We start from the raw sequence: 56,439 nt of genomic DNA, 5'->3' as shown, positions 1-56,439 counted from the left end.
CTGCTAGGGTCTTAAGCATAAACATCTCCTCTCCGGCGCGCTGGTCGCGGCCGGTCATTTCGTGGTTTAGGGGGTGCAGGGTTTGCGAACGGTGGCGCTTAGAACGCGTCGTACACGAGGAACTCCATCTCGCCCGCGGCCTCCCGCAAATCAGACAGTGCCCGGCATCCGGGTAACCCAAATCCGGCGCGGGCCGCCGCGAGATCGCCAAGCCGGATCACGCCGGTAGCGTGGGGCACGCCCGTCCTAAGCACAGCCTCGGCAAATTTCCGCAGGCAAGTACCTCGCCGCCATGTGCCGCGACGGTGGGCGCGGCCGCGGCACTGTCGGACTCCATCTGAATCGGGATCGCGAATTCTGATTCGTAAGGCGAAAAATGCACTCATTCGGGGCTTCCTTCTTGACGCACGGTGTTTTAAGCATCTATGTACAAAACACGCCCAAGGGATTTTGTCCATAGGTGTCTAGAAATATTCTGGAAGGATGTCACTCTTGGCTCGACCCCTACAATTCGACCGGGATGCCGCAGTTGAAAAAGTGATGCAGGAGATTTGGCGCTCAGGCTATGAGGCCAGCTCCGTCAAGGCGATCTCCGAAAAGCTCGGCATCACCCGGTCGAGCTATTACAATACGTTCGGGACGCGCGACGATTTGTTCCGGGCGGCGCTCGCTGCCTATTTCGCGCAGTCCCCCGACCGGGTGCTCTATGAAGGCACGCCGGCTCGCTCGGTCAGATTTCTGATCTCGGACACGTTCCGGAAGGTCTGCGCGGCCCGCGGACGCGATCCGGAAGCAAGGGGATGCCTGGCGATCAACAGCCTCTGCGAGCTTGCTGGCGGTCCGCACGCGCAGCTCGGCTCTATCTTGGTTGCGGCCGTGCTCGCCAGCGCCGCGCGGTTCGAGACCTTGCTTGAATTTGCCGTGGCCCGCGGCGAACTCGCCGCCGACACTGACGTGCACGGCAAGGCCCTGGCCCTGCAATCGCTGCTGATCGGCATCAACACGCTGTCGAAGGCAGTGCGTAGCGAGGAGGAGCTCTGGCTCGCCGCGCGCACCAGCCTTGAGGGGCTTGGCATTTACGAGGGGAAAAATGCGTAGCTTTGACGAAATTTATGCGATTGCGGCCGAACGAAAAGGGGGAGCCAACGCGCTCGAAGTCCTGCTCGAGAGGCCACAGGCACCCGACAAGATCGCGGCCATTGCAGACGATCGGTGGCTATCGTCAATGGCGCGCAGCCTGTTCGAGGCGGGGTTTAACTGGAAAGTCATCGACGCCAAATGGCAGGGCTTCGAAGCGGCTTTCGAGGACTTCAACCCGCATTATATCGCCTCTTGCCACGACGAAGATGTCGACCGGCTCCTCACGGACAGCAGGATCGTGCGCAATGGCGCCAAGATCATGGCCGTCATCGACAACGCCCGTTTCATTTGTGACCTGGCCTCGGAGCACGGCTCGGCGGGCAGGTTCTTCGCCGACTGGCCGGAAACGGATTTTGCCGGCCTCCTGGAACTCCTGTCAAAGCGTGGCGCGCGATTAGGCGGCGTGACGGGCCAGAGAATGCTGCGGCGGTTGGGGTACTCCAGCTTCATCCTGTCGTCCGATGTTATTGCCCGTCTTACCGCCGAGGGAGTGATAGAAGGTGTGCCGGGTGGGCGGCGCGCCATGCAGGCTGTGCAGGACGCCTTCAACGAATGGCTCCGGCAGTCGGGGCGAAGCCTGACCGAAATCAGCCGCATCCTGGCGATGAGCATATAGCGGACCACCCGGGTCGGCACGGACACTCGGGGACTGTTTGCATCGCACCTAATCAAGGAACTTCTCCTCCAACGTGATTGCAAACCCCTCAACGGTTGAGCGGACTCGTTGGGCGAGCGTCGCCGGCCTTGTCCTGCCCGTCACCCGCTTCCACAATACTCAGGGCAACCTTCCGGCCGGCTGACAGGATGAGTTGGCAACTCTGATGCGAGCCGGCCATTCGGGCCATGACAACAGTGCCGAGCAGCGCCGCCATCAATGCCGAGGCTGTCGCGCGTCTGCCGTTCATTGCAGCGGTGAGAACCCGGATGGCCTCGGCACTACCTTCGTCGAGCGCATTCGAAATCCGGGGTGACGAACGTGGTGCTTCTGGACCGAGCGCGGCAAGCGGCAGCCGTCGCGGGGTTTCCGACGTGCTCGTCGGACAGATAGCGGTCGATATAGCTCAGTACGGCGTTCGTCTTGGCTTCATGGCCTTTGGCCTTTTTGAGATCAATCAACAATGTCGAGACAGCATGCGAGATCGCGGCGGCTACCAAATTGTCCTTGGAAGCGAAATGACGGTAGAACCCACCGTGGGTCAATCCCGCAGCCTTCATCACATCGGCGACCGCCGTCGCTGCTATTCCGTTTTCCCGAAACATCCCGGCGGCGACCTCGATGATGCGCGCGCGGGTCTGGGCGGTTTCCTCTCGCGACATTCTCCCCATCTCGAACATCCCTTCAACTGCATCATCCTTGGAAGCGCGCCATGGCCGAATCCGGAAATTCCAACGCCAGAATCCTCGTCACCAGCGCAGCAGGCAAAACGGGTGTTTCAACTACTCGAAAAAGGGTATCCGGTGCGCGCCTTCGTGCGCCGACGTGACCAGAGAGCCGATGCTCTGGCGAAAGCCGGTGCGGAGATTTTCGAGGGGGACCAGTATGCTTTGAACGACATGCGCCGTGCGATGACAGGCGTGCAGCGCGCATACGAAAGGGCCCCCATCACGCCAAGCGGGCTGCATTTCAATGCGGTTTTCGCGGCGGCGGCCTATGAAGCGGAATTGGAACATGTCGTAACACTTGGCCAATGGCTGTCCGCTGCGAACCATCCATCGCTCTTCACACGCGAGGTCTATTTGAGCGATATCCTGATCCGGATGTCTCCCAGGACGAGTGTCACTTCGGTCAATCCTGGCTGGTTTGCTGACAATTATTTGATGGTTCTCGACATGGCTGCTCATCTTGGCCTTTTCACCATGCCACTCGGCGACGGCGACACGAAGAAGAACGCACCTCCGTCGAACGAAGACATAGCAAGCGTTGCGGCGGCGGCGCTGATCGATCCGCAAACACACGCCGGGAAGACCTATCGCCCGACCGGTCCCGAGTTGCTTTCACCCAATGAGATTGCATCTGCGATGGGTCGCGCTATGGGACGCAAGGTCAAATATATGGACATCCCGGAGCGAAGGATGGTCAAGGCGCTGAAAGCGTTGCCACCATCGAACTATTCCGAGGCGGCGTTACCCAACTCGCGATCTACGCCGACGAGTATCACCGCGGCACCTTCGCGGCGAACACCCCGACGGGGATGTCCTCCGCGTAGGCGGGCGCGAACCGGAGGATTTCGAGAGCATCGTTCGACGCAGGGTCGCAGTACGTCCTGAACTCACGCGAAGCCTCGGCGCGATCGGCGGGTTTCTCAAGATCCTCGCCACGCGGCCTTTCGATCTCAAGCGCGCCGAGGATCCGCGCGACCATGTTCGGCTGGCAGTGCCGAGTTTCGCCCAAGATGATCCCTTGTGGCGCGACAGCCACCGTCCGCGGCCGTTGAAGCCGACGCCTGTTCGCGCCGCCTGACCCGTCTCCCCTTCCAATAAACTCAGCCCAGGAGTAGCCCAATGAGCTCTCTTCCGACCCTCATCGACCGCAACAAGCGCTTCGCCGTAGGTTTCGCGTCCGCCGATCTACCCGTACTTCCTAAGCTGCGCACCATCATCCTTGCCTGCATCGACGGCCGCGTCGACCCGGCTCAAGTGCTGGGGCTCGAACAGGGAGACGCCGTGGTCGCGCGCAACAACGGCGGCCGCGTGACCCGCGCCTTCATCGACGAAATGGCAACCATCGCCGTGATGGTTGCCCGCATGACCGGGATGGAGCAGGTCAGCTTCGACATCGTGTTGATGCAGCACACCCAGTGCGGCGCCGAGCGCCTCGCCGATACCGCCTTCCAGGCAACGCTGAAGGACGAGCTCGGCGTCAATGCGTCCGAGTCGGCTATCACATACCAGAGGACTGACCTGCTGACCGACCTCGATCGGCTGCGCGACGCACCGCGACTTCCCGTCATGCTCACCGTCTCAGCGCTGCTCTATGCCGTCCAGTCCGGCAGGCTGGAGGAGATTGCTGCGCCGCAAACCCTGGCCGCGCTGCGAACGCAACGGGACTAAACGGCGGCGTCACCGCCATCATTTGCCGAAAAATCTAGAACTTGAGGGGGTCGCCTGTAAGATGCGTCGGACTCGCCAACGCGCGGCATTGTTCTGACTCGGCGGCGGCTTTACGACCAGCGAAGCTGCCAACTATTCTTCCTTCCCGCGTGGGCAGGTGAGACGGTTGCCTACCCGGAGGAACGCTCATGCCAACCGACTTTTCAATCGACATGAGGCTCTATTGGGCGGCGTGACGAGCCAGATAACGCTGCGGCGGCTGAAATATTCCAGCTTAATCCTGTCGCCCGATGTTGTTGCCGTCTTACGGCCGAGGCGTGATTGAGGGCGCACCCGTCGGTTGCCTTTCTTCTGCGGCAGACCCGCTTGGAGCTCCATGGTGCACGTCTTGTTGGCCGCCAGATCGGGCCGAGCCCAGAGATAATCCTGCTCCCTAGTCAGCAAATGCCAGCAAAGCACGGTAAACTTGCATGCAAGTGCGACGGCGGCGATTTGACGGCCCCGTTTCGCTCGGATCCGAACGAAGAACGCGTGTAGGGGTCCGGGAGCTCTGGCGGCTGCCCATGCCGCCTCGACCAGCGTTGCGCGCGCGTGGCTGCGGCGGACCTTGCTGATCCGGCCGCGGTGTGCCGCGCCTAGACCCGGTTGACGCACCCTTGGGTTCAGGCCAAAGTAGGTGCGGGTCCATCCGGCATCACCAAACAGCGCCACGTGCGTACCGGCGCCGAGAGCCGTGAGATCCTACGCAAGATGGCGTGACCGGCGGCAGTGTCGAACGCCGCATCGCCAAGGCGCGCTTCGATCCCACTTACCTCATGGCCGATGTCGAGGTTGTCGCGAGTTATGAGCTCTACGACGTCAACCGTGCCAAGCTCGAAAGCTTGATCCACAAGGTCTTTGGTGCGGCACGACTGGACGTTGAGATCCAGGATCGTTTCGACCAACCCATCGTGCCGAAGGAATGGATCCTGGTTCCCGTATTCGCCATTGATGAGGTCGTCGTGCACATCAAGGACGGTACGATCACGGGTAACAAACTGCGTCCCCTCCCGCGTGATCGTCACGAACTTCCTCGTCTCGACCGCCTTGAGCCAGTGCAGCAGCCGTCTCTCCAATCCCCTTTCCTCGACGAACGACATGAGAAGCCTCCGATAGCGCGGCAACAAGAGTGCTAGCGCACGCTCTCCCCATATCCACCCCGCCCCCGCCATGCTACGAGGCCCCAACTGACACAACCCATCACCTGCGCGCCCCGAGACCCCACCATGCCCCCTGCCCTTTACGCCGACCTGATCGCCGACCTTCACCCGCTGATTGCCGAACTCGCAGAACATCCGGAGCGCTTCCAGACCTGGGACGCCCATCTCGAGCTCGTCGCCGCCGGTGGGCTTGTGGTGGTGAAGTCGAAGCGGGCGAAGGGCGTCGTCGACAGCCTCTTCCGGGGCCGAGCGCCGAAGGCGGAGGAAAACAAGCAGCTGCCGGAGGCGACGGCCTTTGCCGCGATTGACCGCTTCTTGCGGCTAGGCGCCCATCTGGCACTCGCGGATACCCTGCCCGAGGGCACCGTGCTGGACGAGGCCTTGCCCCACTGCGCCGTGCGCTTTTCCTATCGCAAGATAGGGTGCCCCGAAGGCTCGCTCGCTGTCGATGATCTTCATCGGCTTCAACGACGAAGCCGATGCGCTGGCCTACGCGGACCGCGCAGCCGGTACCCTGCCGTTGGCAGCCGTCCGGCCGCTGATCGGCGAAAAACTGCACGAGTGGCGCTGAGGACGTCTACTCGCTCGCCGCTCACGCCGTTCCGTCGACCACGATCATCGGGCGACCCTCGCTGCAGCATTCGACGCGGGCGGCGACCTTGTAGACGTCCCGCAGCATGGCGGGCGTGATGACTTCGTCCGTCGGGCCGCTCGCGACCAGCCGGCCCTCGGCAATCACCATGGTGCGCGTGCAGTAGCGGAGCGCATGGTTGAGGTCGTGGAGGGCGATCAGCACCGCCATGCCTTCGCTCGCCGCAGTTCTGCGCATGAAATCGAGCACCTCGATCTGCCGGAAGAGGTCGAGCGCCGAGGTCGGCTCATCCATCAGCAGCACTTCCGGCCGGCGTACCAGTGCCTGGGCGATTGCCACCAGTTGCCGCTGGCCGCCGGAGAGAGCGCCGAGATCGCGGAAGGCGAGGTCGGAAATCCGCAAGTCCTCGAGCAGCCGGTCGATGGCACGAAGCTCGTGCTCGGCGACGCGCCAGCCGCCCCCCTGCTTGGCCGCGAGCAGGACCGATTCATAGACCGTCAGCACCGCATTGGCGCCGGTATCCTGCGGCATGTAGCAGACCGCCCGCCGCTCGGGGCGGACATCCTCGACATGCACGGTTCCGGGCCCTGAAAGCAGGCTCGCGATGCGCTTGAAGAGCGTCGACTTGCCGGCGGCGTTCGGCCCGACGACGGCGGTGAGCTCGCCGCCCGGCAGGCGATCGGTGGTGATGCCTTCGAAGACCTGCGCGCGGCCGTAGCGGGCGCCGAGGCCTTCCAGTCTGATGGCTACCATGCGCGCCTCCGGTTGGTGAAGATGAGCGAGAAAAAGAACGGAACCCCGACCAGCGCCGTGATCACCCCGATCGGCAGGATGGCGCCGGGGATCAGCACCTTCGAGACGACCGAGGTGACCGAGAGCAGCAGCGCCCCGCAGATCGCCGAGCCCGGTAGAAAGAAGCGCTGGTCCTCGCCGACGACCATGCGGGCGATGTGCGGCCCGACGAGACCGATGAACCCGATCGTGCCGACGAAGGAGACCGGGATCGCCGCAAGCAGGCTGACCAGCATCATGGTCTCAAGCCGCAGCCGCCGGACATTGACACCGAAGGAGGCCGCCTTGTCGTCGCCGAGGCGCAGTGCGGTCAGCGCCCAGGCATTACGGGCAAAGAGCGGGATGACGACGACGAGGACGCCCGCTGTGACCGCGACCTTGGGCCATGTCGCCTTGGTGAGCGAGCCCATCGTCCAGAAGACGACGGCGGCGAGCGCCTGTTCGGAGGCGAGATATTCGAGCAGCGACAGAAGCGCGTTGAAGGTGAAGACGAGCGCGATGCCGAGCAGCACGATGGTCTCGACCGTCACGCCGCGGAGCGTCGAGACGCCGTAGATGAAGAGCGAGGCGAGCATCGCCATCAGAAAGGCGTTGATCGGGATCATGTATTCGACGGCCGCCGGAAAGATCGCCACGCCTGCGACGAGCGCCATCGCGGCGCCGAAGCCCGCCGCGGCCGAGATGCCGAGGGTGAAGGGGCTGGCGAGCGGATTGGCAAGAATGGTCTGCATCTGCGCACCGGCGACCGAGAGGCAGGCGCCGACGGTAACCGCCATCAGCGCGATCGGCATGCGGATGTCCCAGATGACGACGCGGAGCTGGTTTCCGACCTCGGAAGGCGACAGAACAGCGGAAACGACCTGGCCGAGGTTATAGCGGGCAGGACCGAGCGCCATGTCGGCGGCGACCGACAGCAGCAGGGCGACGGAAAGCAAGACCAGGATCGCGAACCGCCGGCCGGCGAGTGCGCGGTAGCTGTGGCGCGTTTCAACCCGCATCTCGCCACTCGTGTCGATGATGGCGCTCATCAGTTGTTTTCCTTGTTCAGCGAGACGAAGTAGCCCGGCTTGAAGGGGATCGGCAGGAAACGTTCGTGCAGGTCGCGGAACGTGGCGTCCGGGTCGAGATCGGCAAAGACCTCCGGATGGAACCATTTCGCGAACTGCTGCACCGCCACGAAATCATAGGGCGTGCCGTAGAACTGGTGCCAGACGGCATGGACATCGCCCCTGGCAACAGCCGGCAAGCTGGAGAAGGGTAGGCTTTCCATCATCGCCGAGAGTTTCTTGCGCGCCTGCGCGAGATCGGCGCCGGGGCCGATGCTGACGAACCGGTTGACGTCGGACTGCCCGCTCCAGTTGGCGCCGGTGACGACGACGATATCGGGATCGGAGACGACGAGCTGTTCCGGATTCAGGTCACCGGAGAAGGTGTCGAAGAAATCGGAACCGATATTGTGGCCGCCGCCGAGGGCGATCATCTTGCCGAAGTTGACCGGACCGAAGGTACGGCAGCAGACGGCGTCGCCGGTGATGCCGGGCGCCCGCTCGATATAGACCTTGGGCCTCCTCAGCTCGGGATGGGCGGCGAGCCGCTCGGCGACACGGGCGAATTGCGCGCGGCGATAGTCAATCAGCTCCTCAGCGCGCTTTTCGCCGCCGAACAGCTTGCCGAGCACTGCAATGGAATTCTCGGTATTGGCATCGGGATCGACCCGGAAATCGATGTAGACGAGCTTGATTCCGGCAGCCGCGAGCGTCTCCTCGAGCCTGCTCTCCTTGGCCGCCGTCAGGGATTCGAGGTTGAGGGTGAAGACGTCGGGCTTGAGCGCGATCGCCGATTCAAGGTCGAAGGTGCCGTTGCCGACATAGCCGAAGCGCGGCAGGTCGGCGATCGCCGGAAAGACCTCCAGATAGCTGTTATAGGTATCGTGGTCCTTGGTGATGAGGTCGTCACGCCAGCCGACGATCCGGTCAAAGGCCCGCTTTCCGACGAGCGCCGAAATAACGCTGACCTGACGGGCTTCGCCGACCAGCACGCGCTTGGCGGGCAGATCAAGATCGACCTGCCGTCCGGCGGCGTCGGTGATCTGCTCGGCAAGAGCGGGGACGCCCAGAAGCGGAACCAGGGCAAGAAGCGCCCCGAGTGACTTTGCAATCGACATGTCTCAACCTGCTGGAAAGGGGCCGGCGACGAGCGCCGGCCCGGTGTCGTGTCAGAGACCGGCCTTCAGGGAGGCGAAGTATCCGGAGTGGTAGGCGACCGGCAGGAAGCGGTCGTGCAGTTCCTTGAAGGTCGCATCCGGGTCGAGATCCTCGAAGAGCTCGGGGTGGAGCCATTTGGCGATCTGCTGGACGGCCACGAACTGGTACGGGCTGTTGTAGAACTGGTGCCAGATCGCGTGGACATTGCCTTCCTCGACAGCCTTGATGCCGGTGAAGGCGGGGCGCTGCATCAGGGCGGCGAGCTTCTGTATGGCGACCTTTGAATCCGCGCCGGGGCCGACACCCACCCATTTGCCGCCGGGGACATAGAGCTCCCAGTTGGAGCCGGTGACGATGACCTGGTCGGGATTGGAAGCGATGATCTGCTCGGGATTGACGGTGCCGAAAGTGCCGGGAATGATGTCCTTCGCCATGTTCACGCCGCCGGCGAGCTCGACCATTTTGCCGAAGTTCTCGTCCCCGAAGGACATGCAGCAATCATCGCTGTAGCCGCCGGCACGTTCCATGAAGACGACGGGCTTGTCGACCTCTCCCGCCTTGGCGAGTACATCGGTCACACGGGCAAGCTGCTCGTCGTGGAACGTCACGAATTCTTCGGCGCGGGCTTCCTTGCCGAAGAGCTTGCCGATGATGCGCATCGATTCGTCGGTGTTCTGAATCGGCTTTTCGCGGAAGTCGATATAGACAAGCGGGATGCCGACCTTCGCGAGCTTTTCGATATAGTCCGACTCTTCGGTCGCCGATTTCGCCTCGGTGTTCATGATGATGACGTCGGGCTTCAGGGCAACCGCCTGCTCGATGTCGAAGGTTCCGTCCTTCATGCCACCGAAGGCCGGGATCTTCGCCATCTCGGGAAACTTCTCGAGATAGATGTTGTAGCCGTCGAGATCCGCCTTCTTGAAGTCGTCACGCCAGCCGACGACGCGCCGGAAGGGAGCGTCGGTATCGAGGGCAGCGGTGAAATAGATCTGCCGGCCCTCGCCCAGGATGACGCGCTCGACCGGCACGTTCACCTGGACTTCGCGGCCGGTGATGTCCCTGACGGTCACCGTCTCGCCGAAGGCGAGACCCGAAAAAAGGACGAGCGAAAACGCGGCGACGGAGGCCACCCTCTTGAATCCAAACAAGTTATCTCTCCTGCGATAAGTGTTGTGGTGATTTATGATTTTATGACTTTTCGAGTCAAGAATTATCTTTTAGAAAGCTTCCAGCTTCACTCCACTTTTTCAGGAAAGCCCCCGGAATGCAGACGGTCACGACATTTTCAAATCACGATCTTCGCGACGAGATCAAAGCCTATTGGTCATTGCGGGCCGAGACGTTCGACACCCAGCCCGGCCACGAGATCTTCTCCGAGGCCGAAAGAACGGCATGGCAGACATTGTTGCGACGGCATCTCGGCGACGGCAACGACCGCGAGGCGCTCGACCTCGCCTGCGGCACCGCCGTCGTCTCACATCTCCTCGATGATCTCGGCTTCCGCGTGACAGGCATGGACTGGGCCGAGCCCATGCTTGAGCGGGCACGCGCGAAAGCCAGGGCCCGCGGCCGTGCGATCCGCTTCCTGATGGGCGACGCCGAGAACACCATGGAGCTCGACGGCTCCTATGACGTCATCACCAATCGCCATCTCGTGTGGACGCTCGTCGATCCGCTCTCGGCGTTTCGCGAGTGGCACCGCCTGTTGCGGCCCGGCGGCCGGCTGCTTATCGTCGACGGAGACTTCGTCAATCCGGGCCTCGTCGCCCGTCTCGCAAGAAAGGTCTCGGACTGGCTGGGCACCGGGAACACGCACAACGGGCCGTCAACCGGCGCCCTCACCGCGACACATCAGAGTATCCTCTCCCGCGTCTATTTCTCAGGCGGTGCGCGGGCCGAGGCCGTCGTCGACCTCCTCCGCCAGGCAGGCTTCGACAAGATGACCGTCGATACCGACATGCGGGCGATCCATCGCACCCAGAAGAAGAACTTCGGTTTCCTCAAGGGGCTCGAACGGGCGACCCAGCATCGCTACGCGATCTGCGCGGAGAAGAGCGCGGCGGGCTGAAGCGAAACAGCAAGGGCAAAAGCCGCGTCGGCCGCGTGGGAAATTGCGCCCAGTGAGGACCCGCGCGGCAATTCGTACCAATTTGGAAAGGAATTCCTGCTAATCGGAAGGATGCAGCGCTCGGCGAACATGATGTTTCCTGCGGTCCGCCCGGACATGATGATGCAATCAGCAAGATTCCCGACATGTTCCCGCTGACGAAGAAGCGCGCAATACGACAAACCCGCGGTGTGATGATGGCGACAGCCTTCGTGCTGGCGATCGCCCTCGCCGTCGCCTTCCTGTCTGCCAGCGTCGTGACGACGATGCGCGATGCCGCGGACCGCATCGATGCCAACAGGTCCGTGGCCGCGGTTCAGGCCGCGGTTTCCTCGATTAAGAAGCGACTGGGAGCGACCGTCAGAGACAATGCCGTCTGGGACGATGCCTATGCCGCCGTCTCCTCGCAAGAGGCAGATGCCTGGATCTACGACAACTGGGGATCAACAAGCGAGGACTACCCGCTCTATGACGGCGCCATCGTTCTCGACGCGACGGGCGCACAGGTCAAGGCCTACCTGAAAGGCGAGGAATTCGACGCGGCCTCGACATTCGGCTCAAGGTTCGTCCGGCGGGCGATCGCCGCCTCCAGGAATCGCAGTCCCGACCCTCTCGTGGACGTCTACCCCTTTTCCGGACGCGTGATGACGCTCGCCACAATGGCGATCCAGCCGTTTGCGGAACACCCCGACAACGGAGAATACAAGTCTCTCACCTTCTTCAAGGAGCTGACACCGGATTACGTCGCCACCATTTCCGAAGACTTCCAGATCGAAGGGCTCGCGCTCAACCCGGCACCGCATCCGGACCAACTTAACCTGGCGCTCGACGGAACGAGCGGGCATGCCATCGGATACCTGAATTGGCCGGAACAGCGCCCCGGCTCCGCCGTGTACGAACAGGTAAAGCCGCGACTGGCCATGCTGATCGCACTGTTTGTCCTTTTCCTCGTGGTGGTGGTCGCCTTTTCGGCTTTGGAGCTTCGCAAGGAGCGCGCCATCGCCGCCAGGGCCGCTCATGATGCGAGCCACGACTACCTGACCGGCCTTTTGAACAGGGTCGGCCTCATCGGGGCGATCGGCGCGGCTCGCGAAGGTTCCTCCGTCGTCCACCTGGTCGACCTCGACGGTTTCAAGGCGGTCAACGACACCTGGGGACATGCCGTCGGCGACGAGCTTATCCGTCTTGTCGCCGGAAAACTCGCAACAATTCATCCCGATGTCGTTGCCGCGGCGCGCCTTGGCGGCGACGAGTTCGCCCTCATCCAGCAGGGCCCGTCCTCCCCCGCCGAGCTCGGCGAGCGCATCGTCCGCTCGCTCGCCGAACCTTTCGACATCGATGGCCGGACAGTCGAGGTCGGGGCGAGCGTCGGTTTCGCGGCGGAGACTACAGGTCTTGCCGAACTCGAGATCATTCGCCGCGCCGACATGGCACTCTATCGCGCCAAGGAAGACGGCCGCGGGCAGGTCGTCGCATTCGACGAGCAGCTGGACCGGGAGCGGGAAGACCGGGCCTTTGCCGAGAAGCGCCTGAAGACCGCGATCGACGAGGACGAGATACAGATCGTCTTCCAGCCGCTCATCGCGGCAGCGGACGGAGAAATTACCGGCGTCGAGGCTCTGGCGCGATGGGCGCCGCCGACCGGTACCGTCAGCCCCGAAGTGTTCATTCCGCTCGCGGAAAAGTCCGGCCTCATAGAGACCCTGACGCGCAAGATGCTTCTCGGGTCGATCCGGGCCGTATCCTGCTGGCAGTCGCTCGAGCTCTCGGTCAACGTCTCTCCGATCCAGCTGTGCAACCCGAACTTCGCCGGCGAGGTGAAGAAGATGCTGTCGGAGGAAGGTTTCGACGCCAACCGCCTCATTCTCGAAGTCACCGAAGGCGTCCTGATCTCCAAGCCGGACCGAGCGCGCCGGTCGATCGATGCGCTCCGCGCGGTCGGCGTCCGCTTCGCGATGGACGATTTCGGCACCGGCCATGCGAGCATCGGCACGCTCCGGCAATTCGGGTTCTGCAAGGTCAAGATCGACCGGTCGCTGATGAGTTCGAACAACGACGAGGTGCTGAAGGCGACCATCCATCTCGCCTCCGCCCTCGACATTCCGGTGACGGCAGAAGGGATCGAGACCGAAGAGCAGGCAAGGACCGCCCGGGAAGCGGGCTGCCAGCTGCTGCAGGGACATCTGTGCGGAAAGCCGATGACGGTCGAGCAGCTGCGCGGCAGACTCATGCCGGATGCACATCCGGGGCAGATTGGCTGACTGGCAGTCGTTCACTCCTCCCATCCAGGTTAGCCCTTAGGTCCGGCCAGCGTTGATCCCGATGATTTCGATGTCGAGGAAAGGCCCGGCCGATGAACTTGTGGATGAAGGCCTGTTCGGCGAAATCCCCGATCACCTCGCGCACTACATCGACTATGACGCGATCATCGGCGATCTGGACATGGACCACACCGAAACCGAAATCCACGGAGAGCGGCTGAGTTATCGGTGCCAGTGAGGCATTGGGGGCGATGAATCAATATCCGAATATAAGACGAAAGGGCATCGATAGTCGCCCTTTCGTCTTCCCAAGACTAACGCTTTTCCGGGAAAAGTCCCGGCATCCAGCGAGAAGCCAGCTTTGAAGCGGCCCGGTGTGCTTGCTGCCCTCGGCGGTCGTCATCGGCTCCATCAATCCGATAGATTCACCGCGATCCTCCGCCGCTTTTTTGTCCGCTTGGATGTCCGGTTTATTATTACGCATAACCGCACAAGACCAATATGTTAGATAAATTGACAGATAAGAACTTCAGGTGCTGATGTCCGGTTTATGTCCGCATAAGATCTCGCTTGCCAGGAGGCGGGTGTCCTCGGAAATCACGCAGCCGGCATGCGCAGGTAATCTGCGAAGACTGGCTGGCGAGCGTGGCGAGTGCCTGGCGTGTGACTCTGAGTAGCTTCTCTTGCGGGACACGACTAGAACCTTGTTCACTTGAACGGACATGAGGTTTTCGCTTGTCCAGAATTTCGTACATCGAGTCACGGCACCTCGGTGCAGTCAGGCTCCGTCCATTTGAATGGCGTGAAAGCTATTTGTGGCCAGAGCTTTGTACGCCCCAAAGCAGGTAGCCGCCTGACGCCTCACATCATCCACGACCTCACGTGCGGTCCGGCTGGTTTGACGCCGGCGTGAAGCGGGCGACGAGGGTGTGGCTGTCGCCGGGATAGGTGAAGCGCACCCATGTCACCGGACCCTGCCCGCTCCAGGTTCGCCGCTCGACGACGAGGCAGGCCGTGCCCTTGGCTATCCGCAGCATGCGGGCCGTCTCGGCCTCGGCCGAAACGGCGCTGATCTTGTGTTCGGCAGTCGTCCAGGGCACCTGGCGCAGCAGCCACCGTCCGGGCGGCATTCCGGCAAAATCCGAGGCTGTCGCTTCGGGCACGACCGCGAGATTGATGAGGCGTTCCTCGATGCAGAAAGGACGTTCTCCGGCGAAGTGAATGCACAGAGCCTCCGCCAACGCCGCGCCCTCCCCGATGTCGAGCAGCCGGCAATCATCGGCACTGGCGACACGTTCGGCCTTGCGAACGAGTTCGAAGGCATAGGCGAGGCCGAGCGACTTCACCTCCGCCTCGATGTCGTGGATCTCCAGCACCGCCGACTGTGCCTGCGGCTGGCGGACGAAGCTGCCCGCCTTCCTGTGCCGCTCGATGAGACCCGCCTTGGCAAGCTCGGTCATTACCTTGTTGACGGTCATGCGGGAGCAATCATACTCGGTCGCGAGATCGACCTCGAAGGGAACCCGATACCCCGGCGGCCATTCTCCGCTCAGGATCCGGCTCTCGATGTCGCGCAGGATGCGCTGGTGCAAGGTCGCTTCTTTGCCTGAACCGGTCTTCGTCGTCACTGGTCGCCCGTCCCCGCTTGCATGATCGCCCTGCTTTAGCGCAGCCACCGACCGGACTGAAACGGAATCTTGGCCGCGCCGCGTCGGTTCAATGGGTGACGAGCTCCGCCATGACACGTCGGAACCGCGCTGCGATCTCCTCGCGGCGGAGATGCCGCCCGCCGTCGACGAGTTTTCGTCCGCCCGCCCACACCGAACCGACCCGAATGCCGTTTGCGAAGATGAAGTGATCGAGGATCTGGTCGGCGCCGACGTAAGGGACGGCGGAACGGTCGAGCGTCATCATGTCCGCCGGCGCACCGGCCACAAGCCCCGACCGCCCACCGAGCGCCTGCGCACCGCCTGCAATCGCCCCGTCGAAGAGGCGCCGCCCGGTCGACCCGCCGGGAACGGCGACGATGTTGCGGGCTCGTCTTGCCAGACGCTGCGCATATTCGAGCTGCCGCAACTCGTCGCGGATGCCGATCAGGACGTTGGAGTCCGATCCGACGCCGAACGCGCCGTCGTTCGCAAGATAAGTCTCCGCCTCGAAGAAACCGTCACCGAGATTGGCCTCGGTGACCGGGCAGAGCCCTGCGACGGCACCGGAACGCGCAAGGCCCCGCGCCTCCTCCTGCGTCATGTGAGTCGCGTGGATCAGGCACCAACGCCCGTCCACGCCGGCATTTTCGAGCAGCCATTCCACAGGACGACGATGAAGGGCGCTGATGCAGTCCTCCACCTCCTTCACCTGTTCCGCCGCGTGGATATGGATCGGCCCCTCCCCGGAAAGCTTCGTGAGGGCGGCGAGCTCCTCGGGCGCGACGGCGCGCAGGCTGTGCGGGGCGATCCCGGTGGCGGCACCCGGCAGTCGGCTCGCCGCATGTCTTGCTCCGTCGAGGAGGCGGCCGAACGAATCGAGGTTGCAGACGAAGCGCCGCTGACCGTCGGTCGGAGATAGCCCGCCGAAATTCGAATGCGCATAGAAGACGGGCAACAGGGTGAGCCCGATCCCTGTCTCCTCCGCCGCCGCGACGATGCGGACGGCCATCTCGGCGATGTCGGCGTAGGGCCGGCCGTCACGATCGTGGTGGAGATAGTGAAACTCGCCGACGCGCGAGAACCCCGCTTCCAGCATCTCGACATAGAGCTGTGCCGCAATCGCCTGCATCTGGTCGGGGTTCATCGAGAGGGCGAACTTGTACATCACCGTCCGCCAGCTCCAGAAATTGTCCTCTGTCGGACCACGTGTCTCGGCAAGCCCCGCCATGCCGCGCTGGAAGGCGTGGCTGTGAAGATTGGACATCGCCGGAAGAAGGACGTCATGGCGTTCATCGTCGGGGCCGGCTTCGATGCCGGCGTCCACCGTCTCGATGTCACGCCCTTTGAAGCCGATCCGGACGTCGCTCGCCCAGCCGTCCGGCAGGAGCGCCAGCTTCGCATGTATCGAGGCCATCGGCCCATCCTCCCTCTTCGATCGCTTTTCGTCTTGCATCGCTTCCGATTAAGTATATACATATTCCAGAAGCAGGCGTCACGCAACACCCTTGAGGAGGAGGAACGACATGGCGACGGCGGTTCGCATCTGGACCAATGCACGGCTTGCGACCCTCGATCCAAAGCTCTCGGGGCTGGGCATCGTCGAAGAGGCCGCACTCGTCGTCCGAGACGGACGTATCTCCTACGCGGGGCCGGCTGCCGACCTGCCCTCCACGCTGATCACCTCCTCCGACCTTGTCGATTGCGGGGGGCGATGGATCACGCCCGGCCTCATCGATTGCCACACCCATCTCGTCCATGCCGGCAACCGCGCGAACGAGTTCGAGATGCAGCTTGCCGGGGCGAGCTACGACGAAATCGCGCGGGCGGGCGGCGGCATCGTGTCGTCGGTCGGCAAGGTCCGTGCGGCAAGCGAGGACGATCTCGTCCGCGAGACCCTGCCACGCCTCGATGCGCTGCTCGCAGAGGGTGTCACCACGATCGAGATAAAATCGGGCTACGGCCTGACCGTCGACGACGAGTTGAAGATGTTGCGGGCGGCACGCAGGCTCGCCACGATGCGGCCGGTATCGATCACGACCACCTATCTCGGGGCGCACGCGACACCGGCGGACTACAGGGGCCGCAACCGCGACTTCATCCGCGACGTGGTAATCCCCGGACTGCGGGCGGCGCACGCCGAAGGACTGATCGATGCCGTCGACGGCTTCTGCGAAGGGATCGCCTTCTCTCAGGACGAGATCCGGCTCGTCTTCGACGCAGCAAGGGCACTCGGCCTGCCGGTCAAGCTTCACGCCGACCAGCTCTCGAATCTTTCCGGTGCGGCGCTCGCAGCGTCTTACCATGCCCTATCGGCCGATCACCTCGAGTATACCGACGAAGCGGGCGTGATGGCGATGGAGAAAGCCGGAACCGTCGCCGTCCTTCTTCCCGGCGCCTTCTACTTCCTGCGCGAGACGCGAAAGCCGCCGGTCGATCTCTTCCGCAAGCACGGCGTGCGGATGGCACTTGCAACCGACAACAATCCGGGCACCTCGCCGCTCACCTCTCTGCTCCTCACCATGAACATGGGCGCGACCCTCTTCGGACTGACGGTCACGGAATGCCTTGCGGGCGTGACGCGCGAGGCGGCGCGTGCGCTCGGCAGGATCGAGGAGACCGGAACGCTCGAGGTCGGGAAATCGGCCGACTTCTGCCTCTGGGACATCGGGGAACCGGCCGAACTCGTCTACCGCATCGGCTTCAACCCGCTCCACCGGCGCGTCTGGGGCGATGAATGATGCTCGACCGCGTTCTGCGGCGTTGTCGCCGCCTCTTCTCACCTGTCCCATGGATCAGCACGGAGGCCACGGGACAAAGCCTGTCACGAGACGCCAGCACTGGAAACCGCCCATGACCATCACCCTTCATCCCGGCAGCGTCGCCCTTTCGGATCTCGCCGCCATCTACTGGCACGACAAATCCGCTGTTCTCGACCGCAGCTTCGATCCGGCCATTGAGAGAGCGGCGGCCCGGATTGCCGCGATCGCGGCCGCCAACGAGCCCGTCTACGGCGTCAACACCGGCTTCGGCAAACTCGCCTCGATCAAGATCGACGCGGCCGATACGGCGACCCTCCAGCGCAACCTCATTCTCTCGCACTGCTGCGGCGTCGGCGCGCCACTCCCCGAGAGCATCACCCGGCTGATCATGGCGCTGAAGCTCATATCGCTCGGGCGCGGCGCGTCCGGTGTCCGGCTCGACCTGGTCCGGCTGATCGAGGCCATGCTGGAGCGGCGCGTGACGCCGGTCATTCCGGAAAAGGGTTCCGTCGGTGCCTCCGGTGATCTCGCGCCGCTCGCCCACCTCGCCGCCGTGATGATGGGCGAAGGAGAGGCCTATTTCGAAGGTGTCCGGCTGCCCGGCCGCGCCGCCCTCGAAAGGGCGGGGCTGGAACCGGTCGTGCTCGCGGCCAAGGAAGGGCTCGCCCTCATCAACGGAACCCAGGCTTCAACGGCGCTGGCGCTCGCCGGCCTCTTTCGCGCCCATCGCGCCGCCCAGTCGGCCCTGATCACCGGCGCGCTGTCGACCGATGCCGCCATGGGCTCGTCCGCTCCCTTCACCGCCGACATCCACACGCTGCGGGGCCACAAGGGTCAGATCGACACCGCCGCGGCGCTGCGCGGATTGCTTGCCGGTTCGATGATCCGTCAGAGCCACATCGACGGCGACGAGCGCGTGCAGGACCCCTATTGCATCCGCTGTCAGCCGCAAGTGGACGGTGCCTGCCTCGATCTCCTGCGCATGGCCGGCCGCACGCTGGAAATCGAAGCCAATGCGGTGACCGACAACCCTTTGGTTCTCTCCGACGACAGCGTCGTCTCGGGCGGCAATTTTCACGCCGAGCCGGTCGCCTTTGCCGCCGACCAGATCGCCATTGCGGTCTGCGAGATCGGCGCGATCTCCCAGCGCCGCATCGCCCTTCTCGTCGACCCCGCCCTCTCGTACGGCTTGCCCGCCTTCCTCGCCAGAAAGCCCGGCCTCAACTCCGGGCTCATGATCGCCGAGGTGACGTCCGCCGCGCTGATGAGCGAAAACAAGCAGATGTCGCATCCGGCCTCGGTCGATTCCACGCCGACCTCGGCCAACCAGGAAGACCATGTCTCCATGGCCTGCCACGGCGCCCGGCGCCTCTTGCAAATGACGGAAAACCTCTTCGCGATCGTCGGCATCGAGCTGCTCGCGGCGGCACAGGGCGTGGACTTCCGCGCGCCGCTGACCACGAGCCCGGAGCTCTCGAAAGCCATCGCCACGCTGCGCAGCGCCGTCCCGCCGCTCGAGGAAGACCGCTATATGGCACCGGACCTCGCAGCTGCCGCCGCGCTGGTGGCCGGCGGCATGCTCAACGCCTCCGTCTCCACAGGCATTCTTCCGGAACTGGAGGGGTGAGATGGCCGTCTTCGAACTCACCCGGGGCACTTCGCCCGTCATTCTCGCCTTTCCGCATACGGGCACCGATGTCCCGCCGGACATCCGGGCACGCCTGAACGACAACGGACTGCTGCTCGCCGACACCGACTGGCACATCCATGAGCTTTACGCCGGCCTCTTGCCGGACGCCACGACGGTGCGGGCGACCTTCCACCGCTATGTGATCGATGCCAACCGTGATCCGGAAGGGGTGAGCCTCTATCCCGGCCAGAACACCACCGGCCTCGTGCCCAAGACCGATTTCGACGGCAAGCCGATCTGGAAGGAAGGCGAGGCCCCGATCGAGGCGGATGTTGCGCAGAGGCTCGCCGCCTTCCACGCGCCCTATCATGCCGCGCTCGCCGCCGAGATCGAACGGGTGAAGGCGCTCCACGGCATCGCGGTCGTCTACGACTGCCACTCGATCCGGTCGCATATCCCCTTCCTCTTCGAGGGCCGGTTGCCGGATTTCAACATCGGGACCGATATGGGCCGGACCTGCGATCCACGCATACAGGCCGCCGCGGCAGACATCTCCGCCAGCGCCGAGGGCTACACCCATGTCGTCAACGGCCGCTTCAAGGGCGGCTGGACGACCCGTCATTACGGCCGGCCGGAGACGGGCGTGCACGCGATCCAGATGGAACTCGCACAGATCACTCATCTCGCCACCGAGGCTCCACCGTTTGCCTATGACGCCGAGAAGGCGGACCGGCTGCGTGTCCATCTCAAGACCATTCTGGAGCGCATCGAAGCGATCGCGCTCGACCTGAAACACTGAGGAGAACGTCATGACCAATCCGCGTCACAACATTCGCGAGGTCCGTGCGCCGCGCGGTTCGGAACTCAACGCGAGGAGCTGGATGACCGAGGCACCGCTCCGGATGCTGATGAACAATCTCGACCCGGAAGTGGCCGAGCGGCCGCACGAACTCGTCGTCTACGGCGGCATCGGCCGGGCGGCGCGCACCTGGGACGATTTCGACCGCATCGTCGCCACCTTGAAGACGCTCGAAGAGGACGAGACCCTGCTCGTCCAATCGGGCAAGCCGGTCGGCGTGTTCCGCACCCACAAGGATGCGCCGCGCGTGCTGATCGCCAACTCGAACCTCGTGCCGCACTGGGCGACCTGGGATCACTTCAACGAGCTCGACCGCAAGGGGCTCGCCATGTACGGCCAGATGACCGCCGGCTCGTGGATCTATATCGGCACGCAGGGCATCGTTCAGGGCACCTACGAGACCTTCGCCGAAGCCGGGCGGCAACACTATGGCGGCAACCTCAAGGGCAAGTGGATCCTGACCGGCGGTCTCGGCGGCATGGGCGGAGCCCAGCCGCTCGCTGCCGTGATGGCCGGCGCCTGCTGCCTCGCCGTCGAATGCGACGAGACGCGCGTCGATTTTCGCCTGCGCACCCGCTACCTCGACGCCAAGGCCTATACGCTCGACGAGGCGCTCGCGATGATCGAGGAATGGACCCATGCCGGCGAGGCGAAGTCGGTCAGCCTCATCGGCAATGCCGCGGAGATCTTCGCCGAGCTCGTGCGGCGCGGCGTGAAACCTGACATCGTCACCGACCAGACCTCCGCCCATGACCCGCTGCACGGCTATCTGCCGATCGGCTGGACGGTCGCCGAATGGCGCACCAAGCAGGAGAGCGATCCGAAGGCGGTCGAGAGGGCGGCGCGCGCCTCGATGAAGGTGCATGTCGAGGCCATGGTCGACTTCTGGAACATGGGCGTGCCGACGCTCGACTACGGCAACAACATCCGCCAGGTGGCGCAGGAGGAAGGCCTGGAAAACGCCTTCGCCTTCCCCGGCTTCGTGCCGGCGTATATCCGCCCGCTCTTCTGCCGCGGCATCGGCCCGTTCCGTTGGGCCGCCCTTTCCGGCGACCCCGAAGACATCTACAGGACCGACGCCAAGGTCAAGGAACTGCTGCCGGACAATGCCCACCTGCACAACTGGCTCGACATGGCGCGCGAGCGCATCGCCTTCCAGGGTCTGCCGGCGCGCATCTGCTGGGTCGGGCTCGGCGACCGCCACAAGCTCGGCCTCGCCTTCAACGAGATGGTGAGAACCGGGGAGTTGAAGGCGCCGATTGTGATCGGCCGCGACCACCTCGATTCCGGGTCGGTCGCGTCACCGAACCGCGAGACGGAGGCGATGAAGGACGGCTCCGACGCGGTGTCAGACTGGCCGCTCCTCAACGCGCTTCTCAACACCGCCTCGGGCGCCACCTGGGTCTCGCTGCATCACGGCGGCGGCGTCGGCATGGGATTTTCCCAGCATTCCGGCATGGTGATCTGCTGCGACGGCACAGAGGACGCCGACCGACGCATCGGTCGCGTTCTCTGGAACGATCCGGCGACCGGGGTCATGCGCCATGCCGACGCGGGCTACGAGATCGCCCTCGACTGCGCGCGGGAAAAGGGCCTGCGCCTGCCGGCGATCCTCGGTAACTGAACGATGCGGGCCGCGGCGGGCGCTCAGGCGAGTGCCTTTTCCCGCGGCGCCTGCGCCATCTTGCGCGCATAGGCGATCGCCGACAGCATGTTGGCATGATGGGCCTTGCCGGTCCCGGCGATGTCGAAGGCGGTGCCGTGATCGACCGACACGCGGTCGATCGGCAGGCCGAGCGACACGTTGACGGCCGTCTCGAAGGCGACGAGCTTGATCGGGATATGGCCTTGGTCGTGATACTGCGCGACGACGAGGTCGAAGGCGCCGTTATAGGCGCGGGCAAACACAGTGTCGGCGGAGATCGGGCCGACGACGTCAATGCCCTTCGACCGGGCGATTTCCACCGCCGGCGCCAGGAACTCCGCGTCTTCGGTCCCGAAGAGGCCGTTTTCACCGCAATGGGGATTGAGGCCGGCAACCGCGATCCGTGCCTTCATACCGAGCCGAAGGAAATGCCGGTGCCCGGCCTCGATCGTCGCCAGCACGCGCTCGGTCTTTGCCCGCTCGATCGCGCCTCTGAGGGACACGTGAGTGGAGACATGGATGGTGTTGAGCCGCTCTGAGGCGAGCAGCATGAAGGAGCTCTTCGCACCGGTGAGATGGGCGAGCAGTCCCGTATGGCCGTCGTGATGATGGCCTGCGAGGTTCATCGCCTCCTTGTTGATCGGCGCGGTGACGATGACATCCGCCTTCCGGGATGTCGCAAGCTCGACAGCCCGCGTGATATAGCGAACCGCCGCTTCGCCCGCGACCGGGCTCACCTTGCCGATTTCGGGAAGCGGAGCATCGATCGCGACCTCCTCGACCGCGATCTCTCCGGCGGAGGAAGCGCCTGCCGGTGCAAAGCGGAGCCCTGTACCGGTGATGCGATCGGCCCGCGCGAGCGCCTCGGCGCTGCCGACCACCACGAAATCGCCCCGCTCCTCGGCCGGAAGGCTCGCGAGCGCCTTGACGATCACCTCCGGGCCGACGCCTGCCGGATCGCCGAGCGTGATCGCGACCTTTGCTGAACTTTCCATCGATATCGCTCCTTGCAGGGCGTCCTCACGACCGTCCGGCCGGATCGCCCCCTCTCGTTCAATAGGCGGTCTGGTAGATCGCGCGGATGTCATTGCGGCTCAAGTCACGCGGGTTGTTGTCGAGCAGCCGGCGGATCGCAAAGGCATCATCGGCCATGGCGTCGAGATCGCTTTCCGGAACGCCGAGGCCTGACAGCTTCATCTCGATGTCGAGCTCGGCGCAGAAGGCGTAGGCCGCTTCAAAGACGGTGTCGACGTCGCCTCGCCCCTCGTAGCCGAGCGCGGCCATGACGGCAGCGGTCTTCTCCGGCACGGCCGGGGTGTTGAAGGCGAGCACATGCGGGAAGATCAGCGCGTTTGCCGCGCCGTGCGGCACATGCCAGCGTGTGCCGAGCGGATAGGCGAGCGCATGGCCGCCGGCGGTGTTGACCGGACCAAGACAGAAACCGCCATAGAGGGAGGCGAGCGACAGGCCGGCGCGGGCCTCCGCATCCGAACCGTCGCGGACCGCACGCGCCAGATAACGCCCGACCAGCCTTGTGCCCTCCAGCGCATAGAGGTCGATCATCGGATGAGCCTTGCGATTGGTGAACGCCTCGACGCAATGCGCCATCGCGTCGACGCCCGTCGCTGCCGTCGTGCGCGCCGGCACCGTGAAGGTGAGCGCCGGGTCGACGACCGCGATATCCGCCAGCATGTGCAGGCTTTCGACTGCGAGCTTCGCACGGCTGTCAGGATCGGTCACGAGCGCGCGGATGCCCGCCTCGCTCCCGGTGCCGGCAGTCGTCGGCACCTGCGCGAGTGCGACCTTGCGCGGCCCCTTCACCCGGTTCGCGCCGACCACGTCCGCCAGTTCCTGCGAGGAACCGCAAAGCACCGCGGCGAGCTTCGCCAGATCCATGGCGCTGCCGCCACCGAAACCGACCACGAGATCGGCATCCGCCTCGCGCGCTGCTGCCAGCACGCGGCCGAGATTATGGGTGTCGGGCTCCGGCTTCACCTCGGCGAAGACCGAGACCGATCCCGGCAGTTCGAGGACCTCGACGCGGGAGGCGTTGAAGGCGTCGGAAACAACGAGCGTCCGGCGATAGCCCTTGTCAGCGGCCCACCTGCCCAGACGGCCGGCCGTCCCCACGCCGAACTCGATGATGTCCGGCCGGACGACGGTGATCGGCGATTGAAGACTGGCCATCGAAGAACTCCTCCCTCAGGCCCGCCACATAACATGTAAAGTTGTTATCGCATCAAGGTCGACGACGCAAGAAGCCCCCGCCACAGGGTCTATTCCCTGTCAATCGAGTGCGGTGCCCGCAAGCAAACATACCTGATCGCGCGGCGGCGGACTTATTGCCGAGGCGGTGTCCATCGCCCATATATAGATCTACACGGAACGAGAATGCAGTCGGTCGCATTGGAAAAGGCGAGCATCAGAGGCGCGCGAGGACAAACCGATAGCGTTCGGCCCGCAATCCCGCCCGGCCCGCGTCCGGAGACATCACCGTTCGCTCGCCACCCTTGACCTTGCGTTGACATGTTTACAAAATAGTATCAATCTCGCCTACTATCGGCAAAGCTGAAGCGCCGGAACCGCTCCATGACACTGAAGATCGCGATCCTCGCCGACGATCTCACCGGCGCGCTCGACACCGGAACGCCCTTCGTCGCGCGCGGCCTGTCGGTCACGGTCGCGCTGGACAGCCGGCATCTCGCCGACGCGCGGAATTGCGAGACCGACGTGCTGGTGGTCAATACCGCCTCCCGCGCACTCACGGAGATGGAAGCGGCGGAGCGGATCCGGGAGGCGGCGATTGCGATCGCGCCGCTCGCTCCTCGCATCGTCATGAAGAAGATCGACTCTCGGCTGAAGGGAAACGTCGCGGTGGAGTGCGAGGCACTCGCCGACGTCTTCGGTCGGACTTTTATGGTGATCGCGCCAGCCATCCCCGACCAGCAGCGCTTCACCAAGGCCGGGATGGTTGTCGGACGTGGCGTCGACACGCCTCTCTCGATCGGCGCGGTGTTTGGAAGGACGGCTCTGCCCCTGACGATCGCGGATGCGGCAAGCGATGCCGATCTCGACGGCATCGTCCGCGCCCATGACTGGATGACCACGCTCGCCGTCGGCGCCCGCGGGGTCGGCGCCGCGCTGGCGCGCCTTCTCGGTCATGAGAGGGAGCAGAAGTCGACCCTGTTTGTTCCGACCGGGCGGACCCTCTTCGCCTTCGGCTCGCGCGATCCGATCACCGCAGCGCAGATCGTCCGCCTCGAAGAGAGCCGCTGGCTGCGGCATGTCGGGGACGCGCCGATGGGGGAGATCATGGACGATCCGGCATCGATCGCCCTACCGGCGCTCTTCCGCTGCACCGGTGCGATCGAAGCGGACGGCGCAGGCGTCGCTCGGCGCTTTGCCGCAGGCCTTCAATCCGTGATAGACCGGACGAAGCCGGACATGCTTATGCTCGGCGGGGGAGACACGGCACTTGCCGTCCTCGATCGGCTCGGCATAGAGCTTGTCCGTCCGCAGGGGGAGATCGAGCCGGGTATCCCCTGGTTCGAGGTAACGGGAACGGACGGCCGCACTTTCCGCTGCGCGGTGAAATCGGGCGGCTTCGGGACCGCGGACAGTCTTTTGGCGCTCGTGGCAGAAAGCTCGCGGGTACCGCATTTGAACGAGGAGACAAGCATTGGGTGAACCGGAAAGCTCGGTCCTGAATGTGGAGACGAGCCCGTCGAAGCCGGAACGCGGCAAGGCGGTCAGGCTCGTTGACCGGGTGGTCGACCAGTTGCTGGAGCGCATCCGCGCCGGCAACTATCCCGCGGATTCACGCCTGCCCGGAGAGCATGAGCTCGCCTCGCAGCTTGGTGTCTCGCGGCCCGTTGTCCGCGATGCGCTGGCGCGGCTTCGCGAGCAGGGGATCGTCTATGCCCGCCAAGGTGCGGGGACCTTCGTCAGTGCACAGGGCTCGCCCGCTGCACAGCTCTCCTATTCGCCCGTCAAGACGATCGCCGACATCCAGCGCTGCTACGAGTTCCGCCTGACGATCGAGCCGGCCGCCGCCTATTTCGCGGCAAAGCGCCGCGACGAGGCGACCCTCCAGAAGATCGCGGCAGCGCTTGCGGAATTGCGCGAGGCGACGAGCCACCAGCTCCATCGCACCGATGCCGACTTCGTCTTCCACCGCGCAGTCACCGAGGCGGCCAACAACCACTATTATACGGCTTCGATGGATGCCCTGAAGGCTCATATCGCCGTCGGCATGCACCTGCACGGGCTCTCGCTCCTCGGTCCGAAGCTCGGGCTCGAGCAGGTCTACGAGGAACATAACGCGATCTATCGGGCGATCGCCGAAGGTCGTGCGGAAGACGCCCGCGAGGCGATGCGCAAGCACCTCGAAGGATCGCGCGACCGGCTCTTCGAAGGCCGCATGCTCGACCTTTCCATGGAGACCGCCCCGTCGGACTCGCCCGCCTGAGCGCGTTGCTCAGACGGGAAGCGGAACCGGCGACGGCGAAAAGACCTCGGGTCCGAGGAAGGCTGGCGTTGCCGCCTTGAACACACGCGGCGCCGTTGGCGTCAGTGCCGGTGCGATCCGCAGGATGAGCGCACGGGCCTTCTCGGCATAGCGCCGACCGCTGTCTTCTGCCGACGGCAGAGCGACGAGGGGTTCGAGCACGGCCGCTGCGTCGTTGAAGCGCTTCTCGGCGACGAGCGCGACGCCCCATTTGTACCGCGCCTCGCGATGACCCGGCGCCTTCCGGCAGATGTCGCGGAAGGCTTCGGCCGCTTCGCCGTTGCGCCCCGTTGCGAGCAGCACGTCGCCGAGGCGCACGAGCACCGGCGCCGGATCGGCAAGCCGTGGCACGAGGGAGCGGTAGGACGCCTCCGCCGCGGCGAGATCGCCCTTCTCGAACATCAGGTTGGCGAGCCCGAACTCCGCTCCGCGGTGTGCCGGCACCGATTGCAGGATCTGCCGGAAGCCGATCTCCGCATCGCCCTTCTTTCCCGTGTGATAGTGGTCGAGCGACATCTCGTAGATGTGGCGGATGCTGCGTGGATTGAGCACGCCGCCGAGATTGCGGCCGTCGCGGGTGCGAAAGAGCGTGCAACTGATCGGCCGCTCCTCGACGCCGAACATGTACTTGTAGGGTTCGTTGCCGCGCAGGAAATCGTAGAAACGAAAGCCCTCGCCGATCGCCCGACGAATACAGGTGCCGTGGAGCACAAGGCCCGGCGAGGGCAGCTTCCACTCTTCGTCCCGACCCGTGATGTAGAAGAGCACGGCCTTCTTCTGCCGGTCGATGATGTTTGCGAGTGCGCCGAGCGGACGATCCTCGTACCACAGCACCGGCACGTCGAGGTTGCCGTCGGCGAAACAGTCCATCAGCATTTCGCGCGAGGCCCTGATCAACCGATCCGTCATCTCCGCACCCTTCTGGGGTTGCCAACGGATGCGCCAGAAATCGAAGAGGATGTCGAGGTCTCGGTCGATCGTCTCAGGGGTCGCCCAGGTGATGCGATAGGCCGGATCGCCTTCCACCTTGCGCAGGAAGCGCCGCAACTTCTGTCGTGTCTGGGCACTCATGTGCTGTTCGAGGTAGGTTTCCCATGTCTCGGGCAGAGTGATGACCGGGCAGAGGCAGTTGTCGATGTTGTTCGGGCTCGAACGTTTGCTGTCGCGGAACATCACCTCGGGTCCCTGCAGCGCCTTGATCAGGGCTACCCTCCTGGAGGGAGGGCCGCCGAAATAGTCGAACTTGATCTCGGTCCAGTTCTGGTGCTTCAGATAGGCCGCAAAGCCCGCGACCGCCCGGTCCTCGAAGGCCGGATCGGCGATGAAGCCGGTATAATCGGCGGCATAATTGCCCGCCATGATGATCTCGTCATAGAAGAACCCGTCCTTGTCCCGCTTCGTCTGCAGACGAAGCGGAAAGAAGGCGACATAGGGGGCGTCCACATTTTCCCGGAGCGCCAGGATGAACCAGCGGCGGCGACGTCCGAGATAGCGGTTGAGCCAGACCCAGGAGAGGAAATGCTGGGCATGGGGATCGGCCTCGAAAACCTCTTCCCATTGCGGGCGAACGGCCTCGAAGGCCTGTGGCGTATCTATGACGTCGATCAGCATGGCACTTCATCCTTCCCGTGACGCGTTACAACAATCGGAGGAACAAAGGTTCGAAGGAACTGCCGCCGGGCGGGGCGCGGCGGAGGCGGGATACGGCTTCTTCGGGGGCAGAGAGCACCGGCCATTTACAGCTCTCCCCGCAGGTGTGGGCTCGCATGGATGAAGGTCCAGAGCGCCTTGCTGATCTCTGCGATCTCGGCGATCGATCGTTCGAGCTGGCGCAGTTCCCGTGCGTCCATCTGCTCGACCTTGCCGTATCGGATTTCGCTGTCGGTCTCGACGAGGCGCATCAGCTGGGTGCTGGAGATGTCGCCGCGCTCATCGAAGGAATAGATGCTGTGGTTGTATTTGTTGCGCACCTTCGCCTCCTTCTTCAGCCGCGCCATCAGAGCGAGGACGATCTCCCGTTCGGCGGCTGGCGTGGCTGCGCGCTTGGCAAGCCGCTCCACGAGGTCGATGCGGGCACGGGTGGTGTTGAGCGTCAGGAACACCACGACGGCCGTCTCCTTGTCCACCGCCAGCATGTGGGCGATGATGTAGATCAGCAGGCTCTCGGTATTCGTCCAGACATAGTTGAGCCGCCCTACTCTCAGCAGGACATCGGTCATACTGCCCATGGTGTCCTCCCTGTCATCGGCCTCAGCGCTCCTTGAACGCCCGTGACATGCTGTCGGTGATCGGCTTCGTGATGTACTCGAAGAAGGTCCTCTCCGAAGTCTGGATCAGCACGTCGGCCGGCATGCCTGGAACGGGATGAAAGTCGTGCACGCGCGCCATCTCCGCCTCGGAGAGCGCGACGCGCACGATGTAGACGTCGCGTGGAGCCGCTATCGAGCCTTCGTCGATCGAGTCCGCTGAAACGTAGAAGACCTTGCCGTCTAGCACCGGCGTCGTTCGGCGGTTGAGGGCCGAGAGGCGGATGGCCGCGGTCTGGCCTTCGCGCACCTGGTCGATCGAGGTTCGCAGCACCTGAGCCTCGATGATCAGCGGCACCCCGGCCGGCAGGATCTCCATGATCGGCTTGCCGGTGGTGATGACGCCGCCGGCGGTGTGGTAGTAGGAGCGCACGACCGTACCCGTGACCGGCGACCGGATGACGGTCCGTTCGAGAACGCCCGCCACCTCGTGCATCTGTTCGCGAATGCTGTCGAGATCGGATGCGGCTGTTTCGAGCGCGTCGAGTGCGGCCTGCTTGTTCGCATTGATCGCGATGACCGCCTCTTGCCGGAACCGCGCGATTTGCGCTTCGCTTTCGTTCATCTCTCCCTGCAAGCGGGAGATGTCGCCCATGGCGTCGGCAATCGCGCGTTCGATCGCCAGCAGGTCCATCTTGCGCATGTATCCGACATTAACGAGCCTGGCCTTGGAATCGCGCTCTTCCTCCAACAGGGCGAGCTGCCGCTCGAAAGCCCGCCTCTGCCCCTCATAGCCGGTGAAGCGGAATTCCAGCGACTTGATGTTCTTCTCGATGAGGTTGAGTTGCTCCTCGAGCTTCACTTGCTTGCTGTGGAAGATGACGTTCTGGCTCTGGATGATCGTGTTGACGTCGGGGTCGCTCGCCTCGTCCATGACGATCTTCGGAATCTTGAACTGCCTGGCACCTTCCGCCTCGGCCCTCAGGCGGGCGACCACCGCCTCGAGCCGCAGGCGCTTCAGGTTCACCATGCGTTCGTTGGCGAAGGCCGCGGTCGGATCGAGCGTCAGCAGCACATCCCCTTCCTTGACGACGTCGCCTTCGTTGACCCGCATCTCCTTGATGATGCCGCCTTCGAGATGCTGGATGATCTTGTTGTTGCCGGTGGCGACGAAGCTGCCCTGCGCGATGATCGCGGAAGCAAGGGGCGCCGTCGCCGCCCAGAGCCCGAAGCCGCCGAAGGTGCTCAGCAGAACGCCGAGCCCGATCACGGTGTGAAGGCGGATCGAGCGCGGCACGTCACTGTACCACTCGACCTGACCGGAACCATCCCTGGTTTTGATATCGCGTGTCATGGTTCACCTGCCCTCGATGGTCTTTTGTCCGGCATCGCCGCCGTTGTTCTTCGACAGTGCTTTCAGCACCTCGACGCGCTCTCCGAACATCGCGACCGTGCCATCCTTCAGCACCAGTATCTTGTCGACGGCCTGAAGGAGCGACGGGCGCTGCGTGATCGTGACGGTGGTGATCCCCTGCTTCTTCGCATGCAGCAGGGCCTTGGCGAGGGCGGCCTCGCCCTGGGTGTCGAGATTGGAATTCGGTTCGTCGAGAACGACGAATTTCGGATTGCCGAAGAAGGCGCGAGCCAGCGCAATGCGTTGCTTCTGACCGCCGGAAAGCGGCGCACCGTCGGCGGCGACCACCGTCTCGTAGCCCTGCGGAAAGGTTGCGATCAGCTCGTGCACGTCGGCGAGCACCGCCGCCTCGTAGATCTGGCGATCATCGACGTCGTCACGCATGCGGCTGATATTTGCCTTGATCGTGCCGGGGAAGAGCTGCACATCCTGCGGCAGGTAGCCGATGCTCTCGCCGAACTGCCGCTGGTCCCAGTTGCGGAGATCCATGAGGTCGAGCCGCACATTGCCCGAGGTCGGCAGGATCGAGCCGACGAGCATCTTGCCGAGCGTCGTCTTGCCGGAACCGGAATTGCCGATGATGGCGAGCGCCTCGCCCTTCTTGAGAGAGAAGGAGATGCCATTCAGGATCACTTTCTTCTGCGGCGGCGGCACGAAAAGCACGCGCTCGACGTCGAGGCGACCCTCGGGGTTCGGAAGCCGCAGCCGCGGGAAATTGAGCGGCGAGCTGACGAGCAGCTGCTTGATGCGGCCATAGGCGGCGGCCGACTTGTTGAACTGGTTCCAGCCCTCGATCGCCCCCTCGATCGGCGCGAGCGCACGCCCGGAAATGATCGAGGCGGCGATCACCATACCGCCGGTCAGTTCGCCGGAGAGCGACAAATGCGCACCCCAGCCGAGGAGAGTGATCTGCGCCATCATGCGGCAGGCCTTGGAAAGCCCTGCGAAGACGATGTTCCGGTCCTGGGCGGCGACGTGAGACTTCAAGGAGCCCGCGGTTTCCTGCCCCCACATCCTCACCGCCTCCGGGATCATCGCGAGCGCATTGATGATCTGCGAATTGCGCGACATCGAATCGAGATGGAAATTGGCGCGGCCGAGATAGCCGTTCGCGTCCGCGAAGTGGCGGGCCGTGAATTTCTGGTTCAGGTAGGCGATCACGAAGAGCACCGCGCAGCAGGCCATGATGATCATGCCGAGATGCGGGTGGACGAGATAGACGACCACGACGAAGAGCGGCATCAGCGGTGCGTCGAGAAAGGCGATCAGCGTGCCCGAGGTCAGGAAGGATCGCAATTGCTGCAGGTCCTGGAGCGTCTGGTAGTCCTTGCCGGTGCCGTGCAGCGAGGCGCGTGCGGCGGCGCTGAGGATCGGGGAGCCGAGTTGCACCTCGAGCTCGACTGCCGTCCGCATCAGGATGAAACGGCGAATGGTGTCGAGAAAGGCCTGAAGGAGCACCGCCCCGATGACCGCGATCGTGAGCATGATGAGCGTGTCGATCGAGCGGCTGGTGAGCACCCGGTCGGAAATCTGGAACAGATAGAGCGGGATCGCGAGCAGCAGCACGTTGATCGCGACGGTGAAGACCATCACGATCGCCATGTTGCGGCGAATGACGACGATGGCGCGTGCCAGGCTCGCGGCGAAGTTCACCGGCCCGCTGCGCTTGTGGAACCCCTTGTGGCCACCACCACCCCCGCCGCCGCCCCCTCCGGTGTCGGGCACCTTGCCGTCGCCGCCGCGTCCGGTGGTCGGGCGACGGTCTTCTTTGCGGATCGGCCCACTGTCGGCATCGATCGTCTTGCCGAACCGGATGTCCGGCTCCTGTCCGACCTTGTCCTCTATGGTCTTCCCCTCGACCTCGCCCGGACCGGGATCCGGCATCCGGCCCCGGACGACCTGCGCGTCGCCCTGCGGTTCGGGCTCCTGCTCTTGTCCCGGCGGCGTCACTCCCGGCAGGCGAGCCGTCGTGACATTCGCCTCCGCCGGGGCAGAACCTTCGCTTTCAGGGTCGGCGGGGCGACCGGCAACGCCTGACGTCGGTCCACCCCGCCCTGAGACGGCAGTCGTTTGCCGGGCCGGCACGGCCGTACCGTCTGCCAGCGTTCTCAGCGTTTCGACCGCCTCCTCGATCGCCGAAATACAGGCGTCGGTGAGTGCATTTTCTTCGTGGGCGGCGGTGATGTCCCGGGGGATGCCCGGTGCGATCAGCCTGCTCCCGGCCAAGGTGTTTTTCGATATGTGGTTCATGTGCTCCCCCCTGCCCTTGCACTCACGCGACTGCCGTCTGCATCACGTCGACGGGGCTCGCGTGCGACCAGGAAAGGTCGTGTCCCGCATTGATCACGCCGTCCACCGCGCCGCCGTCCCCGCCGGTATCGTCGTCGAGGAAGGCGATCACCTCGTTCGCAAGCCCGTTCTGGACCGGCTGCGGCTGGGTATCATCGTCCTCGATGATCCCGCCCTGGATCAGGACGGCATCAGAATAGAGATTGCCGCCGAGATAGGTCGTGTCGCCGAAGCTGTCGTAATCGACGATCTCCGCGACATTGACGACCGCGTTGCCTCCGGTGTCGATCGTCACCGTCGCACCGTCGCTTCCTTCAAGCACGTCCTGGGCGACGGCATCGACGTGGTCTGCATCGCCGACCACGTTCACCTGCTTGATGAACGTCACGTCGAAGAGATTGCCGGTGATGTAGAGAACGTTGAGACCTTCATAGCCCTCGAAATTGGCGTCATGGGCGAGATCCTTCGGCATCCCGGGGTCACGGTCCTCGATCGCCTGGATCGTCTCCGGGATGTAGTCCGGCATGGTCTCGAAGCGGTCGTTGGCTCCGACATTGTGGATGGTTGCCTCGTTCCAGAGCAGGTTGTCGCCCGACCGGACGTCCGCGCCGTCACTGCCGCTGCCGACCACCCAGTCATTGTCGTAGAGTACGGAGAGCTGGCTGATGATGTTCATGTCGAGGACATCGCCGCCGACGATCACCAGGTCGTACTGCATGCCGAGGCCGAGAAGACCGGCGAAATTGATCGCGGAGTTGCCACCCGTCAGGATGGTCGTTTCGCAGCCGGTCGTCGTCACCACCATCTGGTCGTTGTCGGTGACGAAGTTGTATTGCTCGATCCACTGCACGAAGCAGACATCGCCTTCGACGACGCTCACCCGCCACTGGGTCGGAAAGACCGGATCGCCCGAGCTGTCGTCGCTCGCCGCATCGGCGGCGGGATCAACCAGGCTCGAGCGACCGAAGGTCGCGATGTTGAAGGCGAGCGTGCCGGCATCTTCGGCCGCACTCTTGCCGAGCAGTCCTTCGGGACCACTGTCCCTGTCGCTGTAGACATAGGCCTGCGTGATCATGTCGACCTGGTGATAGTCGCCCATGACGGCGCTCACCGGCGCTATGATTCCGGTGGTTGTGACCCCGGCGATGTTGGCGACCATGTTGGCGCCGGCACCGACCTCGAGGTTGTCTTCGGGGCCGCCGGTCTGGGTCGCGCTGTCGCCTTCAGAAACCGGTTCTTCCGGCGGCGCGGCGATACCACGGTCCGGCAGGAAATCATCGAGAACGGGGACCTCTTCGACGACCGCACCGTTGACGACGGTGCCATCGATCTCATCCCCTGCGGCCACGAAGTCGACGGCATTGCCAACACCGAGCGAGGTGGTCCCGCTTTCGACGAGATCTTCCTTCAGCGTGTGCGCATCCTCGGCGATCGCCTGCAGACCATCATAGCTGTCTGTCCGTTCATAGCCGGAGAACGGGGTGTAAGGCTCCGCCTCGTTCGCGTAAGCCGTGACACGCTCGACCACGAAGCGCATGTCGAGCGGAGGCGTTCCCGTGCCCGTCATGTCGAAATAGTCATCGTCCTGCAGAAGGTTGACCTGGGTGAGGTGCGAGACTGCCGAGCCCGGACCGATGAAGATCGGCAGGACCTGCGGCGCATCGGGTGCCGGCACGCCCCAAGGCAGATGATGTGCCGGCAGGTCTCCCGCGTCCGCACCGGGGAGGCTCGTGATGGCGAATTGCAGATCGGTGCCGAAGGGAACATGCCGCCCGCCGCCGGTGAGATCCTCGTCGGAGAGCACATGGCGAACGCCTGGGTCGTAATCCTTCAGCAGGAGTTTCGACGCGAAATCCGGATCGAGTGCGGCAAGGTCCGGCGCGTCGTCGCGCGAAGCCTGGGCAACCCGACCTTCGGTGTGGGCGATGCGCATGCGCACATCCTCGACGGCCGCATCGAAATAGCCGATGAAGTGCGCGATGATGTCGGAAATCCTCTCGGTATGCATTGCCGCCTCCCATTCACCTTCCGCCCGAAGGGATGCCGGCTTTCCGGCCGGATCCTCTCGTCGCGGTGTCTAACCGCCGAACTGCACCGGCCGCGGCCGGTGCAGCTTTTCTTGGTTGGGGATTTGGAGATCAGGCGCCGGTATCTTCGCCGACGTCGCTGACGTGCGAGTTGCCGCCGATGATGCTGCTGTCGATCGTGTTGCCGAGCAGGTTCGCACCCTGGACGAACTCGAAGTGGAAGCCCGAATTGGCGAGGATCGCCGAGGCGTCCGCCGTGCTGTTGCCGGCGACGTCGTCACCTGCCTTGAGATCCCAGCACTTGCCGTCGAGTTCCACGCCCTCCGAGCTGTCGGCGTTGCCGCCGTTCGCGGAGAGCTGGTTCTGCGCACCACCGTTGTCCATCCGAACGTTCCAGGCGCTGTCCTGATCGGCCAGGTGGCTCGCCTGCACCGCGCTGAAGCCGGCGTCGTTGCCTTGGCCGTTCAGCGAGTCGTTGAGGATGTTGTCGACGTCCAGCGTAAACGAGAAGTCGTCACCGAGGTTGAAGGTCAGGTCACCGCCTGCGATGCCGAGATTGCCGTTGTCCTTGACGTCCTCGAGCACGGCGAAGTCGGTGTCGGTGCTGTTGTAGCTGTCGGTGGCCGTTTCCGTGACGGTCTTGATGTCGGTGTCGGTATCGGTAACCGTCTTGATGTCAGTGTCCGTTTCGGTGTTGGAGTAGGACTTGCTGTCATAGCTCCAGTCGTAGTCCGTCTTGATGTCGGTGTCGGTCACCGTCTTGGTGTCGTTGTCCGAGACCGTCTTGATGTCGGTGTCAGTCTCGGTGTTGGAGTAGGACTTGCTGTCGTAGCTCCAGTCGTACTCGTTGTCGCGATTGTCGCCGTTGTTCGCCGCAATGTCGACCTTCGCATCGACATCGACGTCGGTCGAATTGTCGGTGTTGTTGCGGTTGTCGCCATTGGCGACGCCGCCGACATAGCCGGTGGAGCCTTCATCGACTTCCGTGGAGTTGATGGCGCTGTTGGCAAAGCCGTCGGCCAATGCGCCAACATTGTTTTCGGTATCGGAACCCTTCGGGTCATAAGACATTTCTAACTCTCCCAAAAATGAGGAGCAGCCACGAAATCCCTCTCATCTCGACTGGGATCTTTTCTCGCCTGCTCCATGCTGTTGAAATCCACAGATGTACGCGTCACGTGTTCATCTGCTCCGTCACAAGTCATGCAAGTCATTCGAGAATAGAAACCTCGAACGAGGCAATATTCTCCCTCTCCGGAAGCGAACAGTCGCTTCCGGTTCGGCATATTTTCTTTCATGCAATCCGCGTGATACCTGTGGGAACGAGTGGATCGTCATTCTCGATCCCCTTCAGTCTCACTGCGCAACCGAACTGAACATCAAAAACGGCGTCGTTCCTAGCTGCGAAATAGGATTAGTCCCTGCCCTCCCACGGCGATGCGACCTGCCCTTTCTTTTACCGACCGGAAAAAATTCGTAAAAACAGGAGGAAGGGAATGAACACTCGATAAGAGTGCATCGAATCAATTATGGAAAATTAGTGGTTGTGTAGAATAATTTCAGTATATCGATGCATTGCCTTCACACGAAAGTGCGACTTCTTTTCGCAACCCTAACCCGAACTGGTTATTTTCTTTCGCGCCACAAAGAGCTAACATATTTGGCACAATATCAGCCTTCAGATGAGGACCTGGGCAATCGCGGGCTCTCCCGGGAATATCACTGTATTGCGTGGAAAACTGACGGGAGCCTTGTATGTTAATGACCGAATCTACCGTACACGAAGCTGCACGCCGAACACAGCGCAGCTCCCCGCCCAATCTATTCGTCATGGTGGCCAAGCAGGATCTCCTTTCGGAATGCCTCGCCGAGGTTCTGTCGAAACATTTTCCCGAGACGGAGATCATCGTCTATCGCAGCGCCGGCGAGATCACGCGCAAGGAGTGGGAGACCGTCAGGCTGCTTCTCCTCTACGACCTCGCCGAGACCGATATTCACGAGATCGTCGAGGACGCCTCCAAGGAAGCGCCCGAGGTTTCGGTCGCGATCGTGCTCGACGGAGGCAGTGTCCATGACGAATACCTGAAGCACCTCGTCGCAACCGGCGCGATCGACGGCATCCTGCCGCTCAGCCTCCGGCTCGACGTCTTCCTCGCGGCCATCGACCTGCTGGCGAAGGGCGGCGAACATTTCCCGGCGGCCCTCCTGCAACGGCTCCACGTCGTCGGACCACCTCTTGTCGGGACGGCCCGGACGGACAGCCTCATCGAGAGCGTTCGGCAGGCGACTGTTCATGATCACCGGATTTCCGTGCTGACGACGCGCGAGGTGCAGATCCTCAATCTCATCTGCCAGGGGACGCAGAACAAGACGATCGCCGACCTGCTTCACCTCTCCGAAAACACGGTGAAGGCGCATATCCGCAGCATCTACAAGAAGATGAAGGTCAAGAACCGCACCGAGGCCGCCTCCCGCTTCTTTTCCGACGAGCGCGCGGGGCCGGCCGGCAAGGAATACAACTGAAGGCCGAGGCGTTTTCACGCGCTCCTCGGTCATGGCTTTTTTAGCAGCCTTGGCGGGAACCGCGAGCTACGGCAGATGTTTGATAGGCCGTTCGGTCAAGCACAGGCATTTGTGTCATGCTGCCATCTTCGCAAAGCAGGTCGGAAACGGCGCCGCCAGACGGCGGAGACGTCCTTGCGGCAAGCGATTTGCCGGATTGGGTCATTCGCGCGCTGGCGGACAACGGCATCACACGGTTCAGCCAGGTGTCCGAAATGTCGGATGCGCAACTTCTGAAACTGAAGGGCATCGGCCGCCGTTCGATCGCGCTCATCCGGTCGAGCGGCAGAGCCCTGCCGCCGGACATGTTTGCACCTCGACCGTCGACCGAACGGGCAAAGGAGCCCGATATTTCGTCCTCCTCCCAATGAGGCCCAATCAACACTCCCGACCATCAAGCAGGCACTCGGCACGCCGACGGTAGCGAGAGAGAAGCGCAGCGATCGGCGCGCGTTCATCTCCGCTCGCCCGCTCCAGGGCCATCCACCATAGGCCGGTCTGAAAGCCGAGATAGCAGGCTTCGAACAGTGTCAGCACGTCGTCTTCAAGACTGCCGTCGGCAAGCCGGCCGACGGCCTCGGCGAGACGCCGTCGTTCGGGTGCGGTCAGATCGAATTCGACGGCAGCGCCGGCGACCTCCCAGGCGATGTCCTGACACCCGACGAGATCATGCGCACTGTTGTGATCGACGGCATCGGCTTTCAGAAGGCTGCCCCCGGGCGTCACCAGCCATTCCCACGCATGCAGGCGGTTGTCGCTGTCGATCCGGCGCAGCCTCCGGCATGGGCGGCCATGTGCTTCTGCGAGCAACCTCAGCTTTTTGCCCATGTCTTCCCCGAAAGTTCCTGCGAAATTATAGACGGCCACGTCGCAGAGTTCCCGCAATGTCGCCCCCTGCCCTCCCCCCGAAAGATGACGCGCGCGAAACCCCAGATAGCGCGCCAGATGGTCGAGAACCTGCAGACGTGGGAGGGCGGTGATCGGAATGTGCGCCGTTTCGACCCATTGCTGGACCAGGAAACCATGGCAGGTCCCGGCGATCTTCGGCGCAAAACCGGCCTCGTGGAGAAGCGCCCCGCGCCGCGCCTTGGCCGTCCCGACATCCCCCAATCCTGCGAACTTCACAAGAAAGCGCTCACGTCGCCCCCCCGCCTCGCGTTCGAAAAGGAACTTGCGTCTCTCGAACTGCGCGTCGACCGGCGGCCGCGTCGCGTCTTTCGCGGCCCCGATCTTCCGCCACCTGCCGCCGGAGATGTCCCGCCACGAACCGCAGCGCGCACCGGTGAGGTCCGAGACCCACGACGGGAGGCGGGCCGTCGCCGGATCGAGAAGGAGCCGATCCACCGTATCGAGATGGCGCGGCCGCTCCTTCCAGCGCCGCACATGCCTTTCGCTCGCCTGCGCTCCAGGATCGCCTGCATGGCTCGGAAAGAAATGGATGCGGGAGCGCTCGACGCCGTTTTTCTCCAGCCAGTCGGCAACACTGCCGAAAGAGCTTCCGGAGAGACCCGGGCCTTCGTCGACGATGGCGTAAGACTGGTCGCGACCGGCAAGCAGGCGGCGGGCCAGCGCGGGACCGATATCGACGCGTCGTTCGAAGGGATGGCCGTGCGGGCGTAGGCTGCCGGCGGGCGCGGCCCCGAGCGCCGCCGAAACCATGGCGGCAAGGCTCGTGCCGATGCTGCGGATGCCGATCACGACGGTGCTTGCGGTCAGGCCGGACCGCAGCGCCGCCTCGGCATAGATTTCCGGAAGGAGCGCGTAGAAGGCATAGCCCTCCGGCTGCCGCAGCCGCACGGTGTCGGGTCCGTTCAGGCGCCGGAGGAGATCCGGCCACAGCGGATCGAGCGAGAGCCCGCCGTCGAACCCGCTTCGCCACGAGCCGATGATCGCCTCGGCCTCGACGCGGAGAAGGCGCCCGCCGGCGTCCTGTAGAGGCGACCATTCGTCGATGCCGTCCTTTTCGAAGGCCTCGTCCAGCAGGCCCTGGACCAGTTCGCCGGTGCGGATGAAAGCGGCGACGAGCCGCTCGTGGCGAGTGAGCCCGGGCGGCATGGCGACCGCCTCGTCGAGGTCGTGGGCAATGGCGGCACGGATCGCCATCACCTCCTCCACGCGTTCGATGTCGCCGAAAACCAGCATGCGCCTCTCCACTGCGGACCGGAATGCAGCAACGCCCATGCGCCAAAGATGATCCGCGGAACCTCCGCGTTTCGGAAAACTTTGAATGGGCAGGGAACGGTTTCGCCCGCCGGGGGTTCGAAAAGCATTGTAGATGCTGGAGTGCACCCATGCGTTCAAAGAAAATCCGCGTTGGCCTGGTCGGGGTCGGCAACTGCGCCTCCTCGCTGGTTCAGGGGATCAGTTACTATCGCGACGTGCGAGACAACGAACCGATTCCGGGGCTGATGCACCCCAACCTGGGCGGATACGCCGTCGAGGACATCGAGGTCTCCGCCGCATTCGACATTGCCGATACTAAGGTCGGGCGGGATGTGGCCGAGGCGATCTTCGCGGAGCCGAACAATACCCGACGCTTCAGCGAGGTTCCGTCGACCGGGGTCCGGGTTGCGCGGGGAAGGACGCTCGACGGCATCGGCCGCTATCTGCGCGACATCGTGAAGGAATCGGCCGACGCGGAAAGCGACGTCGCCGAGATCCTGCGCCAGTCCCAGACCGACGTCGTCGTCTCCTACCTCCCGGTCGGTTCGGAGGAGGCGACGCGCTGGTACGCCGAGCAGGCGCTCGAGGCGGGCTGCGCCTTCATCAACTGTGTCCCCGTCTTCATCGCCTCGCAGCCGGAGTGGCGGCGGCGTTTTGCCGACCGCGGCCTGCCGATAATCGGCGACGACATCAAGAGCCAGGTGGGCGCCACCATCGTGCATCGCATGCTCGTCCATCTCTTTCGGGATCGGGGCGTGCAGGTCGACCGCACCTACCAGCTCAATTTCGGCGGGAATACCGACTTCCTGAACATGCTGGAGCGCGAGAGGCTGGAATCGAAGAAGCTCTCAAAGACCCGCGCGGTGACGAGCCAGCTCGACGTTCCCCTTCCCGCCGACGACGTCCATGTCGGCCCGAGCGACCACGTGCCGTGGCTCGAGGATCGCAAATGGGCCTATATTCGGCTGGAAGGCACCACCTTCGGTGGCGTACCGCTCAATGCCGAACTGAAGCTCGAAGTGTGGGATTCCCCCAATTCGGCGGGGGTCGTGATCGACGCGATCCGCTGCGCGCGCCTCGCGCTCGACCGCGGCATAGGCGGCGCGCTGACCGGTCCGTCCAGCTATTTCATGAAGTCCCCGCCCCGGCAGTTCAGCGATCACGAGGCGCGCAAGCGCACGGAAGACTTCATCGCGGACCGCGAGGAGGTGCTGGACGGAGCCGCCGAATGACGGTCACCGTCCTCATGGTGCGGCACGCCGCGCATGACAATGTCGGCGGGTTCCTCGCCGGACGGATGGAAGGTGTCAGCCTCGGCCCCGCCGGAAGGAGCCAGGCGGCGAGGCTCGGCGAGCGGATGCGGGGTGCTGCGATCGACGCGATCCATTCGAGCCCGCGTGAACGCTGCCGCGAAACGGCGGAAGCCATCGCATCCGCCTGCGGCCTGCCGCCGCCGCGGATTGCCGAGGAGCTCGACGAGATCGACTTCGGCCGCTGGTCGGGATCGACGTTTGCCGAACTCGACGCGGATCCGCTGTGGCGGCGATGGAACACGGTGCGCAGTTGTTGCCGCACGCCCGGCGGCGAAAGCATGCTCGACGTCCAGCAGCGGGCACTCCGCTACCTCGAACCGCTCGTCGCCGGCAATGCCGGACGCCGGCTCGCGGTCGTCTCACATGCCGACGTCATCAAGGCGATCGTCATGCACGTCCTCGGCCTCGCGATTGACGCCTGGCCCCGTTTCGACGTCTCCCCGGCCTCCGTGACCACCATCGCGGCGGGCGAATGGGGCGCAAAGCTCCTCAACCTCAACGACGTGGTGTCCTGACGCCACGACAACGCCAAGGAGAAACCATGATCGAAGCTGCGATGATCTGGAACGAGCCGAACAACAAGTCGCACTGGGACCCCGAGATCGATCCCGACTGGACCCGCTTCGCCCGGATGGCGATCCTCGCGGCGGATGCGATCGGTGCCGCCAATCCGGCGATCACGCGGGTGCTTGGCGGGATATCACCGATCGATCCGCGCTTCATGGCGCGGATGCAGGACTTCGGCGTCCTCGATCACGTCGACGCGGTCGCCGTGCACGGCTTTCCGCTCGACTGGAACCTCTGGCAGATTCACGAATGGCCGGCGAAGATCGACGAGATCCGCGCGGTAACGGACCTGCCGATCTGGGTGAGCGAGGTGGGCGTCTCCTCCTTCGGGGCGGAGGAGGTGCAGCATTGGGGGCTCGAGCGGACCGCCGAGCTTCTCAAGGGCAAGGTGGAGCGGTGCCAATGGTACAGCCTCTATGACCTGCCGAGCGCCTGGGAGGCGACCACACGACACAAGGAGGCCGAAGGCTCCTCCTATTACCGGCATTTCTACATGGGCCTCCTGCGGGACGACGGAACACCGAAGCCGGCACTCGAAGCCTTCGCACGTCATGTGACGGATTTCGGGCTGGTGCAGTGGTTCCATTTCGAGGATCACAGGCTCGACGACGCGGTCGCCTGGATGAAGCGGCTCGGTGTCCGCTCGCTCCGGACGGGCCTTTCCTGGGCCGACCGCTTCCGGCCGAACGCGCTCGACTGGTTCGACCGCCAGATGCAGGCGCTCGAGGATTTCGACGTCACCGTCACCTTCTGCTTCACCCCCGAACACCGCGGCATCGCGCCTCATCACACCAGTGCTCCGCAGGTTCCCGAGGAGTTCGCCGAATTCTGCGCGGAGATGATCGAACGCTACGCGCCGACGCGGGAGCGACAACAGGTGTCTACCCGGCCGTCAATGGCCGTCCTCGGCTCCCGCTAGGCCGAGGCGCTCGACGAGGCGGCCAACGGGGCCCCGGGAATAGGCAAGCCCGTGATAGGTCGACAGCGCGGCCGTCGCCCACATGAGATAAAATCGCCGCCAGCGCAGGAGGCGCGCGACGAGGAAGACCCTGTGGCTCCATCGCGCGATGCCGTAGCGCATCCGGTAGGTCATCCTCCGCCGTGCCGAAATCCCGTCGGCGGAGGCCTGCACCCGCTTGCGGGGCGTGAGGCCGGCGCGCCACCAGGTGAGGCGGAAGGCGAGCCCCTCGCGGCGATGGCGAAACCCGGCGGCCTGGGTCGCGGCCACGAAACCGGCATCCACCGGCTCGAGGGCAATGCGGCCGGCGGCGACGCCGTCGCCGACGATCCCGTGCAGTTCCCGCGATCGGACGATCACGACGTTCGTGCCGCGCCCGTCGGACGAATAGGGTTCGACCCAGGCATCTCCGAACGAAATGTCGGCGGTTTCGCCGACCACGTCGTCACAGAAGTTGCAGGCGTGGTTCTGGAAAAAACCGGCGCCCCAGTCGCCGTCAACCATATGCCACCAGTCCTTCTCCCGCGTCGTTCCGTCGTTGAGCATCACCTGAGCGCGGTACCAGTTGGCCGGCCGGTCCGGCGATTTGACGCGGTAGTCGAGCGCCGCTACGTCCTCCATCGCGGTCCCCATCTGCCATGCAAAACTCTCGGCCATCCGCGCGCTCTTCATATGGCCGCAGAAGAGCCCGAGCGTGAAAGCGATGCGTTCGGCGAGCACCGGATCCTGCGCGGTGGCGAGCCGCACCGCCTTTATGAAACAGGGTATGCCGATCACGGCGTAGCGTCCCGGAACCGAACGGATCGTGCGCAGGACGCCGGAAAGCTCCACCGGGTAATAGCGGGACTTTGCCCCTTGTCGCAGCGCCTCGACGCTGCGCGAGATCGTATAGGCAAAGAGCGGCCCACCGTCCCCGTCCGTCGACGAGGGCGCGACATGGGCGATCCCGTCGATGAGGCCGCGACGGAGAAGTTCCGCGGCGACCCAGGTCACGAGCCCGCCGGAACTACCCTCCCCGCGAAACTCACCCTCTTCGGCATGGCCGACATAGGCGGCCTCGTAGCGGCCGATCAGAGGATCGCGACCGCAGGCTTCCGGAAAATGACGCCCGGCAAGCGCATCCTCGTCCTCGGCATCGGGCGAGAACGGGCAGGAGGCGGCGAGCGGCATGGTGCGGCGGTTGAGCCACGACCGCGCGCCCGCTGGTTTCATCTGACCGTAGATGTCGAGACGCATCTCGGCGGTTTCGCCAGCGCATTGCGCAACACAGGCTCCACAGCCGATGCAGAGACCGGAGCGGATTATGTCGGCGGGTGCGAGCGCGGCTCGGCCCATCGTGTCAGACACTGACCGGAGCGAGGACATGGGCGAGGAACGCCTCCGAGCTGTGACGCAGGCCCGCAATCCGGCGGATGATGGATGGCGAAAGCGGTTCGGCGAGCACCGTGTCCACCTGTTTTTCCGCCTCGGCAGGAGCGACCACGTGGTGCTCGGCCCCGAGCATCACGGTCAGATCGCCGAGCTTGCTGCTGCGGTAATCGGAGAGCGTGCAGGCGAACGGCTTCTCGTTGACGAGCGCGAAGACGCAACCATGGAAGAAGTTGGTGAGGACGGCCTCGGCTCCGCCCATTGCGGCGGCGAAGTCTTCCGGGCCGGCGTCGGGCCATTGCCGGTCGGCGAAGTCGTTGTGGTAGCCGACGCTCAGAAGCCGGATGCCGCGGTGGTCAGCCCAGCGGCGGGCGGCCGGCCCGAACCAGGCGGGGAAGCTGTGTCCGTAGACGACCGCGAACGGCGCGTCTGTTTCATGCGGGGCAACAGTCTCGATACTCTCGGGAAACTGGAGGCACGGATCGAGCACCAGAGCCGGAGTAATCCCGAGCACCTCTTCGATCAGGCGCTTCGAATTGTAGTCGCGCACCGAAATCACCGAGAAGTCACCGAGCCGGTCGGTCCAGCGCCCTTTGAGCAGATCGGCGGCCGTGAAGTTGCCGAAGCTTGCGGCATAGGAGGCGAGGCGTCGCGCCGGCAGGCCCTCGCCGTAGAAGATCGAGGATCCGCCATACCAGGGATGATGAAGGTTCCAGACCTCGTCGCTGCCGACGACGACGAGATCGAAGACATCGAGCTCTGTCGGGTCGTCGAGCGGGAACGGTTCGGTGCGCGGAAGCGCCTCGAAAGCCTCGAGGAACTTGCGGATCTTGCGGCTGTAACCAGCCCGCGCGTCGGGGCGCGTAACGGCTGGAAGCTCCGGCTGGAGGGCACAGCGCCATTCGGCACGGTCGACCGGGGACGAGCGATGCTCCAGCAGGCGAACTTCGTTGCCGGCACCGTCGAGGCCTTCGACGAGGCACCGCGCCTGCCAATAGGATCCGTAATTGATGCAGCGGTGTAAGGTCAGCACACCGATGTCACCGTTCGGCGGGAGCGGTGTTCCGCTCGGCAACGAGACGGGAGAGCGGCCCTCCCGTAAGGAGGCCGGGTGCACCGTGGGCCCGTTGCCGTTTATTTTTCCCAGATAAGCCACGATCGCCGCCCTCGTTCCAACAGCAACAAAACCGCAGGCGGCGGACAAAGTTCCGCGAGGACGCGTCGGATGATGCAGTCGGTAGGCCGTGCGCCCGCGATGCGGCGGAGGGCGAGTTTTAAAAGCCAAGCCATTCATAAGTAAAATGAATCGGTCCGCCCGGACCGATTCAACAAAGTCGTTGGACGTCGCGAATCGATTTCGCGACAGTCCTGCCATGACCCATCATCGCACTTGCTCCACGGATTTGCGCCGCGTCGACCCCGAACGCAACATGGCGCGCTTTTACCTGCTCACAATCCAGCCGACGCTCTTCGGCGGCGTCTCCCTCATCCGCAACTGGGGTCGCATCGGCACGAGCGGGCAGGTCAAGATCGAAACCTACGACCGGCCGGACGACGCCGACCGCGCCTACCGGCGTCTCGAACGCATCAAGCGCCGCCGCGGCTATGTCGACCCGCACGACGTGGGATGCAAGGGTTTGGTATAGGGTGGAACACTGGGAGAGCGGCTCCCGAAATAAGCCTCTCGGAACTGTCAGTAGCGTGCAAGAGGTAGTCCGTACTGACAAACCCAGGCGTTCGAGCTGGCAAGAGCGTCGGCGTTTTCAGGCCGCCACCGATCAGCTGTCGTCTCTGCTTTCGCACGCTACCTGCCGGCCTCCGCCGTTTGCGAAAGGCTCACGTCAAGTGATCGTGCCTTCTGGAGGGAAGCAGGCTCCGGCAAGAGAGTAGCTGGCGCATAACCTGGGGGTTTGTCGGCATTCGCTCACCTCCTTCGAATATGCATGACGCAAGCGCATGCTCCTTTCGCGCGAGCACAACCTTTCAGGATTCACCGCCTCTCGATCAAATTTTTCACCTATTGACTAATTCATTCGTTTGATTTAATTTCACGCCATGAACGAGACAAAGCCCTCCCCCCGAGACAAGCGCCCCGAGCGCGGAGATGCCACGCGCGACCGGCTGCTGGCGGCGGCGATCGACGTCTTCGGCCGTTACGGCTTCGATGCGACGACTACGCGTGCGCTTGCCGACGCCGCAGAGGTCAATCTTCAGGCGATCGGGTACCATTTCGGCGGCAAGGAAGGTCTCTATCTCGCCGCGGCAGACCACATCGCCCAGTCCGTGGCGAGCCATGTCGGAACAGTCCGTGATCGACTTGAGGAGCGGATCGCACAGGCGGCCGGCGCTGACGGCGGCCTCTCGACTGCAGACGCCGAAGCCATGCTCGGCGATATTCTCGCGGCGCTCGCCGGTCTTTTTACCAGCCGTCAATCGGAAGCCTGGGTGCGTTTCATGGTGCGTGAGCAGATGGCCCCGACCGAAGCGTTCGAGCGGGTCTATACCAACGCAATGAAACCGATCCTCGAGGTGGTCGGCAGGCTGGTCGGCCACCTGCTCGACGAGGAACCGGCGTCAGAACACGTGCGGCTCCGGGCTCTCTCGCTCGTCGGCGGCCTGCTGGTCCTGCGCGTGGCCCAAGGCGCGGTAGAGGCCCATCTCGGCTGGAAGACGTTCGGAACACGCGAGACCGACGCCGTCCAGCATCTGGCCCGGGAACTGGCCGCCAGCGTCGTTCGGGAAAGGGCAAGACCATGAAGAAGACCCTCGTCATCCTCGCCTTGGCACTCGTCATCGCCGCAGGCGTCGCTGCCACCTTCTGGACGGACCTGCCAGTCAGGCTCGGCTGGTCGGGCACCGAGGCCGGCGAGATGACGCTTTACGGCAATGTCGACATCCGTCAGGTGCAACTCGGCTTCCGTGTCTCAGGCCGCGTCGCCGCGATGAAGGTCGAGGAAGGCGATACCGTCCATCGCAGTCAGGTGCTCGCAACCCTCGACGCTGGCCCCTATGAAGACTCCGTGCGTGCTGCCGAGGCGCAGGTGGCGGGGCTGAAGGCCACGCTCGACAAACTGGTCGCCGGCCCGCGGCCCGCCGAGATCGACCAGGCTCGTGCGGTGCACGACGAACGAACCGCCGAACTGCTGCTCGCCCAGCAGGCCTTCGATCGCGCCCGCCAGTTGCGGCCGTCGGACGCGATTTCGCAGGCCGATCTTGATCAGGCGGCGGCAAACCGTGCCGCAGCGACGGCGCGTCTCGCATCCGCACGGGAATCGCTGCGTCTCCTCGAAGAGGGGTCGCGTGCTGAAGACATCGCCGTCGCCCAAGCAAACCTCGACGCCGCCGAGGCGAGCCTTGCCGGCGCCCGCACCGCGCTTGCAGATACAGAGCTGAAGACCGCGGCGGATGCGATCGTGCTCTCCCGCGTCCGGGAGCCGGGATCCATCATCTCGCCGAGCGATACCGTCTACGTGCTCTCGCTCGCCTCGCCGGTCTGGGTCCGGACCTACATCGCCGAGCCGATGCTCGGGCTGATCCGTCCGGGAATGCAGGTCGAGGTCCATTCCGACGGCGCACCGGAAAGACCCTATGCCGGCCGCATCGGCTTCATCTCGCCGGTGGCCGAGTTCACGCCGAAATCGGTCGAGACGCCGGAACTCAGGACCGATCTCGTCTACCGGCTGCGGGTGATCATCGATGACGCCGATCCCGGTCTGCGCCAAGGCATGCCGGTCACCGTCCGCATCCCCGCGGCCGGGCAGGCGGAGCGAGACGATGGGTGAGACGCTCGCCCGCTTCGAGAACGTCACCCGAGGATTCGGCAAAGGGCCGCCCGCCCTTGACGGCGTGAGCGGCGAGATCGGCGGCGGCGAAATCACCGGACTCGTCGGCCCGGACGGCGCCGGCAAGACCACACTGATCCGGCTGATGACCGGGCTGATGCTGCCGGATTCGGGCCACGTCGAGGTGCTCGGCATCGATACGGCCCGCTCACCGCAGCGTATCCAGAACCTGATCGGCTACATGCCGCAACGTTTCGGGCTCTACGAGGATCTTTCCGTTCAGGAGAACCTCGACCTCTATGCCGATCTCCGCGGCCTGCCGCGGGACGAGCGACCGTCCGCCTTCGACGAGCTGCTCACCTTCACCGACCTCAAGCGCTTCACCGGCCGGCTTGCCGGCAAGCTCTCGGGCGGCATGAAGCAGAAGCTCGGGCTCGCCTGCGCGCTGCTCAAGAAGCCGCGCCTGCTGCTGCTCGACGAGCCGGGGGTCGGTGTCGATCCGATCTCGCGCCGCGAGCTTTGGAAGATGGTCGAGGACCTGACGAAGGAGGGGATCGGCGTCGTCTGGTCGACGGCCTATCTCGACGAGGCGGAAGCCTGCGACCGCGTCCTCCTCCTGAACGGTGGCAAGCTGCTCTTCAGCGGGCCCCCTTCCGAACTCACCGGCCGCGTCGCCGGACGTGTCTACAAACTTCTCGACGTCGACGGGCGCCGCCAGGTGTTGACCCGCGTCCTGCAACGGCCCGGCACGGTGGACGGTGTCATCCAGGGCGAGGCGATCCGTCTGGTGCTCGCGAGTAACATGCCGCCCGCGGTGGACGAGATCGCCGGGGCCGGCGCCCGCCTCAACCCGGCCGAGCCGCGTTTCGAGGACGCCTTCGTCGATCTTCTCGGCGGAGGGCCCGACGGCCGTTCGAAGCTCGCGGAGGCGACGACAGCACTTCCAGCCGCCGACGGCCACCCGGTCATCGAGGCGCGCGGCCTCACCAAGCGCTTCGGCGATTTCACCGCCGCCGACAACATCAGCTTCAGCATTCCCCGCGGCCAGATCTTCGGTCTCCTCGGGCCGAACGGCGCCGGCAAGTCGACCACTTTCAAGATGCTCTGCGGCCTCCTCAGGCCGACGAGCGGGGACGGCCGTGTCGCCGGCTTCGACCTCCGCCGCGACACGGCCGAAGCCCGCAACCGGCTCGGCTACATGGCCCAGAAATTCTCCCTCTACGGCGACCTGAGTGTCGCGCAGAACCTCGATTTCTTCGCCGGCGTCTACGGCCTCGGTGGTCAGAGGCGACGCGAGCGCATCTCGCTGATGACGGAGATCTTCGATTTCGGCAGCCACCTGAAGATGTCGGCGAAGGACCTGCCGCTCGGTCTCAAGCAGCGGCTGGCGCTCGCCTGCGCGGCGCTGCACGAGCCGGAAGCGCTCTTCCTCGACGAGCCGACCTCCGGCGTCGACCCGATCACCCGGCGCGAATTCTGGACCCATATCAACGGCCTCGTCGAGAAGGGCATCACCGTTCTGGTGACCACCCATTTCATGGAGGAGGCCGAATACTGCGACCGGATCTCACTCATCTATCGCGGCCGCTCGATCGCGCTCGGCTCGCCGGACGAGCTCAAGGCGCGCGTGGCGCGCACTGACAATCCCGACCCGACGATGGAGGATGCCTTCGTCACGCTGGTGCGCAATTCCGACCTGGAGAACGCGGCATGACGGATCACCCTGCCCCGTCCGCCGCCTCCGGCCGGCGCCGCCGCTTCCTCGCGCTGATGCGCAAGGAGACCTACCAGATCGTGCGCGACCCGAGCAGCATCCTGATCGCCTTCGTGTTGCCGCTCGTCCTGCTCTTCATCTTCGGATACGGCGTGTCGCTCGATGCGACCCGCACCCGTGTCGGCGTGGTGGTCGAAGCCTCGACGCCGCTTGCCGACGACCTCGCCGCGAGCTTTGGGGCTTCGCGCTATTTCGATGCGGTGATCGGCCGCGACCGCCGCGCCTTCGAGGAGGACCTGGTGCTCGGCAAGGTGCGGGGCATTCTGGTGATCCCCTCGATCTTCGCGCAGGATGCCGCAAGCGGCGGCAGTCCGCGCATACAGGTGATCGTCGACGGCACAGATCCCAATACGGCAAGCTTCGTCCAGAACTATGCGAAGGGCGTGGTTGCCACCTGGGCGGCGATCCGCTCGACTGAGACGGCGCTCGCACCCCCGAAAATCACTGTCGAGCAGCGCTTCTGGTTCAATCCGGAGCTCAGCAGTCGCTATTTCCTCGTGCCCGGCTCGGTCGCCATCGTCATGACGCTGGTCGGCACGCTCCTGACCTCGCTCGTCGTCGCCCGCGAATGGGAGCGAGGGACCATGGAGGCGGTGATGGCGACACCGGTCGGCGCGCTGGAACTGCTCGCCGGCAAGGTCATTCCCTATTTCCTCCTCGGCCTCGTGGCGATGAGCCTCTGCGTCGCGGTCGCGGTCTTTCTCTTCGGCGTGTCCTTCCGCGGCTCGCTCGTGGCGCTCTATGCGCTGTCGGCGAGCTTCCTGGTGCCTGCGCTCGGCCAGGGGCTCCTCATTTCCGCCGCCACCAAGAACCAGTTCCTCGCCTCCCAGCTCGCCCTGCTTTCCGCCTTCCTGCCGGCCTTCCTCTTGTCGGGATTCCTGTTCGAGATCGATTCCATGCCACGGCCGATCCGGCTCATCACGGCGATCGTACCCGCCCGCTACCTGATCCCCAGTCTGGAAAGCGTCTTTCTCGCCGGAGACATCTGGCCGATGTTCCTGCGTTCGATGGGGATCATGCTGTTCATCGGCACCGTCCTGCTCGCGCTTGCCGCCCGCAGCACCCGCAAGAGGATCGCCTGACATGTGGTGGCTCCGCCTCAAGGCCCTGATCGTCAAGGAACTGCTCGCGGTGCTTCGCGACCCCAAGGGCCGGGCGATCGTGATCGGCCCGCCGATCATCCAGCTCTTCGTCTTTTCCTACGCGGCGACACTCGAGGTCCGCAATGTCGATGTCCTGGTGCTGAACCGCGATGCCGGGCGTTGGGGATACGAACTCATCCAGCGCATCGACGGCGCCCCGTCCTTCCGCGAGATCATCCGCGTCGAGACGCCGGCGGAGATCAGGGAAGGCGTCGACCGGCAGCAGGCGATCGCGGCGGTGGTGATCGGCCCGACCTTCTCCCGCGACATCGACGGCGGCAGGCCCGCCGACCTGCAAGTCATCCTCGACGGGCGCCGCTCGAACGCCGCGCAGATCGTCGCCGGTTATCTCGGCGAGATCGTCACCGGGCTCTCGGCGGACATCCCGGCCGGAGACCGGCTGAGAACGCGCGCGGTGGAGGTGGCACCGCGCAACTGGTTCAATCCGAACCTCACCTATCAATGGTTCATGGTGCCCAATCTCATCGCAGTGATCGCCATGCTGATGGGAATCGTCGTGACGGCGTTGTCGATTGCCCGCGAGCGCGAGCTCGGCACCTTCGACCAGTTGATGGTCTCGCCGCTCAGAACCCATGAGATCCTGATCGGCAAAGTCATTCCGCCGATGCTGATCGGCGCCTTCCACACGACCGTCTATGTTCTGGCGGCGGTGTTCTTCTTCCATGTGCCGCTCGAAGGCTCGCTCCTCTATCTCTACGGCGCCGCCTTCTTCTACCTGCTTTCGGTGGTCGGCATCGGGCTCTTCATCTCGGCGATCTCGATGACGCAGCAGCAGGCGATCCTCGGCGCCTTCCTGTTCATCGTGCCTGCGATCCTGCTTTCCGGCTTCGCGACCCCGATCGAGAACATGCCGGGCTGGCTGCAGCCGGTGACGGCGATCAATCCCGTGCGCTACTTCCTTATCGTAGTCCGCGGCGTCTTCCTGAAGGATATTCCCTTCCACGAGGTCGTCCGCAACACCGTGCCCCTCCTCGCGATCGCCTGCGTGACGCTCACCGCCGCCGCCTGGCTCTTCCGGAGACGGCTGGAGTAGGGCGACATCGGTATCAGGATAAATCCAATCCGTCCGACGCTGCCTGCGTCATGCCTTCGACGCGACTCCGAGTTGCGGCGGCCGCCGCTGCACGTCTCTCCGGATCATCGATAAGGGTGAGAATGGCGTCGCGCCACATAACTCGGTCGTATGGCAGGAGAATCTCGGCGTCGTCGCCCGGAGCTCCGTAGGCGGGCGAGATCGAAAAGATCCCCGCAGCACCTGATCTAGCCACATCGATACGTTTCGTAGGAGATCGGCAGTCATTGACTGTCGAGGGCGCAAGTGGCACCAGCATAATATCAACATTCGTGGCCAGCATCTCGTTCAGATACCTGGTCCACGAGACCGGTCGACGTAGCGTCACCCGCTCCATGCCATGCCAGACTGGTTCCACCTTCGGGCTCCCGAAGACTTCAAACGCGACACCTGGCCGCAGCGCCAGAACCTCTCGGATGATTGGTCGTAGAAACCGGTGCTCCTCCACGTGCACGCCGGTTGCATGGTAAGCGATGAGCACCGTATCGCGTGTGGCAGTCTGTGATCTGTCCGACACGTTCCAGAGCTCCTCTGGCGGCGCCGGTAACAGAACGCGAGCACCGGCCAACGCAAGGCGATCGGCGAGCTGAGGTGTCGACGCCCACACAATGTCGAGATGACGATTCAGGCGTCGAAGAGGCCAAAGGGCCCGCATGAACAGGAGGAATCTATAAGAAAGGGGGGCGTCGCGACCGACGATGACTGCCGGAATGTCATCGTCAAGAAAAAGGCCGACACCGGCGAGACGGCTGCTCCCGGTCTCTATCCAGTCCAACACGGATGCAGATGCATAGCGACAAACGATGACGAATGTTCCGTCGGCGTCGAGACTGCTTAGATCATTGTCGCGCACGTCAACAAAGGCATGCGGCGGCATCCCCTGAGCAGCAAGGCGAGCAGCAAAATAGTAATCGGACGACGGGTTGGGATAGCGACCGAAGACGACGATACGCTTCACCGGTCGCCTTGCCCGTCCGGTCGCGCCGGGGCGCAACCGGGGGATGGGCAGGAACCGGGCAAGCGGCGACAACAATCCGTCATAACGCGGCACGCTGTCTCCTGTTATTACGTCGCTCGCAGTGCCACAATCCAGCATTGGACAAGATCATGCAGTCCCCATTGATCTGCCATCCCGTAGCGAGAGCCGATATGCTGCAATGATGGTCGAGTCAAGTTGCTGGAACGGAGGGACTTGTCCACGGACAGCCCCAGCGTCTTTGTGGCCGATATCGTGGAAAGGTGGAGTTTCCCGCAAGCGAGACATTCAGGTTGCGTTCGCTCGGAGCGGGCATTATAGACTCGCTCCGCAAGCGACCCGAGATGTGATTGGCGGTAGATAAAATGCGGTTTCTCGAGAAGATCTTCCATGGTATCTCCTCTCGGAGACGGCAGGAAACCGAGAGCTTGTTCGATCAGTACTGCAACGACAAGCCCAGCCATCAGAACGCAATAGATATCCTGCCGGGATGGAATTCGGCGTTCCCTTCATCAACTCGTCTGAAGGCCGGCGACCACGCGCTGTTTGTGGATCCGCGAATCGATTGGGCGGTGCAGCAAGCAGGTTCGATAAAGGACAAGAAGGTACTCGAGATTGGGCCTCTCGAAGGAATGCACACCTATATGCTCAATAGGCACGCCCCTTCATCCATCGATGCTGTTGAGGCTAACAAACAGTGTTTCCTTCGGTGCCTTGTGACGAAGGAAATTCTCGGCATCGATCGCGCGCATTTTTATTTAGGCGATGCGTTGAAGTGGCTGGAGACGGAAGACCGTCATTACGATCTCGCGGTAGCCTCGGGTGTTCTTTACCATATGGCGGACCCCGGGCAGTTTCTGTCGCAACTGACCCGTCGATGCGACCAGCTTTTCATATGGACACATTATTTTGATGACACGGCGATGCCCGCCGACGACCCGCGTCGTCAGGCGTTCAACGGCAACATCGAAACCCGGACCTTTGCCGGAGTTCCGGTGCGCTACTACGAACGTCACTATTTCAATGCCAACGTGACGAAAGAGTTCTGTGGTGGCATGAAAGATCGGCACTATTGGATGCACCGGGACGACATCCTGAGTCTAATTCGAGCCTTGGGTTTCAGTGAGATCAGCATTACGCAGGAAGATCCTGGCCACCGGGGTGGTCCTTGCTTCTGCCTTTTTGCAAAGCGGGACTCCCTAACGATGCAGGCGTGAATTGCTTTTCAACATCCAACGTGACAGAGGAGACCTAGTCGAGGGATACCTTATCCCCGACGGATTTTCCGATGTTCCGGTTGTGCTTGTTTCGGATGCTGACGGGCGCATAGCAGAAATCGAGTGCGATCAATTGCACAGCGCCGTCGTGGCAAGCGGACGGCACAACACGGGCTTGGTTGGCTTCAAACTCACCGATCACAACATTCCTGGGCTGAAGGAGCGCGCAACGCTCGTGATCCAGGATGCCAAAACGGGATTGCTGATCTATCGGCGCCCACTTCCTTCGCGCCAGATAGATCGAAAGATCCTGCGCATAGAGACCCAACTCGTTCCGCACGCTGCACTCGACCGGGCCATGAGGAGCCATTTCCAGTATGTACTTCCGTCGATAGATCGTTACGGATACGAAACGACACTCCAGGTTTTTCTTCTCGACAAGCTCAAGTCGATTTATTTAAGCGGTCGGTTTCAGGTACGAAATCATCAGGACTTTTTCGACAAGGGCTTTGCTGGCGTCGCGCTTCTGACGGAACCCTATTACGAAATGGCTCTTCGTCTGTTGACGTTGAAGCTATGTTCGACGACGAAGCCGCCATTTCTCGGGGAGCGCGACTTGATGTCCCTGTCTCCGGCCATCGCCTACTTCGGTGATTTGGATTTCAAGGACACGGGCGCGGTGGCGAAAGCGCTCAAGCGGGCGCCACCACGAGTTCGAGCGGTTCTGATGTCTCCAACGACGCGGCAGTTCGCCTGCGCAGATCCGGAGCAGCCGTCAACCAGACGGGACATAGCGGTGGTGATGGATATCATATCGCGCCTCGAAGTCATCGGGCATATTAATGACACACTTTCATTTGCTTCGTCCTTGGGAGAGCTACTGAATATTGATATGGACAGGATACCAATCCTGCAGCGAAACGACGCAATCGATCGAGTCGCTGCTGAGCTTCGGACTTTTGCGGTGGCGGAATCGTACCTAGAGGATGACCTTATCCTCGACTATTACGTGCGCAAGGCGATCGATGATGCGGCTGCGCAGAAGATTTGACGAACGGAATGTCGGACGATGACTGAGACCAAGATCAGGGGAAGCGAGACTGACTCGCCGTTCCGTCCGCGCCACAGCTTGATAGGGCGGTTATCACGTCAAGCATTCCCAATGTCGAAAAGTAGCCGGTCAGTCGTTTCGATCGACGTTGAACCTGCGCAGGGGGAGCAAGCGGATGCGAAAACCAATTCGCGCATGCCGTTTGCCTTTATCAGTTTCATCGCTGTTGTCATTCTACCAGTGGTCGCCAGCATATTCTATTTCGCTTTTGTCGCGTCTGATCAGTACATCGCCGAGGCTCGGTTCGCAGTTCGCTCCCTTGCCGAGGATCGAAATAAGGATTCGCTCGATAGCGGCGTTCTTTCGATGAACGCTATGCCTCAGGATGGATTTATCGTTACGAGTTTTATCCAATCGTCAGAGATTCTTGAGCGCTTGGAAAAGAAGATCGACTATCGCCAGATGTTCACTCGAAGCGACGCAGATATCCTGTCTCGCTTTAACGAAGTCGAGTCGAAAGAGCGTTTTCTGAAATACTGGGCCAACCAAGTGTTGACCTATGTTGACGGTCCATCAGGGATCATCACACTTAAAACCCGTACTTTTTCTCCAGAAGATTCGAAGGCTCTGGCTTCAGCGATCATCGAAGAAAGTGAGACGCTGATCAACGAGCTGTCGGCGCGTGCGCAACACGATATGATTGCTCGTTTCGAGGCGGAATTGCAGAGAACGGCCGAGAATTATCGGTCTGCACTGGAAGCCATGAAGGCGTTTCAGAATGAATCCGGCTTGTTGACGCCCGAAGCACGGGCTACCGAGGCGGGGACGCTCTTGTCGGCGCTCCTCGCCCAAAAGCTCGAACTTGAAACCCGTCTGTTCGTCTTGAGGGAATCGAAGGTGGAATCATCACCGGTTCGCCAGCAGCTTTTACTCGCGAGCCAGAGCATCAGTGAGCAGATCGACAAGTTGAGGCGGGAACTGGCGGGCGATTCCGGATCAGCGGCCAGCGTCGCTAGCGTCATTCAGAGCTTTTCACGGATCGAAACAGACCGTCGGGTGGCAGAGAGCCTTTATGAAGCGGCCCGCAAGAATCTAGAAGAGGCGCAGGCTGAAGCCATGCGGAAGAGCTTGTACCTGGTGGTGTTTGTTCCTCCGACAGTGCCAGAGGAATCGCTCTATCCTCATAGAGTGTCGACGCCTCTGCTTATACTTCTCGCGCTCACGGTTCTTTGGAGTACCGGGGCCCTCCTATGGGCTTCGATTGAAGATCATAAGCTCTGAGGAGGCGAGATGATCCGCTTCAAGAAGGTCTCCAAGCATTTCAAAACCGAGGGGCACAGAAAGGTGATCCTCGACAACTGCAATATGGAGTTCCTGCCGGGTTATTCCTATGCACTACTGGGCGTGAACGGAGCCGGAAAATCGACGACAATGAAGATGATCGCGGGGTCGGCGCTGCCGAACTCAGGGCGTATCATCAAGGATCTGCGAGTTTCGTGGCCGCTCGGTTTCGCCGGTGGTTTCCACCCGCAAATGTCCGGACGGGACAATCTCGCTTTTGTCGCGCGCGCCTATGGCGAGGACGTCCGTCGCGTGTCCAGCTTCGTGGAGGACTTTGCTGAACTCGGCGACTATATTTTTGCTCCTGTACGCACCTATTCGTCTGGAATGATGGCTCGTCTTGCCTTCGGGCTTTCCATGGCGGTTGAGTTCGATTGTTATCTCGTCGACGAGATTACCGCCGTCGGGGACGCTCGCTTCCAGAAGCGGTGCAAAGACGCCTTCGAAAGCCGCCGCAAAAACGCCGACATCATCATGATTTCACACAGCATGCCGACGATCAACGCTTATTGCGACAAGGGAATCGTCCTCGTGGACGGTCAGATGTTGTTGTATGACAAAGTGGCAGATGCGATCGAAACATACTATCGCTTGAATCGCTGATCGTCTCGAGAGGCGGAAGGGCAAATTGAAACTATGATGAAGCTTGATCAGGACCTGCCGAAGCCGTCGGCTCTCGAAAAGAGTCGCCTGGCAACAAAGGCGTTGTCGGCGACTGCACGTAAGCTTCGCTTCTCGACATCGAACCGTAGCGGCCTCTA

General features: G+C 63.3%; 51 protein-coding genes and 2 pseudogenes (2 of these 53 running past the window's edge). 31 read left to right on the top strand and 22 right to left on the bottom strand.

Annotated elements, in window-relative coordinates; genetic code table 11:
• Nucleotides 1–19, bottom strand: partial view of a haloalkane dehalogenase gene (locus EUU22_RS10830; RefSeq protein ID WP_165351144.1) — the 5' end (the start) only. It extends 965 nt beyond the left edge of the window; the window shows 19 of its 984 coding nt (coding positions 1–19); it begins with the start codon at nt 17–19; the stop codon falls past the left edge of the window.
• Between the two features lie 464 nt (nt 20–483).
• Here EUU22_RS10830 and EUU22_RS10825 point away from each other — a divergent pair, with 464 nt between their 5' ends.
• On the top strand, nt 484–1,098 hold the full coding sequence (locus EUU22_RS10825) for a TetR/AcrR family transcriptional regulator (RefSeq protein ID WP_129332015.1): 615 nt from the start codon (nt 484–486) through the stop codon (nt 1,096–1,098).
• Nucleotides 1,091–1,756 (top strand): DNA-3-methyladenine glycosylase I, encoded by a 666-nt coding sequence (locus EUU22_RS10820; protein ID WP_129332014.1) that lies wholly within the window; start codon nt 1,091–1,093, stop codon nt 1,754–1,756. The genes EUU22_RS10825 and EUU22_RS10820 overlap by 8 nt, the downstream gene beginning before the upstream one ends.
• Before the next feature lie 320 nt (nt 1,757–2,076).
• Here the strand turns inward: EUU22_RS10820 and EUU22_RS26140 are convergent, their stop codons facing one another.
• Nucleotides 2,077–2,400, bottom strand: a complete 324-nt coding sequence (locus tag EUU22_RS26140; RefSeq protein ID WP_369333640.1) for a TetR/AcrR family transcriptional regulator — start codon at nt 2,398–2,400, stop codon at nt 2,077–2,079.
• Here EUU22_RS26140 and EUU22_RS25835 point away from each other — a divergent pair.
• A complete protein-coding gene (locus EUU22_RS25835) occupies nt 2,314–3,408 on the top strand; it encodes an NmrA family NAD(P)-binding protein (RefSeq protein ID WP_369333639.1) in 1,095 nt (364 codons plus the stop codon). The genes EUU22_RS26140 and EUU22_RS25835 overlap by 87 nt on opposite strands.
• 234 nt (nt 3,409–3,642) lie before the next feature.
• Nucleotides 3,643–4,191, top strand: coding sequence for a carbonic anhydrase (locus EUU22_RS10805; protein WP_129332011.1), 549 nt, complete (start codon nt 3,643–3,645; stop codon nt 4,189–4,191).
• 333 nt (nt 4,192–4,524) lie between these two features.
• Here the strand turns inward: EUU22_RS10805 and EUU22_RS10800 are convergent.
• A pseudogene (locus tag EUU22_RS10800) lies at nt 4,525–4,902 on the bottom strand (transposase); the annotation flags it as partial.
• A 44-nt stretch (nt 4,903–4,946) separates the two neighbouring features.
• Here EUU22_RS10800 and EUU22_RS10795 point away from each other — a divergent pair.
• Both EUU22_RS10795 and EUU22_RS25975 read left to right on the top strand, forming a co-directional pair.
• Complete coding sequence (locus EUU22_RS10795; protein WP_342635419.1) at nt 4,947–5,366, top strand: GIY-YIG nuclease family protein; 420 nt, start codon at nt 4,947–4,949, stop codon at nt 5,364–5,366.
• A 472-nt stretch (nt 5,367–5,838) separates the two neighbouring features.
• On the top strand, nt 5,839–5,961 hold the full coding sequence (locus EUU22_RS25975; RefSeq protein ID WP_280956484.1) for a hypothetical protein: 123 nt from the start codon (nt 5,839–5,841) through the stop codon (nt 5,959–5,961).
• A 21-nt stretch (nt 5,962–5,982) separates the two neighbouring features.
• Here EUU22_RS25975 and EUU22_RS10790 read toward each other — a convergent pair whose 3' ends face one another.
• From EUU22_RS10790 to EUU22_RS10775, 4 genes are read right to left on the bottom strand one after another with little or no spacing between them, the layout of a single operon-like run.
• Complete coding sequence (locus EUU22_RS10790) at nt 5,983–6,735, bottom strand: ABC transporter ATP-binding protein (protein ID WP_129332010.1); 753 nt, start codon at nt 6,733–6,735, stop codon at nt 5,983–5,985.
• Nucleotides 6,729–7,802 carry a FecCD family ABC transporter permease gene (locus EUU22_RS10785; RefSeq protein WP_129332009.1) on the bottom strand — a complete coding sequence of 358 codons (1,074 nt, stop codon included), beginning with the start codon at nt 7,800–7,802 and terminating at the stop codon, nt 6,729–6,731. The genes EUU22_RS10790 and EUU22_RS10785 overlap by 7 nt, the downstream gene beginning before the upstream one ends.
• The gene (locus tag EUU22_RS10780) at nt 7,802–8,938 is read right to left on the bottom strand and encodes an ABC transporter substrate-binding protein (protein ID WP_129332008.1); all 1,137 of its coding nucleotides are present in this window, start codon (nt 8,936–8,938) and stop codon (nt 7,802–7,804) included. The genes EUU22_RS10785 and EUU22_RS10780 overlap by 1 nt, the downstream gene beginning before the upstream one ends.
• 51 nt (nt 8,939–8,989) lie before the next feature.
• Nucleotides 8,990–10,126, bottom strand: coding sequence for an ABC transporter substrate-binding protein (locus EUU22_RS10775; protein WP_129332007.1), 1,137 nt, complete (start codon nt 10,124–10,126; stop codon nt 8,990–8,992).
• Between the two features lie 116 nt (nt 10,127–10,242).
• Between EUU22_RS10775 and EUU22_RS10770 the strand changes: the two genes are divergently transcribed.
• The 3 genes from EUU22_RS10770 to EUU22_RS25280 all read left to right on the top strand — a co-directional run bounded on the left by EUU22_RS10770 (nt 10,243) and on the right by EUU22_RS25280 (nt 13,584).
• The gene (locus EUU22_RS10770) at nt 10,243–11,046 is read left to right on the top strand and encodes a class I SAM-dependent methyltransferase (RefSeq protein ID WP_129332006.1); all 804 of its coding nucleotides are present in this window, start codon (nt 10,243–10,245) and stop codon (nt 11,044–11,046) included.
• Between the two features lie 185 nt (nt 11,047–11,231).
• The gene (locus tag EUU22_RS10765; protein ID WP_129332005.1) at nt 11,232–13,346 is read left to right on the top strand and encodes a bifunctional diguanylate cyclase/phosphodiesterase; all 2,115 of its coding nucleotides are present in this window, start codon (nt 11,232–11,234) and stop codon (nt 13,344–13,346) included.
• Nucleotides 13,347–13,416: 70 nt separating this feature from the next.
• The gene (locus tag EUU22_RS25280; RefSeq protein WP_165351142.1) at nt 13,417–13,584 is read left to right on the top strand and encodes an antirestriction protein ArdA; all 168 of its coding nucleotides are present in this window, start codon (nt 13,417–13,419) and stop codon (nt 13,582–13,584) included.
• Nucleotides 13,585–14,224: 640 nt separating this feature from the next.
• Here the strand turns inward: EUU22_RS25280 and hutC are convergent.
• Both hutC and EUU22_RS10755 read right to left on the bottom strand, forming a co-directional pair.
• Complete coding sequence (gene hutC / locus EUU22_RS10760) at nt 14,225–14,974, bottom strand: histidine utilization transcriptional repressor HutC (protein WP_129332004.1); 750 nt, start codon at nt 14,972–14,974, stop codon at nt 14,225–14,227.
• An 88-nt stretch (nt 14,975–15,062) separates the two neighbouring features.
• Complete coding sequence (locus EUU22_RS10755; RefSeq protein WP_129332003.1) at nt 15,063–16,409, bottom strand: formimidoylglutamate deiminase; 1,347 nt, start codon at nt 16,407–16,409, stop codon at nt 15,063–15,065.
• Between the two features lie 109 nt (nt 16,410–16,518).
• Here EUU22_RS10755 and hutI point away from each other — a divergent pair, with 109 nt between their 5' ends.
• From hutI to hutU, 4 genes are all read left to right on the top strand, one after another.
• A complete protein-coding gene (gene hutI, locus EUU22_RS10750; protein WP_129332002.1) occupies nt 16,519–17,733 on the top strand; it encodes an imidazolonepropionase in 1,215 nt (404 codons plus the stop codon).
• A gap of 112 nt (nt 17,734–17,845) precedes the next feature.
• A complete protein-coding gene (hutH, locus tag EUU22_RS10745) occupies nt 17,846–19,381 on the top strand; it encodes a histidine ammonia-lyase (protein ID WP_129332001.1) in 1,536 nt (511 codons plus the stop codon).
• Between the two features lies 1 nt (nt 19,382).
• Nucleotides 19,383–20,183: an N-formylglutamate deformylase gene (hutG, locus tag EUU22_RS10740; protein ID WP_112691099.1), complete on the top strand. Its 801-nt coding sequence runs from the start codon at nt 19,383–19,385 to the stop codon at nt 20,181–20,183.
• A gap of 10 nt (nt 20,184–20,193) precedes the next feature.
• Nucleotides 20,194–21,867 carry a urocanate hydratase gene (gene hutU / locus EUU22_RS10735; RefSeq protein ID WP_112691098.1) on the top strand — a complete coding sequence of 558 codons (1,674 nt, stop codon included), beginning with the start codon at nt 20,194–20,196 and terminating at the stop codon, nt 21,865–21,867.
• Nucleotides 21,868–21,890: 23 nt separating this feature from the next.
• Here the strand turns inward: hutU and pdxA are convergent, their stop codons facing one another.
• Nucleotides 21,891–22,883 (bottom strand): 4-hydroxythreonine-4-phosphate dehydrogenase PdxA, encoded by a 993-nt coding sequence (gene pdxA, locus EUU22_RS10730; protein ID WP_112691097.1) that lies wholly within the window; start codon nt 22,881–22,883, stop codon nt 21,891–21,893.
• A 58-nt stretch (nt 22,884–22,941) separates the two neighbouring features.
• On the bottom strand, nt 22,942–24,075 hold the full coding sequence (locus EUU22_RS10725; protein ID WP_112691096.1) for an iron-containing alcohol dehydrogenase: 1,134 nt from the start codon (nt 24,073–24,075) through the stop codon (nt 22,942–22,944).
• A 402-nt stretch (nt 24,076–24,477) separates the two neighbouring features.
• Between EUU22_RS10725 and EUU22_RS10720 the strand changes: the two genes are divergently transcribed.
• Entirely contained in the window at nt 24,478–25,575 is a 1,098-nt protein-coding gene (locus EUU22_RS10720) for a four-carbon acid sugar kinase family protein (RefSeq protein WP_112691095.1), read from the top strand.
• Nucleotides 25,568–26,356 (top strand): FadR/GntR family transcriptional regulator, encoded by a 789-nt coding sequence (locus EUU22_RS10715; protein ID WP_112691094.1) that lies wholly within the window; start codon nt 25,568–25,570, stop codon nt 26,354–26,356. Before EUU22_RS10720 ends, EUU22_RS10715 begins: the two co-directional genes overlap by 8 nt.
• A gap of 9 nt (nt 26,357–26,365) precedes the next feature.
• On the opposite strand, the gene EUU22_RS10710 is transcribed toward EUU22_RS10715, so the two are convergent.
• From EUU22_RS10710 to EUU22_RS10685, 6 genes are all read right to left on the bottom strand, one after another.
• Nucleotides 26,366–28,006, bottom strand: coding sequence for a GNAT family N-acetyltransferase (locus EUU22_RS10710; RefSeq protein ID WP_129332000.1), 1,641 nt, complete (start codon nt 28,004–28,006; stop codon nt 26,366–26,368).
• Between the two features lie 125 nt (nt 28,007–28,131).
• Complete coding sequence (locus EUU22_RS10705) at nt 28,132–28,623, bottom strand: hypothetical protein (protein ID WP_129331999.1); 492 nt, start codon at nt 28,621–28,623, stop codon at nt 28,132–28,134.
• A 22-nt stretch (nt 28,624–28,645) separates the two neighbouring features.
• Nucleotides 28,646–29,995, bottom strand: a complete 1,350-nt coding sequence (locus EUU22_RS10700) for an HlyD family type I secretion periplasmic adaptor subunit (protein ID WP_112691091.1) — start codon at nt 29,993–29,995, stop codon at nt 28,646–28,648.
• 3 nt (nt 29,996–29,998) lie between these two features.
• Nucleotides 29,999–32,305, bottom strand: coding sequence for a type I secretion system permease/ATPase (locus EUU22_RS10695; protein ID WP_129331998.1), 2,307 nt, complete (start codon nt 32,303–32,305; stop codon nt 29,999–30,001).
• Between the two features lie 22 nt (nt 32,306–32,327).
• A complete protein-coding gene (locus EUU22_RS10690) occupies nt 32,328–34,352 on the bottom strand; it encodes a hypothetical protein (protein WP_129331997.1) in 2,025 nt (674 codons plus the stop codon).
• 130 nt (nt 34,353–34,482) lie between these two features.
• On the bottom strand, nt 34,483–35,442 hold the full coding sequence (locus tag EUU22_RS10685) for a fibrinogen-binding protein (RefSeq protein ID WP_129331996.1): 960 nt from the start codon (nt 35,440–35,442) through the stop codon (nt 34,483–34,485).
• Nucleotides 35,443–36,132: 690 nt separating this feature from the next.
• On the opposite strand from EUU22_RS10685, the gene EUU22_RS10680 reads away from it, so the two are divergent.
• Complete coding sequence (locus EUU22_RS10680; protein ID WP_245484990.1) at nt 36,133–36,894, top strand: helix-turn-helix transcriptional regulator; 762 nt, start codon at nt 36,133–36,135, stop codon at nt 36,892–36,894.
• Between the two features lie 116 nt (nt 36,895–37,010).
• Complete coding sequence (locus tag EUU22_RS10675; protein ID WP_205687892.1) at nt 37,011–37,304, top strand: helix-hairpin-helix domain-containing protein; 294 nt, start codon at nt 37,011–37,013, stop codon at nt 37,302–37,304.
• Between the two features lie 7 nt (nt 37,305–37,311).
• Here EUU22_RS10675 and EUU22_RS10670 read toward each other — a convergent pair whose 3' ends face one another.
• A complete protein-coding gene (locus EUU22_RS10670; RefSeq protein ID WP_245484988.1) occupies nt 37,312–39,075 on the bottom strand; it encodes a hypothetical protein in 1,764 nt (587 codons plus the stop codon).
• Nucleotides 39,076–39,224: 149 nt separating this feature from the next.
• Here EUU22_RS10670 and EUU22_RS10665 point away from each other — a divergent pair, with 149 nt between their 5' ends.
• Genes EUU22_RS10665 through EUU22_RS10655 form a run of 3 tightly spaced genes read left to right on the top strand, consistent with a single transcriptional unit; the run spans nt 39,225 to nt 41,895 of the window.
• Nucleotides 39,225–40,328, top strand: coding sequence for an inositol-3-phosphate synthase (locus EUU22_RS10665; RefSeq protein WP_112691085.1), 1,104 nt, complete (start codon nt 39,225–39,227; stop codon nt 40,326–40,328).
• On the top strand, nt 40,325–40,924 hold the full coding sequence (locus tag EUU22_RS10660) for a histidine phosphatase family protein (RefSeq protein ID WP_129331995.1): 600 nt from the start codon (nt 40,325–40,327) through the stop codon (nt 40,922–40,924). Before EUU22_RS10665 ends, EUU22_RS10660 begins: the two co-directional genes overlap by 4 nt.
• A 26-nt stretch (nt 40,925–40,950) precedes the next feature.
• A complete protein-coding gene (locus EUU22_RS10655) occupies nt 40,951–41,895 on the top strand; it encodes a glycoside hydrolase 5 family protein (RefSeq protein ID WP_129331994.1) in 945 nt (314 codons plus the stop codon).
• On the opposite strand, the gene EUU22_RS10650 is transcribed toward EUU22_RS10655, so the two are convergent.
• Together EUU22_RS10650 and EUU22_RS10645 are read right to left on the bottom strand one after the other, a co-directional pair.
• Nucleotides 41,869–43,170, bottom strand: a complete 1,302-nt coding sequence (locus tag EUU22_RS10650) for a Coenzyme F420 hydrogenase/dehydrogenase, beta subunit C-terminal domain (RefSeq protein WP_129331993.1) — start codon at nt 43,168–43,170, stop codon at nt 41,869–41,871. The genes EUU22_RS10655 and EUU22_RS10650 overlap by 27 nt on opposite strands.
• 103 nt (nt 43,171–43,273) lie before the next feature.
• Nucleotides 43,274–44,341: a polysaccharide pyruvyl transferase family protein gene (locus tag EUU22_RS10645; protein WP_245484995.1), complete on the bottom strand. Its 1,068-nt coding sequence runs from the start codon at nt 44,339–44,341 to the stop codon at nt 43,274–43,276.
• A 334-nt stretch (nt 44,342–44,675) separates the two neighbouring features.
• On the opposite strand from EUU22_RS10645, the gene EUU22_RS10640 reads away from it, so the two are divergent.
• A complete protein-coding gene (locus EUU22_RS10640; protein ID WP_245484986.1) occupies nt 44,676–44,948 on the top strand; it encodes a WGR domain-containing protein in 273 nt (90 codons plus the stop codon).
• Nucleotides 44,949–44,995: 47 nt separating this feature from the next.
• Here EUU22_RS10640 and EUU22_RS26135 read toward each other — a convergent pair.
• Nucleotides 44,996–45,085, bottom strand: a pseudogene (locus tag EUU22_RS26135) (type II toxin-antitoxin system CcdA family antitoxin); the annotation flags it as partial.
• A gap of 272 nt (nt 45,086–45,357) precedes the next feature.
• Here EUU22_RS26135 and EUU22_RS10630 point away from each other — a divergent pair.
• Genes EUU22_RS10630 through EUU22_RS10610 form a run of 5 tightly spaced genes read left to right on the top strand, consistent with a single transcriptional unit; the run spans nt 45,358 to nt 51,054 of the window.
• Nucleotides 45,358–46,059 carry a CerR family C-terminal domain-containing protein gene (locus tag EUU22_RS10630; protein WP_129331990.1) on the top strand — a complete coding sequence of 234 codons (702 nt, stop codon included), beginning with the start codon at nt 45,358–45,360 and terminating at the stop codon, nt 46,057–46,059.
• Entirely contained in the window at nt 46,056–47,084 is a 1,029-nt protein-coding gene (gene hlyD / locus EUU22_RS10625) for a secretion protein HlyD (protein WP_129331989.1), read from the top strand. The genes EUU22_RS10630 and hlyD overlap by 4 nt, the downstream gene beginning before the upstream one ends.
• Nucleotides 47,077–48,798, top strand: a complete 1,722-nt coding sequence (locus tag EUU22_RS10620; RefSeq protein ID WP_129331988.1) for an ATP-binding cassette domain-containing protein — start codon at nt 47,077–47,079, stop codon at nt 48,796–48,798. Before hlyD ends, EUU22_RS10620 begins: the two co-directional genes overlap by 8 nt.
• The gene (locus EUU22_RS10615) at nt 48,795–49,940 is read left to right on the top strand and encodes an ABC transporter permease (protein ID WP_129331987.1); all 1,146 of its coding nucleotides are present in this window, start codon (nt 48,795–48,797) and stop codon (nt 49,938–49,940) included. Before EUU22_RS10620 ends, EUU22_RS10615 begins: the two co-directional genes overlap by 4 nt.
• A gap of 1 nt (nt 49,941) precedes the next feature.
• A complete protein-coding gene (locus tag EUU22_RS10610) occupies nt 49,942–51,054 on the top strand; it encodes an ABC transporter permease (RefSeq protein ID WP_129331986.1) in 1,113 nt (370 codons plus the stop codon).
• Between the two features lie 13 nt (nt 51,055–51,067).
• Here EUU22_RS10610 and EUU22_RS10605 read toward each other — a convergent pair whose 3' ends face one another.
• Nucleotides 51,068–52,144: a glycosyltransferase family protein gene (locus tag EUU22_RS10605; protein WP_129331985.1), complete on the bottom strand. Its 1,077-nt coding sequence runs from the start codon at nt 52,142–52,144 to the stop codon at nt 51,068–51,070.
• A gap of 353 nt (nt 52,145–52,497) precedes the next feature.
• Between EUU22_RS10605 and EUU22_RS10600 the strand changes: the two genes are divergently transcribed.
• The 5 genes in view from EUU22_RS10600 to EUU22_RS10580 are tightly spaced (at most 33 nt apart) and all read left to right on the top strand, a layout consistent with a single transcriptional unit that may run on beyond the window.
• Nucleotides 52,498–53,286 (top strand): class I SAM-dependent methyltransferase, encoded by a 789-nt coding sequence (locus tag EUU22_RS10600; protein ID WP_245484983.1) that lies wholly within the window; start codon nt 52,498–52,500, stop codon nt 53,284–53,286.
• Between the two features lies 1 nt (nt 53,287).
• Nucleotides 53,288–54,337, top strand: coding sequence for a hypothetical protein (locus EUU22_RS10595; protein WP_129331984.1), 1,050 nt, complete (start codon nt 53,288–53,290; stop codon nt 54,335–54,337).
• An 18-nt stretch (nt 54,338–54,355) separates the two neighbouring features.
• On the top strand, nt 54,356–55,618 hold the full coding sequence (locus EUU22_RS10590) for a KpsE/RkpR family capsule polysaccharide export protein (protein ID WP_129331983.1): 1,263 nt from the start codon (nt 54,356–54,358) through the stop codon (nt 55,616–55,618).
• Between the two features lie 9 nt (nt 55,619–55,627).
• Nucleotides 55,628–56,281 (top strand): ABC transporter ATP-binding protein, encoded by a 654-nt coding sequence (locus tag EUU22_RS10585; protein WP_129331982.1) that lies wholly within the window; start codon nt 55,628–55,630, stop codon nt 56,279–56,281.
• Between the two features lie 33 nt (nt 56,282–56,314).
• On the top strand, nt 56,315–56,439 hold the beginning of the coding sequence (locus EUU22_RS10580) for a KpsE/RkpR family capsule polysaccharide export protein (protein WP_129331981.1). Its footprint extends 1,138 nt past the window's final position; the window shows 125 of its 1,263 coding nt (coding positions 1–125); the start codon lies at nt 56,315–56,317; its stop codon lies beyond the right edge, outside the window.

It is taken from the genome of Ciceribacter ferrooxidans, assembly GCF_004137355.1.
Taxonomy (GTDB): domain Bacteria; phylum Pseudomonadota; class Alphaproteobacteria; order Rhizobiales; family Rhizobiaceae; genus Allorhizobium; species Allorhizobium ferrooxidans.
Note: the sequence above shows the minus strand (reverse complement) of the source record. Positions and strands in the feature narration are given on the sequence as shown.

What these genes read in the sequence shown, in the direction of transcription:
- EUU22_RS10825 (WP_129332015.1), top strand. Translation starts at nt 484, where the DNA reads ATGTCACTCTTGGCTCGACCCCTACAATTCGACCGGGATGCCGCAGTT.
- EUU22_RS10820 (WP_129332014.1), top strand. Translation starts at nt 1,091, where the DNA reads ATGCGTAGCTTTGACGAAATTTATGCGATTGCGGCCGAACGAAAAGGG.
- EUU22_RS25835 (WP_369333639.1), top strand. Translation starts at nt 2,314, where the DNA reads ATGACGGTAGAACCCACCGTGGGTCAATCCCGCAGCCTTCATCACATC.
- EUU22_RS26140 (WP_369333640.1), bottom strand. Translation starts at nt 2,400, where the DNA reads ATGTTTCGGGAAAACGGAATAGCAGCGACGGCGGTCGCCGATGTGATG.
- EUU22_RS10805 (WP_129332011.1), top strand. Translation starts at nt 3,643, where the DNA reads ATGAGCTCTCTTCCGACCCTCATCGACCGCAACAAGCGCTTCGCCGTA.
- EUU22_RS25975 (WP_280956484.1), top strand. Translation starts at nt 5,839, where the DNA reads ATGATCTTCATCGGCTTCAACGACGAAGCCGATGCGCTGGCCTACGCG.
- EUU22_RS10790 (WP_129332010.1), bottom strand. Translation starts at nt 6,735, where the DNA reads ATGGTAGCCATCAGACTGGAAGGCCTCGGCGCCCGCTACGGCCGCGCG.
- EUU22_RS10785 (WP_129332009.1), bottom strand. Translation starts at nt 7,802, where the DNA reads ATGAGCGCCATCATCGACACGAGTGGCGAGATGCGGGTTGAAACGCGC.
- EUU22_RS10780 (WP_129332008.1), bottom strand. Translation starts at nt 8,938, where the DNA reads ATGTCGATTGCAAAGTCACTCGGGGCGCTTCTTGCCCTGGTTCCGCTT.
- EUU22_RS10770 (WP_129332006.1), top strand. Translation starts at nt 10,243, where the DNA reads ATGCAGACGGTCACGACATTTTCAAATCACGATCTTCGCGACGAGATC.
- EUU22_RS10765 (WP_129332005.1), top strand. Translation starts at nt 11,232, where the DNA reads ATGTTCCCGCTGACGAAGAAGCGCGCAATACGACAAACCCGCGGTGTG.
- EUU22_RS25280 (WP_165351142.1), top strand. Translation starts at nt 13,417, where the DNA reads ATGTCGAGGAAAGGCCCGGCCGATGAACTTGTGGATGAAGGCCTGTTC.
- EUU22_RS10755 (WP_129332003.1), bottom strand. Translation starts at nt 16,409, where the DNA reads ATGGCCTCGATACATGCGAAGCTGGCGCTCCTGCCGGACGGCTGGGCG.
- hutI (WP_129332002.1), top strand. Translation starts at nt 16,519, where the DNA reads ATGGCGACGGCGGTTCGCATCTGGACCAATGCACGGCTTGCGACCCTC.
- hutH (WP_129332001.1), top strand. Translation starts at nt 17,846, where the DNA reads ATGACCATCACCCTTCATCCCGGCAGCGTCGCCCTTTCGGATCTCGCC.
- hutG (WP_112691099.1), top strand. Translation starts at nt 19,383, where the DNA reads ATGGCCGTCTTCGAACTCACCCGGGGCACTTCGCCCGTCATTCTCGCC.
- hutU (WP_112691098.1), top strand. Translation starts at nt 20,194, where the DNA reads ATGACCAATCCGCGTCACAACATTCGCGAGGTCCGTGCGCCGCGCGGT.
- pdxA (WP_112691097.1), bottom strand. Translation starts at nt 22,883, where the DNA reads ATGGAAAGTTCAGCAAAGGTCGCGATCACGCTCGGCGATCCGGCAGGC.
- EUU22_RS10725 (WP_112691096.1), bottom strand. Translation starts at nt 24,075, where the DNA reads ATGGCCAGTCTTCAATCGCCGATCACCGTCGTCCGGCCGGACATCATC.
- EUU22_RS10720 (WP_112691095.1), top strand. Translation starts at nt 24,478, where the DNA reads ATGACACTGAAGATCGCGATCCTCGCCGACGATCTCACCGGCGCGCTC.
- EUU22_RS10710 (WP_129332000.1), bottom strand. Translation starts at nt 28,006, where the DNA reads ATGCTGATCGACGTCATAGATACGCCACAGGCCTTCGAGGCCGTTCGC.
- EUU22_RS10705 (WP_129331999.1), bottom strand. Translation starts at nt 28,623, where the DNA reads ATGGGCAGTATGACCGATGTCCTGCTGAGAGTAGGGCGGCTCAACTAT.
- EUU22_RS10700 (WP_112691091.1), bottom strand. Translation starts at nt 29,995, where the DNA reads ATGACACGCGATATCAAAACCAGGGATGGTTCCGGTCAGGTCGAGTGG.
- EUU22_RS10695 (WP_129331998.1), bottom strand. Translation starts at nt 32,305, where the DNA reads ATGAACCACATATCGAAAAACACCTTGGCCGGGAGCAGGCTGATCGCA.
- EUU22_RS10690 (WP_129331997.1), bottom strand. Translation starts at nt 34,352, where the DNA reads ATGCATACCGAGAGGATTTCCGACATCATCGCGCACTTCATCGGCTAT.
- EUU22_RS10685 (WP_129331996.1), bottom strand. Translation starts at nt 35,442, where the DNA reads ATGTCTTATGACCCGAAGGGTTCCGATACCGAAAACAATGTTGGCGCA.
- EUU22_RS10680 (WP_245484990.1), top strand. Translation starts at nt 36,133, where the DNA reads ATGACCGAATCTACCGTACACGAAGCTGCACGCCGAACACAGCGCAGC.
- EUU22_RS10675 (WP_205687892.1), top strand. Translation starts at nt 37,011, where the DNA reads ATGCTGCCATCTTCGCAAAGCAGGTCGGAAACGGCGCCGCCAGACGGC.
- EUU22_RS10670 (WP_245484988.1), bottom strand. Translation starts at nt 39,075, where the DNA reads ATGCTGGTTTTCGGCGACATCGAACGCGTGGAGGAGGTGATGGCGATC.
- EUU22_RS10665 (WP_112691085.1), top strand. Translation starts at nt 39,225, where the DNA reads ATGCGTTCAAAGAAAATCCGCGTTGGCCTGGTCGGGGTCGGCAACTGC.
- EUU22_RS10660 (WP_129331995.1), top strand. Translation starts at nt 40,325, where the DNA reads ATGACGGTCACCGTCCTCATGGTGCGGCACGCCGCGCATGACAATGTC.
- EUU22_RS10655 (WP_129331994.1), top strand. Translation starts at nt 40,951, where the DNA reads ATGATCGAAGCTGCGATGATCTGGAACGAGCCGAACAACAAGTCGCAC.
- EUU22_RS10650 (WP_129331993.1), bottom strand. Translation starts at nt 43,170, where the DNA reads ATGCGTCTCGACATCTACGGTCAGATGAAACCAGCGGGCGCGCGGTCG.
- EUU22_RS10640 (WP_245484986.1), top strand. Translation starts at nt 44,676, where the DNA reads ATGACCCATCATCGCACTTGCTCCACGGATTTGCGCCGCGTCGACCCC.
- EUU22_RS10630 (WP_129331990.1), top strand. Translation starts at nt 45,358, where the DNA reads ATGAACGAGACAAAGCCCTCCCCCCGAGACAAGCGCCCCGAGCGCGGA.
- hlyD (WP_129331989.1), top strand. Translation starts at nt 46,056, where the DNA reads ATGAAGAAGACCCTCGTCATCCTCGCCTTGGCACTCGTCATCGCCGCA.
- EUU22_RS10620 (WP_129331988.1), top strand. Translation starts at nt 47,077, where the DNA reads ATGGGTGAGACGCTCGCCCGCTTCGAGAACGTCACCCGAGGATTCGGC.
- EUU22_RS10615 (WP_129331987.1), top strand. Translation starts at nt 48,795, where the DNA reads ATGACGGATCACCCTGCCCCGTCCGCCGCCTCCGGCCGGCGCCGCCGC.
- EUU22_RS10610 (WP_129331986.1), top strand. Translation starts at nt 49,942, where the DNA reads ATGTGGTGGCTCCGCCTCAAGGCCCTGATCGTCAAGGAACTGCTCGCG.
- EUU22_RS10590 (WP_129331983.1), top strand. Translation starts at nt 54,356, where the DNA reads ATGACTGAGACCAAGATCAGGGGAAGCGAGACTGACTCGCCGTTCCGT.
- EUU22_RS10585 (WP_129331982.1), top strand. Translation starts at nt 55,628, where the DNA reads ATGATCCGCTTCAAGAAGGTCTCCAAGCATTTCAAAACCGAGGGGCAC.